The sequence below is a fragment of the Limosilactobacillus mucosae genome, assembly GCF_046939755.1.
Lineage (GTDB): Bacteria > Bacillota > Bacilli > Lactobacillales > Lactobacillaceae > Limosilactobacillus > Limosilactobacillus mucosae_A.
Genome location: NZ_JBKZAY010000010.1, coordinates 1 through 57,671, shown reverse-complemented (window position 1 = coordinate 57,671; position 57,671 = coordinate 1). Strand labels below are relative to the sequence as shown.

Genomic DNA, 57,671 nt, shown 5'->3' with positions numbered 1-57,671 from the left:
TTAGATGAACCACGAAGTCATTGCCAGTCTTTTTGTAGACCTGACTGCCATCAGTGAAATCGTTGGATACCAATTCGTAGCCCTGATCTTCGTAGCTCTTAATCTTATCTGCCGTTTTGTAGTTGATTGTTGAACCAATCTTACCACTTGGCAAATTATCACTATCAAGTTCTACATCAGTAGTGTCATCAATGTACTTGATCGTACCCGATACTTGGTTGTTGCTGTAAGTTACGGGTACGGTAGTGTCATCTTGATCTGGAGTTACAAGCAGTGATTCAACCGTTGACTTGTCAACCTTGTCGTAGCCTACTGAACTTGGGTCAGCTGACTTAACAGCTTCCAAAGTCTTTTCAGTTGGCGTCCATGCCCGGTCTGCACTTTCAGTATCAACCTTGCCATCATTGTCTGTGTCGTAACCAAGGATCTTGCCGGTTACCTTGTCAACGATGGCAGTCCGAGTAAATTCAGCAGTTTGAACGTATGAGCTAGTCCCGTCTGGAGCACCATCAACCTTATTGCCATCTTCATCGACATAGTTAATTGTCCGCTTTACCGTAGCAGTCAAGTCATTCTTGGCAACGCCATCTGGATATTTGGCATCGCCTTTAGGATTGATTAGCTGGCCTGGCGTAGCTGGATCATCTGGCGTAACTGACTTCGTGGCATGCTTTAGATGAACCTCAAAATCATTACCTTCCTTGGTATAGGTTTGTTTTCCATCAGAGAAGTTGTTGGAAACTAGTTCGTAGCCTTGGTTTTCGTAGTCTTTAATCTTGTCAGCTGTTTGATAGTCGATCTTGGAACCAACTGCACCCTTTGCAAGATTTTCACTGCTTAGTTTCTTGCCCGTCATGTCATCGATGTACTTAATCGTGCCGGAAACGACTTGAACGTATGGTACTGGCGTGTCTTGGGTTGGGTCTTTTGGCGTAATTGAATCGCCTGGCTGATTATCTTTTGGTTGCCAGTCATTAATACTTGGCACGGTTGGATTCAAGACTTTGGTTGGATCGGTTGGATCATTCTTGTAGGTTGGCGTGTCCGCACCTGGAATTGGCTTGCCGTCTGGATCCACTGGAATCAGCTTGCCAACCTTTTTATAAATAAATGTCGCCGTTTGGTCGCCATTACCAAACTTGTCGCTGGTGTTGTCTTGTTTTATTAAAACATAGCCGGGGATTACCTTGGCATCCTTAGTTACGTTAAAGCCATCACCGTTTTTGTACGAGCTGCCTTTAGAAACATTTGACAAGAGTTCATGGCCATCTTCGTCTACGAATTTCTCCGTCAGACTGTACCGATTCTGAGTGTACACAACTTCATACACGCGGTTAAGTGATGAATCATTAGGTAATACCGTTTCTCCGCCAACACTGTCCTTATCTGCCGTGTAACCCTCAACTGCTGGCGTTTTAATCGTACCGTACGTCCTGTCGTTTGCATCCCAAGTTGTGCCGGTAACTTTGCCATTGCCGTCATAGTTTACGGTCCCAGTAAATTTAACTGTTGCTTGATCGGCACTCAAACCTTCCATGAGGCTGTCCGTAATTGTGGATTGGTGAGTCTCATTGCCTTGACCGTCATAAACGGTCTCTTCAATCCGCCACTTGCCATCTTGGTCTGGCGTCTTAGTGATTTCTCTGACCAGCGTAGTCTTTTCTTGGTCACTATAGAACTTATAAGTGACGCTTTCTGTACCCTGCTTGCTAACTTTGCTCTTTTGGTAGTAATAATTAATGACGTTCAAGCAATCTTGATATGTGTGATTTTCTAGATTGTTACCAGTCGTCTTCGTCTCAACTAATTTCCAAGTCGTGCCATCCTGGTCGGTAATTTCTTGCGGCGCCGAGTAATCAAAAGCATCCTGTTTGCCATCTCGGTCTTGATCAGTATTTTGAAGACCATATGATTTACCGATAAAGTTACGCGCGGTTTTGGTGTCCTTCAGCTTAGTCGTAGTCGAATTGCCGTTTTCATCAAGCGCATAGTAATTAACGGTCAAAGTCTTTAAATAAGCTGCCGTATCCAACACGGCTGGCGCAACCTTGCTGCCACCACTAATTTCACCTTTAACTGACGGCCCCGTCGTTGCAATTGAAAGATCAAATCCTTCTTCTGGTACGTCTAATTCAAGCAGGACCGCTACACTATCACTATTACCGAACTTAGGGTCATGATTACTTACATCTTTATAAGTTCGCGTAATTGCTAAATATCCGTCACTTGTTTTTTGATAGGCCAAAGTCGAAGAATCGTCAACTAAGACATGCTTGACAGTGCTCTCGGTTATCTCAATTGCTTCGTCACTATCCAAATCCAAAAAACCTTCATGAATCTTCAAAGCAGTTGCAGCGATATCACCATTCTTAATCGCATCGGCAACCGTTTCTTTTAAGGTGCCATCTTGATTAACGAAATTATCAGCGTTAATCTCTTTGAAAAATTGAAGGTGCGTATTGGCAAAATTGCCTCTTTTAGCTACCTGCCAGCCAGAACCAACATTAAATAACAGATTGCCGCCACTATCCAAAATTCCTTTAATTCCAAATGCCAGTAAGGCTTGCTCATTTGCATAGTTAACCGATTCCAACGTCCATTTGACATCATAATGATCGATTTCGCCCGTTATTTGATTGTACTTTTGCACGGCATTGCGCGCGTAGAAATATGTATTCGGGCCAAAATCACTAGTTTTGATCAGACGAGCATGACCTTTTGAATTATGGTTGGGATATTCTGAATTACGATTTAAGCTATCATCATCCTGCAAAGTATTGATATCAACTTCTTTACCGTTGACGTACAGATGCAGATCCTGTTTATGCATCAAATTTGGCGTATCGCTATATTCTTGATCGTAGCCCTTGATTGTTGAGGGATCAATAACCGCATTCTCTGAAACCGTTTTATCAGTTGAAAAATCAGTCGATGTCGTTTTACCGTAGTTCTTGATTGAAGTACCCTTAGTATCAGGCCAATACTCCCCTGACTCATTGCTAGTCGGATTATTGTCACTGTTGCCGGTTACCGCTGATTTCGCACGCGTAAAGGTCGTTGGCACTCCATTGATGTCTTGATCTTCCCCATTAACAGCAGACGAGTCGGTGCCCGCCGATTTCGTTGGCGATGCTGACGCCGCATTGCTTGTTGAAGCTGCCGGCGTTCCATCATTGACTGGTGCTCCGCTGTCAACAGACGAAACATTACTGCTTTTTAAAACATATGTATTCCCCGAAATCATTGAATTATCAGCCGTTTTATCCGCGCTGTTTTCAGATGAATCGGCCGGTTTGGTTTGCGTGTCGGCATAAGCTGAACCTTGGGTAATAATGGCCGTACCCAGCAAAACCGAAGCAACCCCAATGCTTAGTTTGCGTAATCCCCAATGCTGCTGATGACTGAAACATCTTTCCATCATCAGGCGATAATTATTTTTCGAAACCAATTAAGAACACTATCCTTTAAATCAAAAATTCTCCGAAATCAGCAATTTCTAAGTAGTCAATGCCCTAATCGTTACTATAGAAACAGCTAATTGTTTAGATATTAGCACTATTATCCTTTTGTAACAATTATAGTGATAGTGTTTACATGTAATGCCAATAAATATATTAAGTGTTTACTAAAACGTTTTCAATATTGCGATAAATTTTTTGATAAACGTTTTGCCATTCTTTCGAAATATCCGTCAAAAACTAGTATCTGTAGTAACTACCTTACCGTGCTCTTCAAAATCTTATCGCTTCCAGAATTTACTCAAAAATAATTAATTATTCAACTGATAAATTAAAAACCTTCTATTTTCAAGCCTACATAAAAAACCTGAGCCGTTTCTTTGCTACGACTCAGGCTTTTTAATAAAATCTGATTTGCTAGTCGAATCTTTGCCCCATAATCACCAAATCGCGTTTCTGGCCATCCAGCTCCGCGACAGCTGGCAAAAAACCCCACTGCTCAAAACCGAACTTTTTAAACAAACCAAGGCTCGGCTGGTTATGCCCAAAAATATAAGCTGCCAACGCAGTCACGTTTAAACTTGGCAACTGGGCAATCACAAACTGGAGCGCCTGCGATCCCAGGCCTTGATGCCGCGCGTTTTGATCGATATAAATGCTAACCTCGGCTGTGTGTTCATAAGCCGGCCGTCCGTAAAACGGCTCCAGTCCTACCCATCCCAAAATCTCATCGGCATCGCTTCTGATGACCCATAATGGATGGGTTGGCGTAAAATTATGAAACCACGCCTCGCGATCTGAAGTCATTAACGGCTCCAGATCAGCTGTTGCCAGACGCGAAGGAATGATTTGATTATAGATTTCGACAATTCGGCGCAGATCTTCATGTCTGGCCGTCTCAAAACGAAGACTCAATTTGCTGCTCACCTCATTATTATTTTTGTCAAATTATAGAAAAGCTTTCTTTTTTTAGCAAATTCCTCCTTGATCATCCAATGGAAAGGTTTTCAGATTAAAGTTCGGTTAGAAGTCGCTTTTTGCCGTTGATTTTGCCAATTCAACATGTTAATGTAGCAATACACCGAATCTTATAAAGTTTAATTTCATTAATGTTCGTGTTTAAAAATATAAGGGAGAGAGAATACTATGACTAAGACAAGGAATCGTTATGGCGTCGCCTTCGCTGGTGTCGTCTTGCACTTAATGATTGGCGGCGTCTATGCCTGGAGCGTTTTTACCAAGCCGATCGCTCAACAAACCGGTTGGCGGGAAGCTTCGGTATCATTTGCATTTAGTCTGGCCATCTTCTGTCTGGGGATGTCAGCCGCTTTCATGGGTCGCTTGGTCGAAAAGTTCGGCCCAACCGTTACTGGTACTATTTCCGCTGTTTTATACGGATCAGGCATCATGCTGACGGGGGTCGCTATTCACACGCACCAACTTTGGCTGCTGTATCTGGCATACGGCGTTATCGGCGGCTTGGGTCTCGGATCTGGCTACGTGACGCCGGTTTCCACGATTATCCGCTGGTTCCCCGACAAGCGTGGCTTGGCAACTGGCCTGGCCATCATGGGCTTTGGCTTTGCCGCGCTGCTGACGGGTCCAATTGCTCAGCAGCTGATGGCTGGCATCGGTCTTTCCGCTACGTTCTACGTCTTAGGCGCCTTTTACCTGGTCGTAATGCTGATTGCCGCTCAGTTCATCAAGAAGCCGCGGCCTAATGAACTGCCAACCGCAATTGCCCAAAAAGCCTCCCGGGTCAGCTTGACGAACGGTCAACAGCTGACTGCCAACCAAGCCGTTAAAACCCGAACTTTTGCTTTCCTGTGGCTGATGTTCTTTATCAACATCACGACTGGAATCGGCCTGGTTTCCGCCGCTTCGCCAATGGCCCAAGAAATGACCAAAATGAGCGCGGCCACGGCAGCCGTAATGGTTGGTATCTTGGGTCTGTTCAACGGCTTTGGTCGCCTTGCCTGGGCCACGCTTTCTGACTGGATTGGTCGTCCGTTGACTTACAGCCTGATCTTTATCATCGACATTATTATGCTGATTATCTTGATCTTCTGTCAGGTACCCGCAATTTTTGCCATTGCTCTGTGTCTGCTGCTTTCTTGCTACGGCGCTGGCTTCTCCGTCATCCCCGCCTACCTCGGTGATGTTTTTGGTACCAAGGAATTGGGCGCCATCCATGGTTACGTGCTGACGGCCTGGGCGGTTGCCGGTATGGTCGGTCCCGTACTGCTTTCCTTCACGCACCAAGTTCTGCACAACTACTACGTCACGCTGCTGGCCTTTATCGCGATTGACGTAATCGCCATGCTGATCTCGCTTTGGATTCAACGTGATTTCGTCACTCCTAAAGAAGCTGCTGACGTAAAATAATCTGTTTTTGTTAAAAACGACAAAATAATTTTTTTGTAACGCGAAACCGGCAACTGTCTTTCGATTATAATGGCTTTTTTAGGACTGTTGCCCTGCATAATTCTTTGAAAATTCTAATTTTGTTGTTGACAATTGTCACTAATAATCGGTATGCTGTTTGCAATGGTTTTCGAAAGGAGGATTTAAACGCTATGATCAAGTTTGATTCCATGATGTGCTGTCAATGCATGTGCTGTACTGTAATGTGCCGCGCACTGTTTGACATGCCATCATTGAATCAATCTGGACTTGTGTAATTGGGCGTTAATCCTCTACAAACGCTTGCCATATCCAGACAGGCAACCAGGCCGTGATTCCTTCGATGGAGTCACGGCCTTTTTTGTTGGTTACTGCTATTATTCAATTTTTAAGGGGTTTTTAAACATGAAATTTTCCAAGATTAAACTGTTCGTTGCCGCGCTTGCCTTAGGTGGAACCGTTGCTGCCGCGCCTATTGCTCATGCTGAGACTTTAACGGTTGGTACTACGGCACAGACCTATCCAACCTCCTATAAAAAAGGCGACAAACTGACTGGGTTTGACGTTGCCGTTACCAAGGCCGTAGCCAAAGAAATGGGCGATAAGGTCAAGTTCAAGGTTGTTGGCGATATTCCTAGTCTTTTCGGTGAATTAGACAAGGGCAGCATTGACACGATCGCCAATTCGGTAACGGTCTTGCCTGAACGTCAAAAGAAATACAATTTCTCGCCAGTCTACTCTTACTACCCGGCCCAAATTGCGGTTAAAAAAGATTCTAAGTACAAGACGGTTAAAGATCTGGAAGGAAAAACCGTTTCTGCAACGGTTGGTTCCTCCAACATCGATCTGCTGAAAAAGTACGACTCTAAGATCAAAATCAAAAAATATGATGATCGCAACGCCATCTTTACGGACGCCAACAATGGCACGGTTGCAGGGGTTTTGAACCAGCGACAGTTCCTGGAAGAAACCATCAAAAAGCAAAACCTCGATCTGCGAATTTTAAAGGGCGTAGTTGGCTGGAACAAATCTGCCTTCCCATTTGCCAAAAACAGTCAAGCCCAGGCAAAGCAAAAGAAATTTGACAAGGCCTTACGCAAGCTGCAAAAGGATGGCACGCTTTCAAAACTTTCTAAGAAGTACTACAACGGTGAGGACGTTACCAAAAAATCGATCAGCAACGACTAAGCAAAAAACAATGGAGGAATAGAAATGGATTTTTCCTATATGCTTAAGGTTTTTCCAGAAATCGGCAAATATGTTCCGGTAACCCTTTTAATGGCAGTCGCGGCAATGATTCTTGCCATCATTGTCGCGGCAATCCTAAGCATTGGTCAGCATCATAAGACCAGTCGCTGGTTGGTTGACTTCTATGTTTTAATTTTTCGCGGTTTCCCGACTTTAGTTATCTTCTTCGTTGGCTATTACGGACTGCCACAGCTGCTGCACAGTCGCTCCCTGGTGCCGGCTTCCATTGCCGCGACCATCTGCCTAGCGCTAAAAGAAGGTGCCTACCTGGTCGAGATTTTCCGTTCGGGAATTGCGTCGGTAGCTAAAAGCCAACTGGAAACCGGCTTGGCATTAGGAATGTCCAAATCACTGGTCTACCGCAAGATCATCATCCCGCAAGCCATTCGCGTTATTATCCCGCCGGCTGGCAATACCTTTGTCGGCCTGCTAAAGGAAACGTCACTGGCATTTTCAATCGGCGTGACCGAAATCTTTGGGGCCGGTAAACTGTTGGCAACGGAAAACTTTGAATACTTCGATGTCTACCTGGTCGTTGGAATCTGGTATGTAATTATGATCTATGTATATACGCTGCTGCAGAAATTATTAGAAAGACGCTTGGCACGTCGTTTTGGCGAGGAGGCTGCCTAAATGAGCAAGAATCAGTATCTGCCAATTGCGATTAAAACCGCTAACTGGCTTGATGAGCATATCGTTGAGACCGCAAACGGCATTACCTGGGACATCAGTAAGTCGTTCAAGGGCCCTTGGCGCTACTATGACGAGGCCTCTATGTATGCCGGCGCCAGCGGAATCGTGAAGTTTTACCTGGAGCTGGCTCAAGTCAGCGGCAAGCAACGCTACCTGGATACCGCAGTCGCGGCTGGTCACGAGCTGGCTGCCCGCGCGTTGGCAAAAGAGCCGCAGCTGGATAAGGCTTTTAGCCGTTATGCCTTTACGACTGGGCTCAGTGGCGTGGCGCAGGCATTGGACTGGATCAATCAAGAACATCATGAGACCGTTTTTGATCAGGCAATTACCAAAATTTTAAACGGCATCGTCACTGATCAAAAGCAGGATGGCTCCTGGAGCGGTCAAATTGGCATCGTGGCTGACGGTGGCACTGCGCTGTTATTGGGACGACTTGGCGCAAAGTATCGAACTGCTAACTGGCAAGAAGCTCTGATCAAGTTTGGTGACTATGTTTTGGCTCACAAGCAGGTTGACGAAAATAGCCAGGCTTTTTATGTCGGCTTGGATCTTAAATTCGTCGGCGGCCCCATCGGCAAGTTCAATACCGGCTTTCCACTGGGTCCTTCCGGCGTGGCGTTCACCCTGCTTAAATTAGCCGAGTTGACGGGAGAAAATCGTTTTATTGATGGCACCAAGGGTATTCGTGAATTTTACGAATTCTATAATCACGGTCAAGGACTGCTCTTACCGCACTATCACCCTGATACCGAACATATCTGCTATGTCGGCTACTGTGGTGGCCCCGTGGGAACGGCGCGCTATTTCTATCAATTAGCCAAGCAGACCGCTGATGCACATGCCGTAGATGATTTTGCAGCCGCCATCGCGGGACTTGATCGCGTGCAGGCACCCCAAAAGCGTTCGGCTGGCTATTGGGAAACCGACAACTACTGCTGCGGTACGGCTGGCATCTTGCAGCTGTTTACCGGCGCCTATCTCGTAACAGGCAATCCAGATTATCTTGAACGTGCCCAGCAGACCGCCAAGCTTTTGGTTGAACGGGCAACCCAAGACGACCAGTTTGCTTACTGGCAGCAGGCCTTTGAACGGAAGAATCCGCAAAATATTACCGCGGCCTTAGGTTTTTATGATGGCGCAGCCGGGATTGCATCATATCTGCTGCAGCTTGGCGAGGTGGAAAATGGTCAGCTGTCAACACACCGCTTCATCGATGATCCTTACCCTGCTGTCTGGCAGCAAAACCAGTAAAACAACCGGCTCAAGCAGGCGTTGAACCATGCTGGGCCGGTTTTGAATTATCCGTTAATTTTATAGATTGGAATGATTTAATGTTTAATCGCACAATCCGGCTTAGTCCCGGTATTTATGTCAATGAACCCGGTGCATTAAAAAAACTGCCCGAACTGATCAATGAATTTGTACTTAAAAGCCCAGTCATCTTGACTGACCAAACCGTTCTAAAAATCATCCCCCAATATCTGCCGACTGATTTTCTGACTCGCTATCCAGTCGAAATCTTTAATGGCAGCTGCGAGTTTACCGAAATCGATCGCCTAACCGAACGGCTGAAAACCGCTGACGGCATTATCGCATTTGGTGGTGGGCAGCTGATGGATACGGCCAAAATCGTCAGTGACCGTCTCAACATTGTCTTGATCAACGTCCAGACCGTCCCCTCCAACTGCGCGGCCTTTACTACTAAAAGCATCGTCTATTCGCCAACCCATGAGATGATTGCCAGCATCCGCGAAAAAAAGCCCGTTGATGCCGTTGTTCTGGAACCTGAGCTATTGAAAAACGCGCCGCTTGAATATCTGCGTTCAGGAATCGGCGACACGCTGGCCAAATACTATGAAATTCGCCGACGTCTGACTGATGACAAAATGAACTCACTTTCGCTGTCTTTGGCACGCGATATGATCGAACGGTGCCGTGAAGAAATGCTAAAAGTAAATGATCCACGGTCGCTTAACGGTCTTGACCTGCAGAATTTTATCGATACGATCTTTTTACTGGCGTCATTGGTCGATGGCTTTGCGGATCTGGATGGACGCAGCGTGGCCGCCCATACTTTTTATAACGCCTATGTCAAAATCATCGGTCCCCAACGCTTCACGCATGGCGAGATCGTTGCTTTAGGCAATCTGTTTCAGGTCACGCTGGAAAACGATAGCGAGTTGATCAAAGAAATCCGCGCCTACTATCCACACGTTGACCTGCCTTTGTCATTAGCTGACCTTGGTATTACCCAGGCCGAGCAGCTGGACGCATTGGCTGAATATATGGCCAAACCCGACAACGTCAGAATGCAGTCGATTTTCCCCGGCATTACCGCAACTACGATTCGCAAGACGCTAACCAAGCTTATTTAAGCTAAAACCCCCAATTGATTCGCAATGCACCCGCGAATCGGTTGAGGATTTTTTATTCTACCAGTTCACAACCGACAGAAACCTATTTTACTATGCTGATTTATGCTTTCATAACTAAAACAGCCGCAGCATCAGCGCCATGATCATTTCTTTAATGAGCCTGCCGCCTAATGAGATCGCGGCGAAAACAATCAGGCCATCGATAACCAAAACGATCAGCGCGCCGTACATGCGATCGAGTTTCTGCGGACCAGTCTCAAGCATCACATCAGCTAATGCCAATCCAAACATGCCCAAAGCAGTCAGCAAAATCACGCCAATCAGAGTCATCATGCCAAGCGAGCTGGTTAATGAAGCCAGCAATAGGCTGACCAGCAGCAAAATAACATTGAAGTTGCTGGTCCACGTCAAACGATTGATCATGTCAAGATAGTCGCCACCTTCAACACCATTAACATAGCGTTTAAAGACATACGCCACGGCACTCATCAATAGGGCAGCAATCAAGATCAACAGCCACAGCAGCAAAAAACTTCCCGTCGTCATGGCCTTGATATGAAAGACGATTGACGAGCCAGACGCGAGCTGGGCAAGCTTAGCCGATAGATGATCAACCAGCCAACTCAGCGTCACGACCGTAAGCAGCGCCTCGATAATCTGTATCGTCAAGCCGGTCCAGCGCCAGCTTGGCTGCTCATACTCGCCAGGATGCCTTAGTGATTCAATCAGCCAGTCCCAGGCGCGCTTGAAACCCTGCTTGGCATGTTCAAGATCCAGCGTCAGTTCAAATGAATCTCCATCCGTACTTGATTCAGATTGCTTTCTGGCTTCCACACGACTCTTGAATGACGACGACTCATGATTGACTTTGGCTTCACCAGCCGCGCTGACTGCTGCTTTTTGATCGGGTTTAGCAGGCTTGCTGTTTCCTGATGCCGGATCATCAACCAAGGGATGCCGCTGTTCCGCGGTTGTCTGATTATCTGAAACATCATCGCGGCTAGGGGTCATGGCACTCTGGAGCGGTTCATCAGCCCTTCGTGAATGGTCAGCATCAGTTGCCGTTTTCAATTCATGCTGTGTCACTGTTGCTTGGGGCCGTTCAGCCGCATCCATTAATGACCGTTGTTCGCTGCTTGGTTCAGCTGCCGCTGACTGACTGTTTTCTTTAGCTATCGAAGCTGGCTTAATTTCTTCGCCAACCGTTTTATCAGCATTTTGATTGGCATTTGTTTCAAAATGCCAGCCACAACGCGTGCAGTATTCGGCATTTTCTAAAACTTCACTGCCACAGTTTGGACAGATTTTCATCTTGCTTCCTCCATCAAAGCATTCATTGATTTAATTATGTAAAGTAAAAGCACCCCGCGGCAATGGCGGAGTGCTTTTTGGTTAAGCGTGATTAGCCTTCAAAGACGTCCGTCAATGGAGGTACAACTTGCTTCTTACGTGAAACCACGCCTGGCAGGTTCATCCGGTGGTTGTCGCCCAGCTTCTTGCCGAATGCCTGCTCAACCTTTTCCGTGTTGCCGCCAACGACCAGCAGATCAGAATCACTGTTCAAAATGTTGGTAGCAATCAAGATGAACGTGTCGTAGCCGTTTTCTTCGTTCAGCTTGGACATCGTGTTTTCCAGGTCAGCTTGACGGGCGAAGACATCGTCCAGATCAACCGTGTTTACTTGACCGATCCGCAGCTTGGCATCACCCAGTTCAAACGTCTTAGCGTCGCCGTCAACGATGTCAGCATCAGACTTGGCAGCCAGGTTAGTACCAGCCTTCAGCATTTCAATTCCGTAAGCTTCGTAGTCTTCAACCCCAGCAACCTTTGCCAAGTACTTCAAAGCCTCGCCGTCATGATCAGTAGTCGTTGGTGACTTCAGCAACAGCGTGTCAGAAATAATAGCTGACATCATCATCCCAGCCAGGTTGGCAGGAATTTCAATGTGCTTTTCTTGGAATAATTCCGTGATGATCGTGGAAACACAGCCATATGGGCGCGCCGTGATCCAAAGTGGCTGTGCCGTGTTGAAGTTGGCGATCCGGTGATGATCAACCAAGTGCGTTACCGTAACTTGGTCGATATCAGCAACTGATTGTTGTGGTTCATTGTGGTCAACCAGCATTACCTTGTCAGTTTCGTTGGCAACCGTCTTAACGACCCGTGGTGCTTCCATATTGAAGTAGTTCAAAGCATACTTCGTTTCATCGTTTGGTTCGCCCAGGGCAACGGCTTCCGTTTCGTAGCCCAGTTCGTTTTCAAAGTATGAAAATGCCATTGCGGCCGTAATGGCGTCAGTATCTGGCTTTTGATGACCAAAAACTAATTCCTTGCTCATAAAGACAACTCCTTTGATTCAATCATCACGTAAAACGTTTGCTGTAACGTTTCCGCAAATTAATAATACTCTTTTATTTTAGCACGACCAGCCGATAAATGGGAATCAAATTTCATTGTAGTGTATATTTATGCAGATTATGAAAGTCAAGCTGCTCGCTGGATGTCGTTTCGGCTGGTTGCGGCTTGATACGCAGCTTAACCGGCGTACCTTGACTGTCCGTATCAATTACAAAAGTACCATTAGAATGGGCCGTTCCCAAATGGTGATCCGTAATCAAAACATCTTGGAACATTGGTCGGTCGGTAATGATTTCAACGGCTCCTTGATAGTCGGCATCATAAGGCAAAAAGTCGACCAGCTTGTGCGGCAGCTTCTTCAAACGGTGCAGCACCAGTTCGCCGCGTCGTGCCCGCGCGCCAAGCTTGATGTCGGCTACGGCCATCTCTTTAAAGGCCCCGCGCTGAGTTACCATGGCCAGATGCTGATCTTCATCGACCAGCTGCAGGTCAACCATTCTGTCATCATCATGCAGATTGATGGCCCGCACTCCCGTCGTTCTGACCCCAGCAATCGGTACTTCCGCTACGTCAAAGCGAACGGCATAGCCTTCCTGACTGATTGCCAGCAGTGACTGTGACTTATCTTTTGGCTCATAGTACATGACGTTAACGACTTGAGCGTCATCACCCTTGAGCTTCATGTAGACCGTCGCCGTGCTCTTATAACGGGATCCTGGCTGGTATTCCTTAAACTCAGTCTGCTTGACCTGTCCATCACTGGTTCCCATCAGCAGCGTTCCAGGCATGTCCAGCCGATCAAAAATCAGCGCCTTAATAATTTCTTCACCTGCTGCCAAGCCGATTGTTTGTGAAATGTGCTCACCCACGTCTTTCCAACGTACGTCAGCCAGTTCATGCACCGGCCGATAGATCAGGTGACCTTGGTTGGTAAACATGAACAGATGCGCTAGCGTATTGGTTTCTTGAATCAGCAATGGGTAGTCGTCTTCTCTTAAGCCGTCTTCTTCAACATTCGAGGCCTTAAACGATCGCAGACTGCTGCGCTTGATATAGCCAGCTTTGGAAACCAATACAACCACGTCTTCTTTGGCAACCGTAACCTTGGTATCAATCTCCAGTTTTTGGACCTTGCTTTGAATCTCAGTCCGACGCGGCGTGGCAAATTCTTTTTTGATTGCCCGCATTTCTTGACGCAGTACCTTGGCCAGCTCATTTTCATCGCTTAAAATCAGCTGGAATTCGGCAATCTGATCATTCAGACGCTTTTGCTCATCTTCCAGCGCCGTCACATCGGTATTGGTCAAGCGATACAGCTGCATGGTAACGATGGCTTCGGCCTGCGGATCGTCAAAGCCCAGTGATTCGATCAGATTCTGCTTGGCATCCGCCCGGTTTTTAGAAGCCCGAATCGTTTTGATAACCTGATCCAGCATGCTGAGTGCCTTGATCAATCCTTCAACGATATGAAGCCGTTTTTGTGCCTTAGTCAGATCAAAGCGTGTCCGCCGCATGATGATCTCTTTTTGGAAGCTCAAATAAGACGTCAGGATCTGCTTAAGACCTACCCGCATCGGCCGCTGATTGTCGATGGCCACCATATTGAAGTTATAGTTGATCTGCAAGTCGGTGTTTTTTAGCAGATAGTTCAAGATACCCTCTGCATTGGCGCCGCGCTTCAGCTCAATCGCGATTCTAAGGCCGCTGCGGTCAGTCTCATCCCGTGCCTCAGCAATCCCCTCAACCTTTTTAGCCAGCCTCAGGTCATTGATTCGCTTGACCAGCTGGGCTTTGTTGACTTCATATGGAATCTCAGTGATATTGATCTGCTGCCGACCGCCACGCAGCGTCTCGATACTGGTCTTGGCCCGTACGATGATTCGTCCTCGACCAGTTTCATAGGCCTTTTTAATTCCTTCCTTGCCTTGAATGATTCCACCGGTTGGGAAGTCAGGACCAGGCACGAATTCCATCAGCTTGTCCAGACTGGCCGTGGGATGACTGAGCAGATAGATCAGCGCATCAATCAGTTCACCCAGATTGTGCGTCGGAATTTCGGTGGCATAGCCGGCAGAGATCCCGGTCGCGCCGTTAACCAAAAGATTAGGAATGCGGGCTGGCAAGACAGTCGGCTCTTTTTCGGTATCGTCAAAGTTCAGGGTCATGTCAACCGTGTCTTTATCGATATCTTTGAGCATCAAACCGGCAATCTTGCTTAAGCGGGCTTCAGTATAACGCATGGCAGCTGGTGGATCACCATCCATCGACCCATTGTTGCCGTGCATTTCAATCAATGGATCCCGCAGCTTCCAATCCTGACTCATCCGTACCAACGCCTCATAGATCGAACTGTCGCCGTGAGGGTGGAAGTTACCCATGACGTTACCAACCGACTTGGCAGACTTGCGAAAGCCCTTATCATAGGTGTTGCCATCTTTATTCATGGCAAACAGAATGCGGCGCTGAACCGGCTTAAGGCCATCGCGAATATCCGGCAAGGCCCGTTCTTGAATGATTGACTTGGAATACCGGCCGAAGCGATCGCCCATCAAGTCTTCCAAAGTCATATTTTCGATTTTTGGTTCACTCATTGACTTTCACCTCTTAATTTTGATTCCATGTATTGATCGTCGGGGTTTTAGCCTTTTGCCCCCGACTTTCCATCAGCTGATCGGATTCTTCGTCATCACTCAGCGTAAATTGCACGTTTTCTTCAATCCATTTCCGGCGTGGCGCTACCTTATCACCCATCAAAGTCGTGACACGTTTTTCAGCCAGCTCAGCATCTTCTATCCGCACCCGAATCAGCGTCCGCGTGTCAGGGTTCATTGTGGTTTCCCAAAGCTGGTCGGCATTCATTTCACCAAGCCCCTTGAAACGCTGCAATTGCGCACCGCGAATTTTTTTGGTCATTTGCGTAAGCTGATCATTGGTCCAGGCATACTGAATCTTGGTTTTGGCTCCTTTGCCAGACTGGATGCGATACAGTGGCGGTAAGGCGATGTAGACCTTGCCGGCTTCAATCATTGGGCGCATGTACTTGTAAAAGAACGTCAGCAAAAGGATCTGAATGTGGGCACCATCATCATCAGCATCCGTCATAATGATGATCTTGTCGTAGTTAGAATCGGCAACGTTGAACTCACTGCCAACGCCCGCACCAACCGTGTAGATGATCGTATTAAGCTCTTCGTTTTTCAAGACGTCATCCAGCTTGGCTTTTTCCGTGTTTAAGACCTTGCCGCGTAATGGCAGGATTGCTTGAAACTTCCGATCGCGTCCCTGCTTGGCACTCCCGCCGGCTGAGTCACCTTCAACCAAGAACAGCTCATTTTTAGATGCATCTTTTGACTGGGCCGGCGTCAGCTTGCCGGACAGATTCCGCTCTTTACGACCTTTGCGCTTGGAACCGCGTGATTCATCCCGTGCCTTGCGCGCAGCCTCTCTTGCCTGACGAGCCTTGAGTGCCTTTCTGATCAACTGCTGAGCTTCATCACCATTTTCCATCAGCACGTAGCTTAGCTGATCGCTGACGATTGAGTCAACGATCTTCCGGGCTTCTGGCGTCCCCAACTTGTCTTTGGTCTGTCCTTCAAACTGCAGAATGCGTTCCGGAATTCGAACCGAAACTACTGCTGTCAAGCCTTCGCGAACATCGGATCCTTCCAGATTCTTGTCACGCTCTTTTAACAGACCAACTTTTCTGGCGTAGTCATTGAAAGTCTTGGTCCAGGCGTTGCGAAAACCGGCTTCATGCGTGCCGCCATCTGGAGTGCGCACGTTGTTGACAAAGCTTAAGACGTTTTCTGAATAGCCATCATTGTACTGGGCCGCGACTTCTACCTCAACGCCATCTTGCTTGCCATCAAAGTACATGATCTGACCCAACGTATCCTTGTCTTCGTTGAGATAACCGACAAAATCTTTGATTCCATTTTCAAACTGGAAGATCTCTTCTTTTTCCTGACCCGCCCGCTTATCAGTCAGCGTGATCTTAAGGCCTTTTAACAGGAATGCCGACTCACGCAGCCGTCTTGCCAAAGTATCATAGTTATAGACCGTCGTGGAAAAGATTTTGGGGTCCGGCTTAAAGGTTACCGTTGTTCCGGAACCGGCCCGCGTATTGCCCAACTTTTTCAGCGTACCGACCAGATTGCCGCCATTGACGAATTTTTCTTGATAGCGAACGTGGTCTCTAACGATCGTCAGCGTCAGCTTAGTTGAAAGAGCATTTACGACTGAGGCCCCAACCCCATGCAGCCCACCGGAAGTCTTGTACCCATCCTCTTGACCAAACTTGCCCCCGGCATGCAGCACGGTCATAATGACTTCAGGCGTTGGTTTGCCTGAAGCATGCATTCCTACTGGCATCCCACGACCATGATCCTGGACTGTGATTGAATTGTCAGGTTCGATCGTGACATTGATCTCATCACCAAAGCCAGACAAAGCCTCATCGACTGCATTGTCGACAATTTCGTATACCAAATGGTGCAGGCCATAGGTATCCGTTGAACCGATATACATCCCCGGCCGTTTGCGCACTGCTTCCAGCCCTTTAAGGATTTTAATGGAGGATGCATCATATTGATATTCTTGTTCTGCCAACGAAAGGCCCTCCTCGTGATTTTTTAGTAACGTTTTTTAATATAACTGATTTGACAAAATTTAGCAAAGAATTTTTGCAAACATCTGTGCCCCATTATTTTAACATATCAAAGTAAGGTTGCCGATGCCACTCAATGTGCTATTATAACAATTATGCAATCATTATCGAGGGAGTTTTGAATGATTTATGATTTTTAAAATCTGTTTAATGGCGACCGTTGCCTACCTTTTGGGCTCGATTCCTTGGGGGCTTTGGATTGGTCAGACATTCTACCATAAGGATATTCGCAAGTTCGGCAGTGGTAATATTGGCACGACCAATACCCTGCGTGTTTTGGGACCTAAAGCAGGCGTAACCGTACTGTTTCTTGATATGTTCAAGGGGACCCTGGCAGCCTGTCAACCATACTTCTTTCACTGCAGTCAGACCGTCAACCCACTTTTGATTGGCTTATTTGCTGTTTTGGGGCACACCTGCTCGATTTTTGATCATTTTCATGGTGGCAAGGCTGTTGCAACTAGTGCTGGAATCTTGCTGGCATATAACCCGCTGCTTTTTTTGGTTGCCTGGGTCATTTATTTGACGGTATTATTATTGACCAGCATGGCCAGTGCGGCTGGTATGGTCGGTATTACCGCGATTTTCGTCATTGCCTTATGCATTCACGACTGGGTCTTGGCAGCCATTGCGGGGTTCTTGACGGTGGTAATCATCTGGCTGCACCGCGCCAACATCAAACGCATCTTCAATGGTACCGAATCGCTGGTTCATTTCGGATTAGGCTATCGGCGGCAACAAAAAAGGAATCAAAAATAATTAAGCTTGTGATCGCATCATTTGGCAGCAAAAGCCGAGTTGAATGCGATTTTTATTTTGGGATAATTTGGGCAATCGTTTTCCCAGTACCCCTTGCAAAAACATTGTAAGCGCTTATAATTAGGTGTAACGATTTCCTAAAATCAATCACTAAAACCGAGGTGCTTTTTATGAGTTCATTTAATCAACAAAGTTTTCAGCTTAATGACAAGGTTGCTCTGATCACTGGCGGGGCCAGTGGTCTGGGCCAAAACTATGCAAAGGCGCTGTCGCTTTACGGCGCGAACATTTTCGTCGTTTCAAACTCGCAGCGCGGTTGGGAAGAAACTCGTCAAGCGGTCGAAGAAAATGGACAAAAGATCGGTTTTCTGCAACGTGACATCACTGAACCAGGCTGTGCCGATGAAATCATCGCGCAATGCGTCAAAGAAATGGGTGGCTTGGACATTCTGGTCAATAATGCCGGTATTCAGATTCGCAATGACGTCTTAGCATTCAAGGATACAGATTGGGATAAGGTAATCAATTTAAACCTTAATGCTCTTTATCATATGTCCCAAGCGGCCGCTAAATACATGGCCAAGCAAAAGCATGGCAAAATCATCAATATTGGCTCAATGCAGTCCTACCGCGCTGGTAAATTCATCTTCCCCTACACAGCCGCCAAACATGGCGTGTTGGGTCTGACCAAGGCCTACGCTGATGCCCTCGCAAAGTACAACATTCAAGTCAACGGGCTAGCACCGGGCTACATTTTAACGGATATGACTAAGTCGCTGGCCGAAGATCCAGTCCGGGGACCCGAAATTAAAGAACACATTCCTTCCGGTGAATGGGGACGCCCTGAACAACTAATGGGACCAATGGTATTTTTGGCCAGCTCGGCATCAGATTACGTAACGGGAGTGATGTTGCCGGTCGACGGCGGTTATCTGCTGCGCTGACAAAATTAACTTAAATTGCAAGGTAAACACATTATTATATAAATCAACAGCGATCGACTACGTAGAATTACACCCATCGACCGCTGTTTTTAATTTTAATAAGAATGTTGAATGTTGTTAGAATGGCTGAATGGCAAAAGCATAGTCTTCATGCTTGCCAGGTGCCAGGCGACTCATCACCTGCTTGTCTTCAAGTCTGCCATCACTATGAATACTGTCGGCAATCCCCCACCATGGCTCCACGCACACCAGATTGGCCTTAGCAGGATATGGCGACCAAACGCCAACAAACGGAGCGCCATTTACCTGCACGTGAACCCCATGACCGGTTTGCGGTTCCGTCAGCGTGGCCGTAAATGGCATGCCTTTGGTTGCAAAAATCAAGGCATCCTCAGCAAACAGTTCATGATCAAGCGCGATCGGCTGTTGCATGTGCAGAACTTCTGGATGTTCCAGGTCATTAAATGGACCAGGCGCTACCAGCTTAACCTGTTGATAGTCAATCGCCGGCGAAACGCTAAACTGAGTCGTTTCAAAACTGCCCTGTTCATCAACTGGTACGTTAAAACCAGGGTGAGCACCCAAGGCATAAATCAGCGTCTTATCATTGCTTGGATTTTCAACGCGATAGCTGACCAGCAAACGATCCTCATCCAGCTGGTAGGCAACCGTTAAGACAAAGGCAAACGGGAAGGCTGCCCGCGTTTTTTCATCATCGCGCAGCTCAAAGACAACCTTATCGCTGTCTTGTTCCACGATCTGAAACTCCCGATCGCGGGCAAAGCCATGCTGCGTCTGATGATAGATTTTGCCTTGATACTTATACTGATCATCTTTGAGCCGGCCGACAAATGGAAACAGAACCGGTGCCTGCCGTTTCCAAGAAGCTGGGTCGCCCTGCCACAAATATTCCAATCCCTCTGCATTGCGTTTAATGCTGTGCATCTGCGCGCCCAATGGATCAATTTGAACCGTCAGCTGTTCGTTTTCAATCTGAATCATCTCTCGTCATCCTTTCAAACTCTCAACGGACAATGGTATATGCCAAAAGCCCTCTAATCTGCACAATAACAGATTGAGAGGGCTTTCGCAAGTCTATCTTTTAATTTTGGACTGATTCTTCGTAATCACCATTAGGACAAACGATCTGCTTGCCCTTCTTGACCTTCTTTTCAATCAAGAAATGACCGTCTTTTGGACAGTTGCGGCCAATTGGCTTGTCCCATGAAACGAAATCACATTCCGGATAGCGCGAACAGCCATAAAAGACCCGATTCTTCTTAGACTTGCGCTCAACCACGTTCCCTTGTCCACACTTAGGACAGGTTACGCCGATATCTTTAACAATTGCCTTGGTATTGCGACAGTTCGGAAAGCGCGAGCAGGCATGAAACTTACCATAGCGTCCCATTTTAACGACCATTGGCGCACCACAGATCTCACAATTGCTGCCAGCCAGTTCATCATGCATCTCGATTTTGGCAACCTGTTCCTCGGCAGCTTGAACTTCCTTAGAGAATGGCTGATAGAACTTGTCAACCACCTTGACCCAGTTTTCCTTGCCCTCTTCAATACGGTCCAAGTCATCTTCAACCTCGGCCGTAAACTTGACATTAACGATTTCTGGGAACTGCTTAACAATGATTTGGTTGACGATCTCGCCCAGCTCAGTCGGTTCAAAGTGACGCGATACCAACCGAACATAGTAGCGGCGCTGAATCGTATCCAGCGTTGGCGCGTACGTGGAAGGACGGCCAACCCCATTTTCTTCCAGCGTCTTGATCAAGGCTGCTTCCGTATAGCGAGCAGGCGGCTGCGTGAAGTGCTGGGCTGGGTCATCGCTGATCATTTGGACCTGATCGCCTTGACTCAGATCTGGCAAAACATTGTCTTTTTCCTGACCGCGCTTGTAAACCTTAGTAAAGCCGTCAAACTTAACCTTGGATCCGTTGGCATGGAAATCGACCCCGTTTTGACTTAGTGAAACAGCCATCGTATCAATAACCTGTGGCGTCATCTGGCTGGCCACGAACCGACTCCAGATCAGACTGTAGAGTTTAAACTGATCAGCCGTCAGATACTGTTTCATCTCCGCGGGCGTACGATTGACCGAAGTTGGCCGAATCGCTTCGTGCGCGTCTTGGGCCCCTTCTGGCAACTTGCCTTTAACTGGCTTGATTGCGGCATATTGCTCCCCATAGTTTTCATGAATAAACTGGGAGGCTTCCTGCTTGGCGATTGAAGCAATCCGTGTTGAGTCGGTACGCATGTAGGTAATCAGACCGACCGCGCTGCCGTGACCGAGCGTAATCCCTTCATACAGCTGTTGGGCGGCCATCATCGTCTTGCGCGTGCGGAAATTGAGACGACGGTTGGCATCCTGCTGCATGGTGGAAGTAGTATATGGCGGCTGTGGCATCCGCTTGCGTTCTTTACGAACAACGTCATCAATCGTAAATGGCGTCTGACGATCAATCTTGGCCAATACTTTTTGAACGGCTTCGTTATTAGGCAGCGCAACTTTTTTGCCGTTTTCGCCATAAAAAGATGCCGCAAATTCGTCACGGCCTTTTTTGAACCGACCATCAATCGTCCAGTATTCTTCGGGCTTAAAATTGCGAATCGCCTGTTCTCTTTGAATGATCAGGTATAGAGCGACCGATTGCACGCGTCCGGCAGACAATCCCTTTTTGACCTTTTTCCAAAGAATCGGGCTGATTGAATAACCTACCAGACGATCCAAAACCCGCCGTGCCTGTTGCGCGTCAACCAGGTCCATGTTGATTTCACGTGGTTCCTTAAAGGCTTCCTTAACGGCGTCTTTGGTAATTTCGTTAAAGGTAACCCGGTTCTTATCTTTAGTGTCCAGCTTTAAAAGGTTGGCAACGTGCCAGGCAATCGCTTCCCCTTCTCGGTCCGGGTCAGATGCCAGATAGACGGCTTTGGCCTGTTTGGCATCCTTGCGCAGTTCCTTGATCACGTCACCCTTGCCACGAATCGAGATGTAGTCAGGCTGGTAGTTGTTTTCAATGTCAACCCCCATCCGACTCTTTGGGAGATCGCGAACATGTCCTAGACTGGCAACGACTTTATAGGTCCGCCCCAGATACTTGCCAATCGTTTTAGCTTTGGAAGGCGATTCGACGATCACCAGTTTTTTCTTGGTCTTAGGCCGTTTGGCAGTCGTTTTCTTAGTTGTTTTAGTGGCCGTTTTTGTAGTTTTAGTCTTGGCCGAAGTTGTTTTAGTAGTTGATTTTACAGTTTTAGTTGCCATCATCAGGCTCCTATCATGATGAATTTGATCGGTTTTACCTTCTATACTATTATATAGCTTCTTGTACGGTCAAACCCGTCTGTCTAATTTTGTTCAATTTTAACCATAATGAACCGATCAGATAGACCTCAATTAATCCAAAAAAGAAAATGGTCTAACTAGCGTACCAATATAATCGAGTTTATTAAAAAAATCAAGGCAACGATAAAATCATTTTACCGAAAAAATAATTCAAAAATTAATGCCGGGATTTTTGGTGTCAGATTAAACTTTTGGCATATAGCAATATATGAGGAGGGAAGAACGATGCATCTGCGTGAATTTATCCTAAAACTGAGTCTGTGCAGCTGCTTGAGCCGGCGCATGAAATATCGAATTTTGATGGCCGGGCTTCAGCAAAAGCAGATTACCAATCTGGCTAAATTGACTGATCACTTGAATATCACTTTTAGTAAACGAATGCAGTGGTTTGACGAATGGTCTAGTCATGAACTGCATTACCAAACTGAGCAAAACCTGCCAATACCGTTCATAACACCGCTTGATGCGCTCTATCCACGGCGTCTGCGGGAAATTTATGATCCGCCATTGGTCCTGTATTATCATGGTAATCTAAAACTATTGCAGTACCCTTGCCTAGCCGTGGTTGGATCAAGAAACGCCACTCCATATGGTGAACGAGCGATTAATCAATTATTGCCAGGCGTTATCAGCAGTCAAGCCGCAATCGTCAGTGGTCTGGCCAAAGGCATTGACGGCTTGGCTCACCAGATTACGCTGCTGGATGGTGGGGCTGCAATTGCCGTGATTGGCACCGGTCTGGATGGCAGCTATCCACGCTGCAACGCGGCCTTACAACAACAAATCGCACAGTATGGACTTTTACTAACCGAATATCCGCTTGCAACCACGCCCTACCCGAGCAATTTTCCCGAACGCAATCGGATCATTGCCGGTTTGTGTCATGCCTGTCTGGTGATTGAAGGCAGTCGACGCAGTGGCAGTCTGATCACGGCCAACCTGGCGCTGCAGGATAATCGCAATGTTGGCGCAGTTCCTGGACCAATCGATTCACCAATGTCGCTTGGAACCAACGAATTGATTGCTGCTGGGGCACGACCGATTCTATGCAGTCAGGACATCTTAGAAGAACTGCCTGCCTGGCTGTTTTCAGCAAAATAATGCAAAAAGGCACCGGCTCAAGTTCCGCAAACTCAAGCCGGTGCTGTTCATTTGACTTAGTGCTTAGCTGCTAATGCAGATATTTCTGAACTGGGGAAAACGAGTGCCGATGAATTGGGCAAGGTCCCAGTTCTGCCAGCCCTTGTAAATGCTGCTTGGTGCCGTAGCCCATATTTTCAGCAAAGCCATAGCCCGGATAGAGCCGATCGTAATCACGCATCAAATGGTCACGATATTCTTTGGCGACGATACTGGCAGCTGCGACACTAATACTTTTTTGATCACCTTTAATCAAGGTCGTCTGCGGAATATCAACTGCTAGCGGCACGGCATCGACAATCAGGTGAGAAGGTCGATGCGCCAAGGAATTCACGCTTCGAATCATCGCTTGTTGGGTAGCCGCGTAGATGTTGAGCTGATCGATAACCGTACATGGATTAACGGCAATGCTGACCTCCAAGGCTTCATTGACAATCTGCAGATACAGCTGCTCGCGCTCATGCCTGGTCAGCTGCTTAGAATCCGTAACTCCTACCAGATCAAAATCAGGTTTAAGAATCACGGCACATGTTACTACCGGACCAGCCAGCGGACCACGCCCAACCTCATCGATACCAGCGATGTATTGATGTCCTTTTTGCCACAACTCATTTTCATAGTAAAAACGCTTCTTAAATGCCGCATAACTGGCTGCCTGCCGCTCCAATCGGCGTTTCAACTGGATCAGCGCGGCTTGGACGCCTTTGCGCTCATCTCGCTGTAGTGACTGGACAAACGGATCATCAAACGTTGTCGCGTCCTTTAAACGGTCCTTGATTTCTTTGATACTCAGCTTATTCATTGCGACCCTCGGCGTTAATATCAGCTGGTTTTTCCAATGAAATCGTGCCCAGCTTACCCTTGCGCAAATCAAAGATCAGCCGCTCACTGCCGCGGTCGTAGTCATCACGAAAGCCCATCTTCTTAGTAATCGTCAGCAGCAGATCCGGATCAGTTACGCTTTCGTCCACATCAGCATCCGTCAGGTGATAGCGCTGCTTCAGCTCAGTCAGCCGATTGGCGCGTAGATACTGGAGGGCAAACAGCGCAACGTCATCCTTGGCAAACAGACTGTCCTTGATCGCGCCAGAAAGTGCCAGCATTAAGCCTTCCTTTTCAGTCGCAAACTTATGCCACAAAACACCTGGCGTATCCAACAGCTCCAGTTCGGCGGATGAGCGCAACCACTGCTGACCAGTTGTCACCCCGGGACGATTACCGGTTGCAGCCACGTTTTTCTTGACCAGGTGATTTAAAAGCGTTGATTTACCAACGTTGGGCACGCCGACACACATCGCCCGAATAGCCCGTTTTTTCATTCCCTTAGCCTGCTCGTTTGCCAGTTTTTCAGCCAATACCTGCTTAGCCGCGCTGGTAACCGTCTTGGCAACGCTGCGGGCGCGCGAGTCCAATGCCAGTACCGGCTGCCCATGATCCTTAAAGTACTGGAGCCATGCTTTGGTAACTTCCGGATCGGCCAAATCGGTTTTCGTTAAAATCAAAAGACGCGGCTTGTCGCCAGCTGCCAGGTCCACTTCAGGGTTTTGCGAGGAATAAGGCACCCGCGCGTCAACCAGTTCAAATACGATATCGACCAAAGGCATCTGTTCTCTGATCTGGCGCAATGCTTTAGCCATGTGACCAGGGAACCATTGAATTGTTGCCATTTTAGTTCCTCCTAAATTCTAATTCATTTTTTCTAGATAGAGTTGCCAGGCATCGTCAAAAATCGTCATTCCTGGCAGATAATCGGCATTTTCTTCCAAATAATGAGATATTTCATCAAAGTCTTGGGACTGCTTAGGAAATGTTGAGTCCAAAAAAGCATTGTTGGCAAACTGTTCAACCTCAGTAGGCTGATTGGGCTGCCTTAAGGTCATCAAAAAATGATAGAAGCTTTCACGAAACATCTGTCTCCCCCCTGTTAGTTATCCTGCGGCACGGTAATCAAAAATTTAAATTCCCCATCAGCCATGTTGATCTCATCGGCCTGCGCATGTACCGCCTTATTCTTGGTGTACTTGTTCAGATCCAGCAAAATCGTCTTTTTCTTTTGGTTGATATAGACCCAGTTTGGCAACTGATAGTTCTTTTTGATATAGCCCATGACGAACCCAATTGGCAGGTTAAGCCGCCCAACTGCCAGTCCCTTGGCTTTCAACAAAATATTGCCCTCGCTGGTTTTAACTGGGATGCAGTTCATCGAGTATTGCACGTTGACCCCCAAAAACTTGGCGTGCCCGATCACCGTTGCGTACTGATTGCCAACGATAAAGCGATACTGCGGTTTTTTAGACTTTTTCTGAATTTTCTTAATGTAGCTGTTAGCTAAAGCATTGACCTGTTTTTGATTTAAAACCAGTTCTAGTGACGTATCGCTGGCTTTAGGAGCCGCGGTTTCAGCTGGCGTTTTTACCGGCGCACTGGCCAAATGCATAACCGCCAACAGCGAGCCGATTAAGACGATTACCAAAACCCAAAAAGCAGCCTTCCAGCCATTGTATTGTTTTTTAATTTTGTCTTCCATATTCATTCAAATCATCCTACTTTTGCTGATATTCCCAGTCATCGTGTTGCAGCATCACCTTATACAAAGCATTGGTCATCTGATCATAACCTTTGCTGTTAGGGTGAAAATTATCTTCAGTTGAAATGTAGTTGTTTAGATTATGCGTATCGTTGTTCATAATCGCAATGACCTGCTTTTGAGTAACCTGATCGCTGTTGGCTTTTTGGGCCTGCTGTGAAAGTTTTTGCCGCTGCTTAACCGTTTTATATTGCCCATATGACATTAAATGATTAATATCAACAAAATAGGACGGACCATATTGTGCCACGGTCTGTTGCGTAATTTGATTCCATTTGGCGACTGATTCATTGATAACCGAGACGTCTGGGAAATAAGTATAGACCGGATCATAAATACTATACATAAAAATCGGTGCGGTAGCATTCTGTTTGCGAACCGCGGTCAGCAATTCGTTTAGCTTTTGCTGATAGGTCGTGCCTGCCTGCTCAATATTGCTCTCGATCTTATTGGTTGAGTTGCTCAGCAGATTGCTCTCCAACTTCTGCATCAAATCATTGCCGCCAACCGTCATCACAATCACATCGGCTTTTTTTAGATTGGCCCGCATTTCAGGCTGTTCGTTAAGCCGCTTGAGCATCTGGTCGGACCGATCGCCAGTTACCCCATAATTATACATGGTGACACGATTATGATAGTGTTTTTGCAGTTTGTTTTTAATCCGACCAACATAGCCTTGTTCGTTTTTATCATCGCCTTGACCATGCGTCAGCGAGTCCCCAATTGCGACCAGCGTCACACGCTTTTTTATGACCCGATCTTTTTGTGACGTCTGCTTAACCGTTGTTGGTGCTGAATGCTGCTGATGATACCAGTAACCACTCCCGCCGGCAACCGCCAAAACGATACCGATCAACAACAGCAAGCCTTTTTTGCCGCGCAGCATAACATTACCTCTCACTAAAAAAATTCTTAAAGCCAATTAAGATACATAAGAAGTATTATAGTGCATTTTGTCATGCTACCGCAAACTCGGAAGCGGATCCAACTGTCAATAATTTATGGATTGATTGTTCCAAAAAGAGTACAAAAAATACGGTTGACGACTTAATAAGCCGCAACCGCATATTCAGCAACTGCTTAAATCGATTATAGATTACGGTGGAAGAAGAACTTCTCAATCCAGCGACTATCCTTACGCAGCCTTACGTAGGCAATCACCGCAAAAATCAAGGCCCCGATGAAATCCGCGCACAAATCTCCCATCGTATCCATCAAGGCAGCCCGTCCCATCAGCAAATGACCATCTTTCATGTAGCGCTGTAGATTCATGCCAAACGAGTCGCAGGTGAATTCGTAAAATTCCCATAAAACGCCGCAAAAAACCGCAAACGCTGTCGCATACATACTGATAAAAAACGGTGGAATATGCTTAATCCCCTCATTAGGAATCAAACCACCAAAAGCCGACAACGCGAAGCCAGCCAGCAGTGCACCGCTGATTAGATGAAGGCCCTTGTCCCAGTACGGAATGCTATAAAAATGATAAATCGTCCCCAGATAGATTGCCCCATAGATAAACATCAAAAACAGGCTATAGAGCAGCGGTGGCAGATAAACCTTTAATTTAAGCGCCAAAAACTTAGGCAGCATGACGATCAACAGGCCAGCCACGATCTCAATATCCAGAAACCAGGCCGCTCCCGCAGCTTTAGTGGTTGTCGCCGTCAAAGCCGTTTTGGTCGTAAGCGCCAACGAGATCAGCATTGAAAGCACGATGAACCACAAAAAAACATTGAGCGCTTTTTCACTGATGTTTGAACCGTTTTTCATCATTGTCACTTCCTTTTATTTGAGTGTGCTGAACGATCATTGCTATAATCAGAGTGGAAAACTCGATTAAAGGAGCGGTAAATGATGGTCAAACAAGCACTCATTGTTTATTATTCTCAATTCAATAATACCACTAAACTTGCTAAATTAATTCAAGATGCGACTAAGGCTCCCGCATTGCGTCTGCACGTAGCCGACAGCGTCTATCCAAATAATATGGAAGCTACTGGTCGAATCTATCAAAAGCAGATAACGCAACACCAGCTCCCCACACTCACCAATTCCTTACCTAAACTGAATCAATATGATGTTATTCTGGTCGGTGGCCCAGTCTGGAACGGCAACGTAGCGGCACCAGTGATTGAGTTTTTGAGAACCATTCAAGGATATCAAGGTTTGATTGCGCCATTTTCGACTGCCTGGAGTGATTCTGACCATTATCAAAAAAATTTCGTTAAATGGGCTGGTCGGCTGCAGGTCACTGATGGCTTTCACATCACGACTCACGGTTCCCATCTGTTCAAAGCAAATAATCTGGCGGCCTGGCTGCGCAAATTATAATAAAAAAACGCTGTCGTCGACTCATCAAAAGCCTGCGACAGCATTTTTTTGTGGCCTTTTCAGCCTGCTCTTTAAAAGACAAAGTTGATCAGCAGCATGTAACAAAGCGTCCCCATGATCAAGGTTAAAAACAGACTATGCTTCCATAAATGTACGATCACCGTCACCACACCAGCAATGACTTCCGGTAGGCCATGCGTCCCGCCAAGCCAATTGACGTTGCGGTAACAGTATACGACTAACATCCCCATGATCGCGGCCGGTAAAAACTTGCCCAGTCCCGTTACGAAATCAGGCGTGGCAGCTTCCGTTCTAAAAAGCAGAAATGGCGTTAACCGGGTGGCAAAGTTTGCCAGCGCGGCTAAAGCAATGCAGATGATCTGCTCAGTCAGCGTCATTTTTATATCCCCCTTTTTCTCGGCGCCAGTAGATAATCGCATATTCAACTACCAAAACCAGCAAGGTCGCTACCAGAAAGTACGTCTTGCCAAACACCAAAAGGCAGGCAATCGTCACAATCACGCCGCTGGTTGAACTGAGATGGTCCTTTTCCTTTTGAAACTGATCAACAGCCAGGGCGATAAACAGCGCCGTCATAACAAAATCCATTCCGGGAATCTGTTTGCCGACCAAACTGCCCAGCGCGCCGCCTAAAAAAGCGCCCAAGATCCAGTAGCTGTGATCAAACAGCGAAATCAGCGTGTAGACTGAGTAGCGATTATATTCTTTAGGAATCGATAGACTATAGTTGACGACAAAAGTCTCATCGGTCAAGCCATAGATCAAAAAGAACTTGCGCCAGCCCGCACCACGATACTTTTTCAGCATTGAAAGGCCATAAAAGAACTGTCGAAAGCCAACAACCAAAGTTATCAAAACAACGTTGCCCGGCAGAAAGCTCTGAACCAGCATGGAAGCCAGGATAAATTCAACGGAGCCCCCATATACTACCGCTGCCATTATCGTGGGAAACCAAAAGCCAAAGCCCAGGTTGTGCATGTATAATCCGTAGCCGGTTCCTAAGATAACATAACCGAAAAAGATCGGTAACGAACTGTTAAAAGCAAAGCGCACGGTTTCTTGGCGCGTTGCCGGTGGTGATGCTTGCATATTTTTCTCTCCCCTGTGAATATGTGGTTACAAAGATTAATTGTAACGCAAGCCACCATTGATTAATAGAGCCTTTTTGTCTTCAATACATTTTATGCATTATTGCCAAACTGACGTCAACATGATTATGCCAGCAAGATACGGTTGTTGCCTGATTTTGATCAAGCAAGCCAGCAATCCGCAGCATTAACCGCAGACATTAGTGGGAGATTTTTGATTTCGGCACTGCTACAAGATCAGATTGATACTGTCAGGAAGCGAACTAGCGATAAGGCAGCCAACGATCCAGTTCCCGTCGCTTTTTCATTTGTTCCTGGCGCCACTGATGCCAACTGCTGCTGGCCTGGCTAACATGTTCAATCAGTTCACGATCGATTTTTTCACGGTATTCCGCTACTGGTTTGGTATAAAGTTTGCCATTTTTATCAAACTGATACCCGCCCCACATATGCTGACTGATTGGATCAAGCAGAATCGATTGCACATAGCGAACGCGACCAATTGCGTGATGCAGATCAGTATAACCCAGCGTTACGATGTCCAAAGAGTCGACGTAATTATTGATCTTATTGCGCAAAACCGCTGCCTGGGCTTTCTGCTGATTATCAAGCAGCCAGTAGACGTTGGGACCCTCGTAAAGCCAGGCTTCGTTTAGACTGGTTGGGTAGATGCAATTGGCAAGGGCATACTGGGCATTGATTGCACCTAGCGAATGACCATAAATATAGTAATGCGCCGTTAAATCCTGCTGCATCAAATGGTTCAACAAACCTGCTGCCGACTTGAGCTGGGAAGGAATCTCGCCAACACGATGCTCAACGATTAAGCGACCAATCGGCAGATTAGTGGCCAGCCACTCATTAGACCAAGTCGTTGGGTTACCATGTCTTAAGCCAGATGACCCCCGAAAAAGCACCGTTATCTCATTATGGTCTTGATGATGGTTGACGATAATTGTCCCTCGCAGACCATCCTGCTTATAAAATGCTCGTTTAACACGGCCAATTCGCTTACCATTAGATAATCTGACATGGTCGCCAACACCTAATGGCTGATATTCCAAACCGGCCAGTTCAACTCGTTGCTGATCCGTTAACTGAGCGTTTGCATCCATTCTTTCACCTCAAAATAAAAAACGACTTCAATGATCGGTATGACCTATTGAGTCGATTTTATCATACTTATTTACTTTTCTTGAATTGGCATTTCGTAGACGTATGAGGTTTCTTCAGGACGATAAACGCCATGCAGAGTTCCCACGCGCGTAAAGCCGTACTTTTCAATCAGATGCTGCATTGGCTGGTTGTCTTCGTGAGTATCGATCCGCAGTGACTTGATGCCCTTTGGATTCTCCTTAACGTAGTCGATTACGTTTTTAAATAAACCGGAAGCGTAGCCATTGCCGGCATGGTCAGAGTGAATGGCAACTCGGTGAATAACCAGGTAGTCATCAGTATCAACGAGCCATTTGCCATCCAATTCATCGTAAGAATGGTCAGGCGCCGTTACGATTGCAAAAGCTCCCACCGTTTCATGATCGTCGGAATGTACCAGGTATGCAAAGCCATGTTCGATATCTTCTTGGATATGTTCAACGTTTGGATAATCGCCTTGCCATTGATCAATTCCACTTTCCGCCAACTGATTGCGGCCATCACGCAGAATTTCGACAATGCGGTCCAGATCCTTCATTTCGGCTTTTTCAATATGCATAGCACAACCTTCTTTCCTTAAAATATCAAGCGTTAATCAATTTAACATATTTTGCAGAAAATTGACAACAAAATGGTCAAATTCACCAAAGCGACTTAGAATAACATCATCAACATTGATACGAGGCGAACATTTTGAAATATAAATTCTGGCTTAAAATTATGCTGACAATCTGTCTGATGATGACCATTGTTTCATCGGTCAAAGCAGCCGCACTGAATTCTCAAAAATACGTTCAGTCAACCACGCCAACCTTTTTCTTTCATGGCTGGGGCAGCGGGGCGCATGCCGAACGACACATGGCTCAAGCCGCGATTGATGCCGGCGTTACCAAAACCGTCATCGTGGCCAATGTCGCGCAAAACGGTACGGTCGAGCTGGAAGGCAAGATTCCCCACGGCGCGATCAACCCAATCATTGAAGTCAACCTGATCGATAATGAGAACTCAAACTACACTACGGATGGTCATTACGTTGCCGCGGCCATCCAAAAAGTGTGCCAAACCTATCATTTTAAAAAATATCAGGTTGAAGCGCATTCCATGGGCAACATGGCGTTTCTTTATTGTCTGCTGCAAAACGCCAATAATTCTAAGTTTCCTAAGCTGCAAAAAGAAGTCGCCATGGCGGGTACCTTTGATGGCGTGATTGGCTGGAATCAACCCGCTAACCTGCAGTATAACGAGCAGACCGGCGAAGCCACGCCAGCCACTAAATCCTATCAGAAACTCAAAAAACTGCGCCGTACCTATCCCACCACCGCCCGTGTCTTAAACATCTATGGCGATCTAGGCGATGGCACCGACAGTCAGGTAGACAACAAATCATCCAAAGCCTTGAAGTACCTGGTCGTTGGTCGGGCCAAATCATATCAGGAACAGCGCATCACGGGGGCCAATGCCAAACATGAGCTTTTGCACCGCAATCCACAAGTCGACGCAATCTTGATCAAGTTTTTATGGGGCAAATAAGCAGCGCGGCATCACAAGGAATGACGATGCGACCGTCAACTAAATTTTGAATACTCTTGGCCGCAATCCTGAGCGCATCAAGGTGCAGATATTGCTCAACTTGACCTTGTTTCAAACTGTCATACGGCCATCCACCAAACCCAGCTGTTGTGATTCAGTCAAGTAGTTCGGCATTCCACGATAACTGGAGAAAGTGCTCACGACTGAGTACGATGGCAGCCATAAGTCCCATCGAACCCATAATCGATCACCAGCTGTCAGCACGCCTAACGCAATCGGGCAGTTTTAGACAAATTAGGTATTATTGACTAGAAGAAAAAATGCACCCATTAAAACATTCCAAGTTGGGTGCATAAAACATATGAAAGAAATATCATTACCTACAATCAATGAAAAATTGATGTATAGTAGGTAAAATTTCGTGTATATCAAATTAGGAACCCCTAACTTTACCTACAAACGGCCGAAAAAATAAAAATAGTAGGTAAATTACAGTTATGGTTTAGACCGTTCAGCCGTAAAATATGCGAGATTACCTACGATCAGCCCCAAAATTCGCTAAAGTAGGTAATTTTCACGAAAACGATTATACAGCTACCTACTATCGGCTAAAAAATTCAAAATCGAAGGTAAAGCAGTCGCGAATCTTCCCCCTCTAGATCGAACAGTATTGACACGTCGCGTAATCTGTCAATTATCTGCCTAACCGAGCCGACAGAAACAATAACAGCCGAGTGGAACATTCATGATCCTAAATCCGGTTTCCTGTAAAGTCAACGCACAATCAAGAATGAAGCGCTGTTCCATCAAGAATGCCATTAGCCGCCCTGACGAATGTACATCCATAATCAAATCCCGGGTAATACCGTGCTGCTCGTAAAAACAGCTATGGCGATCTGACTACTTTAAACTGCTTAATGCGGTATCGATTGGCTGGCTGCCATCGTGCATCATGATCACCTTGCCAATCGTATTTGAATGTTCAAGGGTTTTTACTAATACGGCAGCAACATCAGGAATCGCGTTATGTCCTGAATTGCCATCATTCAAAGCAACCATCCCCGTAGCTGGACGTTCATCCAAGATTCCCGCCTGGATAATCGTCCAATCCAATCCCGGATGATCAATCAGCCAGCGATCCGCATAGAACTTGGCGATATTATAATCAGTAATGGCTTTTAAGGCCGGAATCTCCGCCCATTTATCCTGTTCAAGCGCGAACGCAGAGCTCAGCTGAATGAAGCGTTTGATGCCATTTTGCCGGCTTGCTTCTGCCAGTTTGACGCTGCCGTTTAGATCAACCTGCAGCAGATCCTTGCCACGAGATCCCGCTGTAAAAATTACCGCGTCAACTTTGCCTAATGCTTCTTGCAACTCGGTAACGGAGGCGTGCAGATCTAGTTTCACTTTTAACACGTCCGATTGATTGATCTTTTCTAGCTGACGAGCCCCTGCGACTACTTCATGACCTGCTTTTTGGAGCTCGGTAACTACCGCTTGCCCCACTCGTCCCGTAGCTCCAGCGACAAAAACTTTCATTTTAATCTCCTTTCAGCTGCACTAGTGATTTACTATCTACTCTATGCTAACTTTTTGTAAGCAAAAAAACAAATTTTCAGTCTTCCAACAGCCAATTCCGTTCTATCATTCTTAAAGGCGTCAGTGATTGGTCGTTTATCGCTGCGGAATAGTTGCAAACCATCGCTAATCCGGCTGTAGAACAGTGACAGTCGGATTAGTTTGACTGATGGCCACTTGCTTGAGCACCCGCTGCGTCATTTGAAAATAATTCTTATAAAGCGCCGTGTAACGTCCCGTATTCTTATCAACGAGCCATGGCTTATGACGACCGCAATAGTGCAGAATTACCGTATGTTTGATGACCCAGTCCAGCGTCCACTCGCCAAAGCTGATCGTCTCATAGGTCTGGCCTTTACGGGCATCAAAATTATAAAGCTGATCGGGAACCGTTTTGATATCCTTGCCATATAACGCATTCAACACGTCCTGGTCAGGCAGCAGCAAGACGTGTTCGCGGATGTATTCGTAGATGTCTTCGGCATGAACTCGCTGCCGAATCAGATCCAGGTTCATCAATAACACTCCGGAATTATAATAGCCATCCGCGTCAAAATTCTGCAGCCGAATCTTATTGATGACTTCTGTTGTGCCAGTTAAGCCGGTGTGAATTGCCGAAGCATACAGGTAGCCATCTAAATCAGTATCATAAAGCGATCCAACATCATTAATGCACAATACGTCGGCATCTAAATATAGAATGCGGTGCAGCTGTTTTGGCAGGTATTGATGAGCCAGCAGACGATAATAGATGGTCTTAGGATAGCGGTCGGTAACCGGTGCCTGGTCAAATTCCTCGTCTTTAATCACAATTGGATGATAATGCATTCCCCATAGCTCGCAGATTTGCTTGATTTCCTTGGTATGGGCCAGTTTTTGTGATTGAATCACATACACGTCAATCTGGCGCGATTGGGAATTGAGTCGGATCGAATTTAGGACCGTCAGCATTTGACGCCAAAATCGATCATCAATTGAAAACAATAGATTCAAAATGTTCACTCCTCATAACAGCTATTAGTTCCATTTTAGATGACCAGACAGATTTTGCACGAAGCAAATACTGTAAAACGTTTCTTAGACCAATTTAACAGCTGACCAATCTCGTTGCCTCAATTCAAGGTTCTACTTGTCAAACCGTTTAAATTGGCTTACGATCGAATGGTGACAATTGCGATTTTATTATTTATTTAAGAGGGAAAAATTTATGGAACAAGCAGCACAATTGGAGGCCATCAAACGCTATACCATTCAAAAGCTGGGCAGCGACAGTACCGGTCATGGTCTTGACCATATCATGCGCGTGGTACGGATGACCAAAAAGCTGATCGAAACCGAGGCTGCCAATGAGTTTATTGCCGTTGCCGCGGCCTACCTTCATGATACGATTGATGAAAAACTGGTAATCAGCGTGCAGGAAGCCGAAGAAGAATTAGAGGATTTTTTGCGACGCATTGATCTAACTAATGAACAGATTCAAGCAATCATGGATATCATTTCCAATATGTCATTTGCCGATACGCTGGGCGATGCACGACCAACCTTATCGCGCGAAGGACGGATCGTGCAGGATGCCGACTGGCTGGATGGTCTGGGCAGTATTGGTATTACGCGAGCTGTTTATTACGGTGGCAGCCATGGCGAGCGCATCTATGACCCGCTGATCAAGCCGCGTGAACACATGAATCGTGAAGAATACCGCACGGAACGCGATGAGACTGTCATTAATCATTTTTACGAAAAACTGCTGAAGATCAAAGACATGCTAAATACAGAAACGGCTCGCAAAATTGCCGCTCATCGTCAGCAGATCATGGAAGACTTTTTAAATGAGTTTTTCTTGGAATGGGATGCCAAAGCCTAATTTACAAACTAAAAGCCAAGCTGCCGGATCCGGTGCTTGGCTTTTTGATTGGACGGTTAATTTTCCCGTCTCTATATAAACATTAAGCTTTTTGAGCTACTACCGTTTCTTCTTGCCCCAGTACTGGAATAGATCGGTTCTTAAGGCACCATTGTAAAGCTTACGGCGTTTGGTAGCTTTTTGGCCATAGTAGGTTTCAAACTCTAAATCGGCCGTCAAGATATACTTGCTCCAAGTCGTCATTGGCCGATAGATCTCGCCCATCTGCCGATACAGCTCACGCACTGATTCTTGATCGCTCAAACGCTCACCATATGGCGGGTTGGCTACAATAACGCCATTAATCTTGTCAGTGTGCCAATCCTTGACTGCCAGTTGCTTAAACGTGATGTCATGCGTCAAGCCGGCTGCCTGACAGTTTTTCTGAGCAATATCGATCATATTCTGGTCAATATCGTAGCCATGAATATCTAATTCGATATCATAATCGGCCTTGGCGTCAGCCTCATCGCGCACGTCATCGCTCAGATTTTTGGGCATCAGATTGACCCAGCGCTCACATTGAAAGTCGCGATTGATGCCGGGAGCAATATTATGACCAAGCAAAGCGGCCTCGATTGGAATCGTTCCTGAACCACAAACGGGATCAACGAACGGATTATCTGGGAACCAGTGGGCAAGCATCACCAGAGCCGCTGCCATGTTTTCTTTTAATGGTGCGCCCCCCTTACCCTTGCGATAGCCGCGCTTGAACAGGCTGGGGCCAGTCGTGTCAAGCGTTAACAGTACGTGATCCTTATTGATAGCAACTTCCAGCGGATAGGTCGCCCCGGTTTCACTCAGCCGCGTCCGTCGATGATAAACGGTACTCAAACGGTCAACGATTGCTTTTTTGACGATTGCCTGTACGCTGGGAACATTATGCAGCTGTGAGTGATGACTCTTGCCCTCAACCGGAAAAGCCGCGTCAATTGGCAACAAATCTTCCCATGGCAATGCCTTGGTCTGTTCAAACAAGCTATCAAAATCAGTTGCGTCAAATTCACCAACGATAATCTTAACCCGATCAGCCGTCCGCAGCCATAAATTAGCCACCATGATATCGCGCAGATCGCCTTCAAAACGCACCCGGCCATTTTCGACCTGCGTTTCATAGCCCAGTGCTCGCAGCTCCTTGCCTACCAAGGCTTCAATCCCGGCTGCCGCAGTAGCTATCAAATGAAATTTTTGCAATATTAAAACTCCTCATGAAAAATTTGCTGACATCATTTTACCATAAACATCAAACTGTAGCTTGTCGGATCAATGCTTACTCGCGCCTCACGCTAATTTGATCGTGCCAAACTACCCCTAATGCCAATCAGGGCCGCGCCACATTCCCCAGCCAATCTGCTTAAATCAAAATGGCTTGCCGACAATGAAAAAACATAGTCAGTAAGCCGTTTTTTTTATTTGAAAATATTTTCAAATAAGCTGCTTATCAATTTACTGAAAAATTCAACAATGGGCATCCAGCACGAAACCGTTACTGAAGTATATCCTTAATCGTCTGCCACATCATTGCGTGCTGATGATTGAAAAACTTCGGCGCATCGTCCAAAGAAAAGTAACGGGTCTGCACCGTCTCGGTCGGTTTAAAAGCAGCTTGTCGACTGTTGACTTCCTTAACTAAAAAGAAGGCATTAATTGGCTGAACTTGATCGCCATTTGGATAAGTATAGAATTCTTGATCCGAAATCTTAAGCAATTTGACTGGCTCAACCTCAATGCCGGCATCTTCTTTAAATTCACGCTTGACCGTATCCCGAAATGACTCGCCAAATTTCATATAGCCGCCAGGAAATCCCCAATCACCAGTATCAGCCCGCTCCTGGAGCAACACTTGCTTCTTTTCATTAACCAATGCTCCTGAGGCACTGGTCATAATCAACGGCTGATGCCCGACTTTTGCACGTAAATTTTTAATATAGGCCATATAGATCCTTCCTCATGTCTTTTTGATCAATTTTAACATGCATCAACAATCATTAGCGATTATCTCATGCAGCCACCGCTTGCTAAGACTTTTGATCATATAATGAACAGCGGTCGACCACTGCTTTTTATTCTTTAATTTTTGAAATTGTCCACTACTTAGCAGGCAACACGGTTCAATATGGTGTGCTTACCTTCAAGTATAGAAGAACTTAAGCTTTAATTATATGCGGTTTGTTATAATGTGCTCTATCTGTGCAATATCTTATTAAAGATAACCCGTAGTGGCGCATCAGAATTATATGAGAAAACATTTTTCTCATAGACATATCCTGCAATAAAATACATTATCACTGCACCAATCATAGAAATCAAAACCGATATCCATCCAGCTTGATAAGATGCGGCTCCTTGTGCTAATCGAACTGGCATTATTCCTTGACTCATGAATGGTAAATATGACAAGACCCTTGCAATACCCATATTGGGACTATTTTGTGTTAAAAAGCTCAAAAAATATGGAATCATCATAATGCTAGCGACACTTGTCGTTGCCTGTGAGATATCTTCTGAGCGAGATACAAAAGATGCAAAACAAGCTGACAAAAATATATAAGCTGCCAAAGAAAATAACGTCAACATAGTTACGATTAGTACGTAGGTAGTATCAATGTGTTGAAGATACTTCGTGAGATTAAACCAGTCATGATATTTTGTATGCTTCAAAATAGTATAAGAAAAAGCAGCAATTACGGAATAAATCAATAGCTGTAAAATCACTAAAAATCCTATTCCCAACATTTTCCCAGCAAAATGCTTTTTGGGAGAAATTGCAGCTAAAACTCCTTCAATCAAATGATTTCCTTTTTCATTACCAAGTTCGGCACCTGTTATACTGATATAGCTTGTTAAAAAGAAGAATGCGACTATTACTACTGCCTCGCTAAAATTTTGTGCAGTCTCACTGTTATTAAGTTTAATGGTTGCTTCCTTATTTACTATCTCCCTTTTAATTGTTGGTAACTTATTTAAACTTATCCATTCCCTAGCAGATATACCATGACTAGCAGCAATCCTTTGCGAGCGTAGCGACGCTAAATCGGTTTTTAATGCATTTATCGGGAGTGATGCTTCTGAATCAGCATTATATTTATAGGTTATTTTTGAAATATCTTTATTAACATATAGAATGCCATCTAAAACTCCATCAGCTAAATACATTTTTAAACGTTTTGAATCATTGGTATTAATTTTCTTATTAACTTGATAGGAAGTAGATTTCTTTGATTCTAACGCATTTTTTATATTATTATCTGCAACAACAGCAATAATAGGTCGTTCACTTGTACTTTGATGCTGCATGTATTTAGCAAAGCAAATTCCAATTATTGCTACTACGATTGGTGCAAGTATCATCCAGTAATAGGTTGGAGATAGTGATCTCTTTTTAAATACCATCTTGGCAACTGACAGAATCTTACCCATGACTTACTTTTTCCTCCTTCTTAATTACCAACCGAAAAATATCATCTAATGTCGGTGGTAATAGTCTATATCCTTGCAAAGACGGAAACTTGCGAGCATACATAATGGCTGACTTTGCATGCTTTTCGGAATCAAAAGTGATAATTTTTCCAGGATAATCATCAGAAGACTCCAACGCACCTGATAATTCGCCTATTGATAAATCATCAAAGACGCCTTCGAGATATATCTTTGTTTTGCCAAATTTCTCTCTAACTTCATTAATTGGTCCATAAAGACGTGGTTTTCCATTTACAATCATCAAAATTTTGTCAGAAACTTCAGCAACATTTTTCATATTGTGTGAGGAAAAAATAACAGCCGTTCCGTTCTTTTTTAGTTTTTTAACAGTTTCTATCAACAACTCAATATTTACAGGATCCAACCCAGAAAATGGCTCGTCTAAAATCACTAGCTTGGGCCGATGGATAAGTGAAGTTATTAATTGTACTTTTTGTTGATTCCCTTTAGACAAATTTTTAATCTTAGTTTTTTCATTCCCTTTGACTGAAAGAGCATCCATCCATAAAGGTAAATCAGCAGCTGCCTTTTTTAAATCATACCCATGTAGTCCAGCAAAATATAAGACTTGCTGTTTTATTGTCATATCAAGATAAAGTCCTCGTTCTTCTGGTAAAAACCCAATTGTGTCTAGTACTTTTTCATTAAGTTCATGACCATTAACTATGATGCTTCCTTGATCTGGTTTCAAGAAATTCATAATCATTTTAAATGTCGTAGATTTTCCTGCACCATTTTGTCCAACAATACCTAGAACCTCACCTTTATTAACATTAAAACTGAGATTATCTACTGCTGTAATTTCACCAAATTTTTTAGTTATATTGCTTACTTCTAACATTTTATTCATTCCTAATTACATATTTACTATACATTTATTCTATGATAAATGTATTATACATTCAATAGAAAGGAGGAATCTACTATGCCTTGGGTAGCTGGTATCGGTGTAGGCGCAGCTTATCTGTGGTTTTTTTGCTAAGAAAGCTCGCTAACCTAAAAACATCTTTAAATTGACATTGTATAAATAATCATTTTAAGCATTTCATTATGCATATGCATAATGAAATGTTTTTTTATTTTTGTTTATAGAGTGTTACATTTGTTTCCGATTGATCTCCTATAATGTCTAAGGTAAGCACACCATAACGGTACGGGTTGAAAAATACACGAAAAAATGAGGCATCTCGCGGCTTGGCGAGATGCCCCATTTCATTATCCTAGTAATTTTATTTGCCGCAAATCTGCTGAACGGTTGGATTCCATGGCAAATAAGCCTTCAGATCCAGGTTCTGAGAGCGTGTGTAGGCTTCAAAGATCAATTTTAGATATTTGAAGACATCCAGATGATTTAGTTTGGCCGTCTGAACGATCGTATAGAAAATCGCATTGGCCTCCGCACCGGCTGTCGATTTCGCAAACAGGCTGTTTTTGCGAATAATGGTCGACGGTCGGATGCTCTGCTCAACCGAGTTATTGCTTAACGGCAGCTCACCAATCTCAAAGATTTGGTATACACGCTTTAATAATGAAAATGGCTAAAGATTAATGTTTTAAGTAACATAATCTTCAGCCATTTTTCTATTTTCGGACTTCCTTCCCAGTCCCTTTCTTAGTTTTCTAAAGAAGTTAACTAAACATGCCAGTGTTCCTGCTTAAACTGTTCTCGACCGCCAGCTTCCTCTTTAGCATAGCGTTCTGGATTCTTTTTATAGAACTGTTGATGATAATCCTCAGCTAAATAAAACGGCTGGGCGTCCTCAATTTTAGTAACGATTGGATCATCGAAAATCCCACTGTCAGCCAGTTTTTGTCGCGATGTCTCGGCAATCCGCCGCTGCTCATCATCCTTAACGAAGATTACAGGGCGGTAGTTGTCGCCACGATCTTGAAACTGACCCATGGCATCGGTTGGATCAGTCTGATGCCAGTAGATCTCAACCAGCTGTTCATAAGAAACCTTGGCGGGATCAAACGTAATGCGCACCGCCTCCGTATGACCAGTCGTTCCCGTTTTAACCTGCTCATAGGTCGGATTTTCAACGTGCCCGCCCGTATAACCAGATTCTACCTTTTCAATGCCGGGGTAGGTATCAAATGGCTCAACCATGCACCAGAAACATCCTCCAGCAAAAATTGCCGTCTCAAAACTCATCTTGACTGCCCCTTTCGTTTATTACTTCGTGCCGTAAATGTCCCAAGCAGCTTTTTGGGCACCCTTGTAGGTCTTTTGAATTACCTTCTTGGTTTCTTCAGTTTGGTATGCCTTAACGACCTTCTTGTAGACTGGATTATCCTTGTCCTTTTCCTGAACGGCAATAATGTTTACGTAAGGCTTGGCTTTCTTGTTGATTGGTTCCATGTAAAGCGAGTCCTTGCCTGGCTTCAATTTAGCTGAAACAGCGTAGTTTCCGTTGATTACCGCGGCATCAACTGAACTCAGCGCCCGAGCAGCCGTTGCCGGGTCAACTTCTTTAAACTTCAGATTCTTAGGGTTGCTCGTAATGTCATTCAATGACGGCTTGATGCCGCTGCTCTTTTTAACCTTGATCAAACCGGCCGACTGCAGCATGTTCAAGCCACGGCCCAAAGTAGTAGGTTCGTTTGGAATGGCGATCGTGGCCCCATCCGGCAGATCCTTAAGTGAGCTGTATTTCTTTGAGTACAGGCCCAATGGCGAGATCACCGTATTACCAATGCTTACCAAATGCGCGTTTTGTGACTTGTTGTAAGATTCAAAATAATACTTGGTCAAGCAGGAGTGCATATCAATCTTGCCATCTTTCAAGGCCTTGTCTGGTTGAACGTAATCATCAAAGACCACGTATTCAATATTGATCCCCTGCTTTTTCAGCCGCGCCTTAACATTATTCCAAACGGGCTCTGAATCCGTACCGACCAACCCTAATCGCACCGTGGTCGTCTTAGGCTTTGCCGTTCGCTTATAGATTAGGCCAATCGCACCGGCAGCAATGACCACTAATGCAATAATGGCAATAATCCAGTTTCGACGTCGCTTTTTTCTCATAATGTCCTCCTTAGTGCTGCTAAAAAATAAAAACGCCCCTAAAAACAGCTTTGCAGCTGCTTTTAGGGACGCCTGACAGTCATGTTCAGCGTGTTACCACCCTTATTCAAGAATGCATCACGGCATTCTCCTCGGCAAGTTCTCGATCAATCGAAAACCCCGACTTTGATAACGGCGTCACCCCGTGATACGCTCACCAATGGCTCACATACCAAACCGCTCCAAGACCATCTTCACTGGCTGTGACCGATCGCTTCCCACCATTAACGACTCTCTAAGCGGCCTTTACCAGATACTCATCTTTTCTCAGCACTTTTTAACTTAATTTTCATAAAGTATCTTAACTGAATCGACGACGACTGTCAACAAGAATCTCAAAAAATTTTAATCTATTATAAGCAAAAACCTTCAACATCAATCGGAAATCGACAGTGCCAAACAGCCAAATTCACCAGCGATTGCCGATTCTCAGCTTGGCAACACTAACTTTAGGATGGCTGACCTCATCAGTTTCTAAAAAGCACCGCCGCGGATTGCAGCGATGCTTTTTCTTAATCAGTTATCTTCATCGGCCATTATCGAAATCACGTTCAACTCGGTAAATCTGGTAGTAAATGGTGCCATCCGCAGCCCGGCAACCCGTTTTTCAATGGCCTGCTGCAGACTGACCGGAACATGCATAAACTGCAGATCCCGTACTTGCGCGTACTGATTCTCCCGGTTGACCAGCAGCAACGTCGCGCTGTCTTCGGTATAGCGAATCAGTCCCAAGACTTCATTACCGGCAATCATAATCCCTGTCTGCCCTTCTTTTAGCGATTCGCATTCTTGGCGGATATCTGCCCAGTAGTACACTGTCTTTTGCAGCTCGGCGTTTTCATGCCCCCATGGGAAATAACGCCGATTATCAGGATCTTTGCCACCTTCCACACCGGCCTCATCACCATAATAGACACATGGAATTCCCGGCAGGTTAAATAGTAGAGCAAACGCTATCTTTACCAGCGGCACGCTTTGATTCAAAACGGTCAGGATGCGCTCGGTATCATGTGTTCCCAGGTTATTCAGACAATCAAGCAGGAAATTGCGCGGATAGTTTTCTACCAGCGTCAATAAGTCTTCACCAGCTTTAATCAAATCACAATGACCGTTCAGCAAACTGATTACCCACTGGCGCAGCGGATAGTTCATTGTGCCATACAGATTGTCGCCGCTGACATAGGGACGCCGATGACCATAGCTGACCTTGCTGGAGGCATCCTCCCAGACTTCGCCAATCAGAATGCGATCATCATAACGGTCCAGGTTATGCCGAATTTCTCGCAGAAAGTCATCTGGCAACTCATCAGCAACGTCTAGCCGCCAGCCATCAACCCCCAGATCATTCCATTTAGTCAAGACACTGCCCCGTTCACCATAAATGAACTGCTGGTAGCTGGGATTATCCTTATTGACCGTCGGCAGATCATCAACTCCCCACCAACAGTCATATTGATCCGGATAATGCTTGAAGTTAAACCATTCGTAATAAGAGCTGTTTTTATCATTAGCTGCTCCAGTTTGCTCGCCGTAGAGATGACCGGCATTGAAATAGCGGCTGTTTTTGCCCACATGATTGAAGACGCCATCCAAGATCAGATGCATATCGTTTTCATGCAGCATCGTGACCAGCATTTTAAAGTCTTCTTCAGTGCCCAGCATTGGGTCGACTTTCAAGTAGTCATTGGTATCATAGCGATGATTGCTTGAAGCCTCAAAAATCGGGTTCAAATAAAGCGCGGTTACGCCTAATCGTTTAAGATAGGGAAGTTTAGCGATGATACCACGTAGATTGCCGCCATAAAAATCCCAGCGCGCAATTTTGTGGTTCTCATCATAGATATACATCGGCCGATCATCAGTAGTGGCGTACAAAAACGTATTTGGCTTCTTGCCGTCAATCTCACCATGCGGATTGCCGTTTGCAAACCGATCCGGAAAAATCTGGTAAAAAACCGCATTGCGATACCATTCCGGTCGCGGTACCTGCCGATCGTAACAGGTCAGCTGAAATGGCTCAACCTTGCTGATATCCGTGGTTTCTTTACCCAAACCGCCATGCAGATGTCCCAAGTAGAGCGCGGCATCATTTTCGCGGCGCACTCGGAAATAATAGTGGTATAAGCCGGAAGTCGTAATCTTGATCTCACCAGTATATTTGTCTGACTCATCTTCATCTTGAGTCAGCGGGTAAAAAACCGTGTTCTCATCCAGCTTGGTCACGCCAACCGCGACCTGCGTAACATTTTGGCAGTCAACCCTAACGCTGAACTGAACATTATTACCGGCCTGCAGTGCCCCAAAAGGCTGCTTGAACTCCAGCTGCCAGGCATTGTAATGGATCTGCCCCAAAGCAGTCCCCCCTTACTTGTTTGGCGTCAGTTTCCAAACATCATCAACGTAGCGGTCAATCGTCAAATCAGATGAGAAGTGGCCAGCATTGGCAGTGTTGATCAGACTCATCTGGGCCCAGTGCTTAGGGTTACGGTAGGCTTGATCAACCTTGTCTTGAGCTTCAAGGTAGGATTCAAAGTCGCGCAGCACAAAGAACTGATCGCCATTATACTGAACCAGCGATTCAAAAATCTCGCGGCCTTCCATGCTGATGTTTGGAATCGTGCCATCAACAAATGCATCCACGACACGATGAATAACCGGATCGTTCTCATAGTACTCGCTGGCATGATATGAATTATCGGCATAGTAGCGGTAGACTTCCTGTGATGAGAGCCCAAACGTAAAGATATTGTCATCACCAACATAATCATGAATCTCAATGTTGGCGCCATCCATCGTAGCTACAGTCAAAGCACCATTGGCCATCAGTTTCATGTTGCTGGTTCCGGATGCTTCCTTTGAGGCCAGCGAGATCTGTTCAGAAACATCGGCAGCTGGAATAATCCGATCAGCCAATGAAACGTTATAGTTTTCCAAGAAGACGACCTTGAGCTTATCGTGAATATCGGGATCGTTGTTGACCAGGTTAGCAACTTCATTGATGCACTTGATCACGGCTTTAGCATATTGATAGCTTGGTGCTGCCTTGGCGCCAAAGATGAAGACGCGTGGGTAGATGTCGGCATTTGGATTGGCTTTTAGATCCTGATAGAGCTTGACGATGCGCAGCAAATTCAGCAGTTGACGCTTGTAGGCATGCAGCCGCTTGATCTGAACGTCAAAGATTGCTTTTGATGAAACCTCGATTCCGGTCTGCTGCTTGATAAACTTGGCCAGATCGCGCTTGTTAGCCTGCTTGGCGGCAATCAGCTGATCCAAGACCTTGTTGTTGCTCCGGTACTTCAACAGTTTTTCCAATTCAAGCGGATTCTCGCGCCAGTCAGTACCGATTTCCTGATCCAAAATAGCGGCCAGCCGCGGATTGTCAATAGCCATCCAGCGCCGCAGCGTTACTCCATTGGTCTTGTTGTTAAAGCGTTCGGGGTAAAGCCGATAGAAGTCGTGCAGTACCTCTTTTTTCAGCAGCTCAGTGTGCAGCTTGGCGACCCCATTGATGCTGTGGGAACCAATGATTGCCAAGTGTGCCATGTGAACCTGATTGTTGGCAATGATGCGCGTACGGTTGATGAAGTTCTGATCGTATTTGCCTTCTAACGACAGGACAAAGCGTCGATCGATTTCTTGAATGATCTGCAGCACCCGTGGTACTTCCTGCTGCATCATATTGATATCCCAACGCTCCATCGCTTCAGCCATAATCGTATGGTTGGTGTAGCTCATGACATTGACCGTAACTCGCCAGGCGTCTTCCCAGCCCAGCCCATGTTCATCCATCAAAAGGCGCATCAATTCAGCAATCGCCATGGACGGGTGCGTATCGTTGATGTGCACGGCAACGTATTGATCAAGCTTGGTTAAAGGCTGGTCATACTTGGCCAGATAATGATTGACGATACTCTGCAGACCAGCCGAGACAAAGAAGTATTCTTGCCGAATCCGCATCCGCCGGCCATCCTCAGTTGAGTCGTCAGGATAAAGCACGCTGGTCAGATCTTCAACGCGACGCAGATCATCAATCGTCCGGTACTTGCTTTCTTCGTCTTCAGGAATCTCAGCATCCCAAAGCCGCAGCGTGTTGACCACACCATTTTCATAGCCAACCATCCCGGTATCATATGGTACGGCCTTAACCAGCTGCGAGCCTTCATATACCGGCTTCAGTTGGCCATTTTGCGGCTGCAGGTAAACCTGACCGCCAAAACGAACCAGCACTGAATGCGTTTCGCGGCGTTCTTCCCAGACATTGCCTTCATTCAGCCAATTGTTCGGCAGCTCAACTTGATAGCCGTCAATGAATTTCTGCTTAAACAGTCCATACTTGTAGCGAATCCCGTTCCCATTGCCAGCATAGCCATCGCTGGCCAATGCATCCATAAACGATGAGGCCAAGCGTCCCAAGCCGCCATTGCCAAGCGCCATGTCGTTTTCTTGTTCGACGATCTTTTCAAAATCAACGCCCAGATCTTTCATGCCGTCTTTAACGATGTCCAGCCAGCCCATGTTGAACAGATTGCTTTGCAGCATCCGGCCAGGCAGAAATTCAATCGAGAAATAGTACAGCTGCTTTTTATGCTGCTGATCATAGCTGCGCCAGGTATGATGCCAGTTTTGGTTATAGGCTGACTTCACCATGCCTGCCAAGACCTTGTACATGTCAAAATATGAGGCCTCGTCAATATCCAGCGCCAGATCATCTTTTAAATGCCGCTTAAAATCCTGCTTAAACTGTGATTTTGTTAAACTCAAATTTCTATCCCCTCTCAGTTTTTCACAATCAAAAACTAAAACAGTGATTTATACATATCCAGGTAGGCCTGGCTCTGCTTGTCCCAGCTAAAGTCCTTGGCCATTGCGTTTTGCATCAGATGACGCCAGACTTTCGGCTGCTGATAGGTTGCCATGGCCTCTTTAATGGCCTCCATCATGTAAAAGCCACTAAACTGTTCAAAGCCAAAGCCTGTCCCTGCGTTGGTGATTGGATTATATGGCTCGACGCTGTCTTTTAGCCCCCCAATCTGGTGAACGATTGGCAGCGTACCATAGCGCATTGAAATCATCTGCGAAAGTCCGCATGGCTCAAATCCAGACGGCATCAAGAACATGTCAGCGCCTGCGTAGATGCGTTGCGCCAGACCAACGTCAAACTCAATCTTGGCGCCAAACTTATCATGATGAACGCCGTTGAACCAGCGGAAATCGTGTTCAAAATTGGCATAGCCGGTTCCCAGCAGCACGACTTGGACATCAAATTTCATCAGATTTTCCATTTCGTTAACGACCAGCTGGAAGCCCTTTTGATAGGTCAAACGACTGACGATCCCAATCAATGGTACGTCTGGACGCTGCGGCAGGCCAAACTCTTTTTGCAGAGCCGCCTTGTCTTTGGCCTTGCCCTTGAGATCATTGGCTGAATAGTTGGCAGCCAGATTATGATCGGTTGCCGGGTTGTTGACGTCATAGTCGATCCCGTTCAGAATTCCGCACAGCTTAAAGTTTTCCATGCGCAACACCTCATCCAGGTGACAGCCGAATTCAGGTGTCTGAATCTCAGCGGCATAACTTGGGCTAACCGTGTTGACCCGATCAGCATACAGGATTCCGGCCTTCATGAAATTAACCGCCGTCCCGTAGCGAACCGTGCCATCGTCATAGCGTGCTGGCGACATGCCAAACAATTCGGTCATGACCTGACGACCATACTCACCTTGAAATTCCAGATTATGAATCGTCAAAACCGTCTTAATGTGATGATATGGTCCGACCCAGCCATACTTTTCTTTAAGCAGGAACGGCATAAACGCCGTGTGATAGTCATTACAGTTCAAAACGTCCGGTACCCAGTTATAGCGGCCCATCAATTCACAGGCTGCTTGCTGAAACCACGCGAACCGCTCACCATCATCATAGTAGCCGTAAAGTTTCGGCCGATCAAAGTAGTAGCGGTTGTCTAAAAACATGTAGCGCACGCCGTCTTGGTAGAGTGTTTCAACACCACAGTATTCGGTCCGCCAGCCAACCTTGACCTCAAATGAGCCCCAGCTTTCCATTTTTTCTTGAAATTTGCCTGGCATCCAACGCCACAGCGGCAAAACCACCCGCACCTCATGTCCTTTTTTGGCAAGGGCTTTCGGGAGCGCGCCGACCACGTCACCCAGGCCGCCGCTCTTAAAGAAAGGGGCACATTCCGCAGCCGCAAACATAATTTTCATAATTAATTCGCCTCTTCTTCCGTACTGCTCAAATTAGCCTCAACCCGGGTGCCTTTTGGTACTACCAAAATGTTGTCAGGGGTGCCGACAATTTTGACACCCGGTTTGACGACCACGTTTTTGTCCAGAATTGCCCAATGAACCTCGGCATCATGGCCGATGCGTCCATTAGGCATCACGATCGAATTCGTTACGACCGCCTTAGGATCAACGACTGAGCGCCGCGAAATCAAGCTGTCGGTAACCGTCCCATAAATATCGCAGCCGGTTGCCAGATGACTGTTCTTTACCTTGGCGTGCCGGTCATAGTAGGTAGCAACCTCATTGCGCGTTCGGGTGATGATGCGCTGATTGGTATAGAGCAGCTCGTTCATCTTGTTGGAGTCAAGCATGTCCTTATTAGCCTGATAATAGCTTGGCAGGTCGTAGATGTTCTGTAGATAGCCAACGTATTCATAACCGCCTGCCAAACCCGGCTTAGGCAGCTGCTCTTTTAAAAAGTCATCCAACTGAGCCGGGGCATCCATCTGCTGACCTTTGCGCAGCGCGTCGATCAGCCAGCGCGTATCAGCAATGTAGACATTCATTGACAGGTTGAAGATACCGGTTTGATCAGAAAGCTTGGCAAACTCATCGCAGGTAATAACGTTGCCTAGGCTGTCAAAACTTAAGATGTTGTCGTAAGCAGCAATCTCATTGGCATCTGTTCGACTGTAGATCACCGTCAGCGGCTTATCGGTCTGCTTGTGAATCTTTAAGGCCGCCCGCAGATTCAGATTGCAAAGCATCCGCGTTCCCATGATGACCGTATAGGCAGTATGCGATTTCTCTAAAAACTCAATCGTATTGTTGAAGTACTTTTCGCCAGCCGCCTTTTTGTTTTCACTATCTTGGAAATAATTGACGTATTGATAGGAGCCAATTGCATCCAGGCCCCATTCCCGACCGCCGCCCAGGTGATCAAAAACGGATCGTACCTTGTCTTCGTCTTCAATCAGCTGCACGTTGCGAATCCCAGCGCTAACGACACTGGACAGTTCAAAATCGATCAAGCGGTACTTGCAGTCAAAAAACAGCGTGCCCAGCGGCCGTTCATTGGTTAGCGGCTTTAAGGCATCATCATTGAGCTCGTCGACAATGATCGCACACATTTGATTATTCTTCATTTGAAGTTCCCCCTAACGTTTCACCATTACCGACTACCGCAATGTCATCATCGCCGCCATCAATCGTAACGCCATCGCCAATCACGGCATTCTCGCCAATAATCGCTCGCCGAATCGTAACGTCGCGACCGATGCTGGCCCCAGGCATGATCATGCTGTCAATTATCTGACTGCCTTCCTTAACACGGACATTGGCTGACAGAATACTGTGCTGAATCTTACCCGCCACGTAACAGCCATCAACGATCATTGACTGTGCGACCTCCGCCGTGTCAGTCAGCATCTGCGGTGGCGCCAGTGGGCTGCGGGAATTGATCCGCCAGCTGCGATCCTGCATGTTAAGCCCATTGTTTGGCTCCAGGAATTCCATATTGGCCTGCCAAAGCGACATAATCGTCCCAACATCTCGCCAATAGCCGGAGAAACGATAGGCATAGACCGGCTCGCCACTGTCCAGGTAGTATGGAATCACGTTTTTGCCAAAGTCGAGCATATTATCGTTTTTGGTAAAGTTGTTGACCAAAACCTCGCGCAACCGAGCCCAGTTAAAAATATAGATCCCCATCGAGGCATGATTGCTCTTTGGTTCGGCCGGTTTTTCCACGAACTCGGTAATTCGATCATGATCATCAGTATTCATAATTCCAAAACGGGAAGCATCTTCCCATGGTACGTCAATCACAGCTACCGTCAAAGAAGCACCGTTGTCAATATGCTGCTGAAGCATGTCGCTGTAGTCCATCTTATAGATATGATCGCCTGACAGGACCAACAGATACTTTGGATTGATGCTGTCAATATAGTCAATGTTTTGATAAATAGCATGCGCCGTTCCAGCAAACCACTTACTGCCGTCTGGACTGGAATATGGCTGCAGAATCGTTACGCCAGAGTCCAAGCGATCCAATCCCCAGCTGGCCCCATTACCAATGTGCCGATCCAAAACCAGTGGCTGATACTGCGTGATTACGCCAATATTACGAATGCCTGAGTTGACGCAGTTGCTCATCGTAAAGTCAATGATCCGATAACGGCCGCCAAATGGTACGGCAGGCTTGGCTTGATTCTGCGTCAGTTTGCCCAAGCGAGTTCCCTTACCGCCGGCCAATACAATCCCTAACATTTCATCATTCATGATCATGGATGGTGGGCTCCATCCAACACCCCTTTCTATTTGCTCCCCGCTTGCTGCTGTTTTTTATTGGTTGACTTAACTTCTTTCCTTTTACGCGGCTGTGGCTTACGGCGCGTAATTCTGACATCCTTGCCGGGTTTTAGAATCAAGGCCCCCAATGCTGGTACCGTGGTTTCAATCGTATATTCGTATTCCTTAAACGAGTCAGGTTTGGTATGACAATCAACATTATGCTTAGTCCAAGTACCACCAAACTCTTTCATTTCAGTATTGAGAATCTCATGATAGGTACCCGCGTAAGGAACACCGATCTTAAAGCCGCGCCTTTCAACCGGCGTGTAGTTCAGAATCACGATCAGAAAATCACGCTTGCGCTTACCATGCCGAATATAGCTCAAAACCGTCTGATCCTTGTTGTCGGCATCAATGATCTCTAAGCCGCTGTCTTTAGTATCCAGTTCCCAAAGCGACGGGTTGTCATGATACAGGCCGTTTAAAACCGCGGTAAAGTGCTGCATCGTCTGGTTTAATGGATCTTTTAGGTCAACCCATTCCAGTGGCGCATCATATTTCCATTCGAGATACTGACCAAACTCGCCGCCCATAAACAGCAGTTTTTTACCTGGATGCGTCATCTGCCAGACATACAGATTCCGCAGCTGAGCAAACTGCTTATAGCGATCGCCCCACATTTTGTTCATCAGACTGCGCTTACCATGAACCACCTCATCATGCGACAGCGGCAAAATAAAGTTTTCCGCCAGTCGATACATAAATGAAAAGGTCAGTTTATGGAAGTCAAAGCTGCGGTAAATTGGATCCTCACTGTAAAAGTCCAGCGTATCGTTCATCCAGCCCATGTTCCACTTATAGTCAAAGCCCAGCGCACCATCCTCGATTCGACCGGAAACCTGTACGCCAGCTGAACTTTCCTCCGCAATCCATAAAGACTCGGGATGCTCCAGCTTGATGGCTTTAGTCGCCTTATGCAAAAAGTCATAGCCCTCAAGGTTGCGTGTATCGCCATACTTATTCGGCTTCCAGGGTCCAAAATCATAGTCCAGGTAGATGATGCTGGAAATTGCGTCGGCCCGAATACCGTCAACGTGATAGGCATTCAGCCAAAACAGCGCGCTGGAAATCAAAAATGACTGTACCTGCGGCTTGCCCAGATCAAAGTTCAAAGCACCCCAACCGATGTTTTTAGCTCGATCGGCATCCTCATATTCAAACGTTGGCGTGCCATCATAATAAGCCAAGGCATCATCATTGATATTAAAATGGCCAGGTACCCAGTCAACAATCACCCCAATGTTGGCCTGGTGACAGCTTTCAACAAATTCTTGAAACTGCTCGGGAGTACCATAGCTGGAACAAAGGGCGTAAAAACCGATAATCTGATACCCCCAGGATGCTGGCAGCGGATGTTCCATTAATGGCATAAACTCAACATGGCTATAGTGCATCTTTTTTAGATAGGGAATCAGCTCACGCGTCAAATCGCTAAAATCATAAGGAGTACCGTCTTCATGAAAGCGCCATGAACCGGCATGCACCTCGTAAATATTAAGCGGACGATTAAAATGGTGTTCGCGTTTCTGCCTTCCTCGCCATAAGCCGTCCTTCCATTTTCGATTGGGAAAGTCGATGATGCGAGCTGCTACACCAGGCCGCTGTTCAAAACAGACCGCGAAAGGATCGATTTTCATGATTTCGCGGCCTGTACTCTGTTTGATATTAAACTTGTAGAGCTGACCAGCCCGCGCTTGACGGGTAAAAAGGCTCCAAATACCATATTGATTCTTTTGCATTGGCAACGAATGCTCGTCCCACTGATTGAAGTCACCAACCAGCCAAACCTGCTGAGCATGCGGTGCCCAGACGCGAAAAACGAATCCCTCGCCTTCCGGACGTTTTTCCCGATGAACGCCTAGAACATCTTGGGCACGATAATTAGAGCCATCGACAAAGGCCTGCAGCGAGGCTGACAAATCCTTTTCACTCAGCATTTGATCACCCCTTTATAAATACAAATGTAAGTTTCGTGCATAAAACAGCTAATTTATTAGCAAAAAGCAATTTTTATTAATTATTAGAGACAAATTAATCAACGATTCTTTTCAAAAAATGAAATTTCGTTTACTGCTTTTACTAACTAAAGTATAAAACTACTTAGCGCTTTCAACAACACGAACTTAGTTAAATCTGTAGCATATTATTAATAATCTAATACAAATTTAGCAAATCGTTTCAAAAAAATGTTTTATTGAGCAATATCTGCACGACTAATTGTAATTTTGACAATAGCTATTTTTAATCGTTCGTTTTAGATTAATATTTCTTAATCGTTTTGGTTCGTTCCATTTATAAAAATACATCGCTCCATAATTCAAACTTGGATATGATCAATTAAAAAATGGTCGCTTGTTCAGCCAGTTGAAAATTTTCAGCCCTTGATCATCATCAAAAAAACACCACGCCTGCAGCTACTCTTTGACAGCGTTTACATTAAAGAGTAATAAAAAAGCCCGAGACGAACTCGGGCACCTGTAATGCAGATCTCTGTAGGCCATGTTTTGTCGTAATGCTGTCACCAGGTCATGACAACATCGAGGCAATCATCTATCTCAGAGTAAAAACTCTCCCCTGGAATCACTTCAATTCGCTATCCAAAGCTCCCCTACCGTAGTTTGGGTTTACCGCTTGAGGGGTTTACCGCGTTCCACCAACACTGTTTCCAATGTTGCTTCGTCACTGTGGCACTTTTCAGGGATACTGGGGCGTAGCTTGCGCCTTAGCCGGTTTTCCCGCCGTCACCGAGCGAACTCGGTGCCCCGCCTTATTTTTTCAGCGAGCACAAACACTACAGACATCGCAGTCTGTGCGAGCATGGACCTTCCTGACATGATGCATGATCATGCCCGATCGCCCAAGACCTGCATTAATTTTTTCAATTTAATTTGCGGACTAGAGCAAATGAGAATCGTCACGGTCGTTGCTGTTCAGCTGTGAGCCGAAAACCCGCCGTTCCAGATTCGAAAGTCGTTTCAAAATGTCCATATTGGTTGCATTTGAAACAGGCTGCGAGCTTGCTGAACGTGGAATGGAAGAACCAACCTCCACCTGCCGATTAAGCTCATCAACCTTGGACCGCAAGCGAGCGTTCTCGTCTTGAAGTCGGGTAATTTCTTTATTAAAAGTGTCATAGTCCTTGATAACATCATCGAGGAAAGAATCTACATCAGAAACGTCGTAACCTTTACCGATGCTTTTTTCTTTGAACTGTTTTTGCAAAATATCTTGCGGTGTAAACTTAATGCCATCCAACTTAAACACCTCATTGCTTATTTAATCCGTAATACATTAATTAATTTTACCAGACTCAAAAATTATTTCAAGAGTCAATTTTTAATTTTATTCTTCATCTGTTTCTCGCAGACGCTCACTGTATTCTTCAGCAGCTTCTTGGAGTTCATCAAAATCAATCATTCTCATTGAATAATCACTATTCTGCTCACGATAGCGATTAATAGCACGCCAATCCCAAACCGTTTTACCTTCATGCTCGGAATCATAGATTAAAAGCGCACCGTCCGTGTAATGGAGCATAAAGTTTTGATAGGCGCGCAATTGTTCCGGCGACTCATATTTTTTCTCGCTGACTCGGCCGGCAAAATCAACCTGGGCCTTAACTGCTGCCAAACGGGCCTGGTTATTTTCATTCCAGCGCGCGGCAAAATCGGCATACGGCTCCATTAAGGCAATCTTTAGCTGCGGATAGTCGTCTTTGATTGCCAGCGCGCTTTCGATACTCCAACGCTCAACGCCCATTTGCGGTCCCGTAATCAGCCAAAACTCCTCAGACGTGCTGTCCAATTGATAGCAAAGCTCCTTTTGCAGTACCTCTTTAATTACCGCGACTTTGGGATCCTTCTCATCAAAGACGCCCAGTTCATATGCCCGATAACCCGTCGTCCACAATCTTTTCATTTAAGCATGTTCCTTTCCAAATTTTGTTAACAATTAATTTTATTGTATGGATTTAACCGGTTTTTTTCGTACTCTGGTATAATAACACCTAGTTAAGGGAGGAAAAACTGATGAGCATTCATTACCCAAGTGGTCAAAAGCCACTCGCTGTTCACGAACGGCCGCAGTCGCGATCCGTTGCGCTGCGTTCATCCTATGCTCAGCGCGGAATGTCATTGGAAGCTGAAATCAATGCCAGCAATCAGTATTACCTGGCAAACCACATTGCCGTAATTCATAAAAAACCAACCCCTGTTCAATTGGTCAAGGTTGATTATCCTAAAAGAAGTGCCGCCGTTATCCGCGAAGCCTACTTCAAACAGCCTTCAACCACTGATTACAATGGCATCTATAAAGGATGGTACATTGATTTTGACGCCAAGGAAACCCGCAATAAAGCCTCTTTTCCATTAAAGAACTTTCATGAGCATCAGATTCGTCATATGCGTGAGTGTGTTGATCAGGGTGGAATTTGTTTTGCCTTAATCAGATTTGTCGAACTCGATCAAATGTATGTCTTTCCAGCCACCAGCCTGTTTGAATATTGGCAACGGCAGCTGCATGGCGGACGCAAATCAATTCCCTTGACCGCTATTATTCAAGACGGCTATCCAGTTCAGTATGGCCTAAAGCCGCGCCTGCACTATCTGGCCGCGGTTGACCAGCTGATTGCCGCCAAAAAGCACTAATTTTAAAGGAGTAAGCAATGAACAACCAATCAAGGCCGAGTCGTTCCAGTCAACGGTCCGGCAAAAAAAAGGCTGGTCACGGCAGCATTGTCAAGCGTGTGCTGCTGTGGATCCTGGGACTGTTGGTTTTAATGGTCGTTGCCGGGGCATGTGTATTTTTCTACTACGCATCCAGCGCACCCAAGATCAGTCGCAATCAATTGGCCAGCCAGACCACTACCACGATTTATGACGCCGATAATAACGTCATTTCACGCTTGGGCGCACAAAAGCGTGAATATGCAAGCAGCAGTGAGATTCCAGGTACGCTGAAAAACGCGGTCGTTGCTATTGAAGACCGGCGTTTCTACAAGCATCATGGGGTTGATCCAGTTCGAATCATGGGAGCTGCCGTCGCCGACATTACCCATCGCTCAAGTGGCATGCAGGGGGGCAGTACCCTAACGCAGCAGTTGGTCAAGCTTTCTGTTTTCTCAACTTCTGATGCCGACCGCACGCTTAAGCGCAAGGCTCAAGAAGCATGGCTGGCCATCAACGTTGAACGGCATTTTTCCAAGTCGCAGATTCTGGGCTTTTATATCAATAAAGTCTACATGGGCAATGGGGTCTATGGGATGAAGACGGCTGCCCAGTATTACTATGGCAAGGATCTAAAAGAGCTTAACCTGGCCCAGTTGGCGATGCTGGCCGGAATCCCCCAGTCGCCAACCTACTATAACCCAACGACTGGCAATGCCAAATACGCGACCCAAAGACGCAACCAAGTTCTGGATGCCATGGTCCGCAGCAAGTACGTCTCACAAAGTCAGGCCGATGCCGCTAAGAAAGTCAGCATCAAAGAAGGACTTGATCCTAACCATGGCAACACTTCCGATAATTCCGTCCAGGTCAAGGAAAAAGTAGTTGATTCCTATGTCAAGGAAGTTCTGTCGCAGCTGGAGGCTAAGGGATACAACCCTTACACGGACGGCTTAAAGGTGCACACCAATCTTGACTTGAGCGCTCAAAAGCACCTGTACAATGCCGCTAACAACTCGGTAGCCTTCCAAAGCGACAAGATGCAGACTGGGGTCGCCGTCGTTGATCCCAACAATGGTCAGATCATCGCAATGCTTGGAGGCCGCAAGACTGGCAATGTTGTTTATGGTCTTAACCGTGCCGTTCAGACTGACCGTTCATCTGGTTCGACTGTGAAGCCTTTGATGGACTATGGCCCAGCTATCCAATACCTTCAATGGCCAACCTATAAGTCCGTTGAAGATACCAAGTTCGTCTACCCTGGTACCAACAAGGTTCTGCACGACTTTGACAACCAATACAAGGGTACGATGACAATGCGCGAGGCTCTGGTTCAATCCAGAAACGTTCCTGCCATTCGAACGCTGCAAACGGTCGGCATTTCGCGGGCTACCAAGTTCCTCAAAGGTGTGGGCATTTCCCAATCCAAAGCCTACACGCTGCAAAACGGGATTGGCATTTATGTATCGCCACTGCAGATTGCTGCTGCCTACGCGGCTTTTGCTAATGGCGGTACCTACTACAAGCCATACTACATCAGCTCAATCACTACGCAGGATGGTAATACCATTACCTACTCGCCAAGCGGCAAACGGGCCATGAGCAAAGCGACCGCCTACATGATCACTGACATGCTCAAAGGCGTCTTTACCGGTCAAGGGAGTGCCACTAAGGCTAACCTTTCTGGCGTCTACCAAGCCGGCAAGACTGGTTCGACGGATTATCCAACCTCCAGCCATCCGGATGGTGAAATGGATTCCTGGATGGCCGGCTACACTAAGAACTATTCAATTGCCATCTGGACGGGCTATGATCATCCAATGCAGGCCGGCAGCGGGATTACCAAAGCCTACCAGACAACGGCGCAATTGCTGTACAAGGATCTGATGCAGTATCTTGACAGTAAGAATCACGCTACGAACTGGTCAATGCCAAGCACGGTTGAAGCCGTTACGGTAAACGGTACGCGTCAGCTGGTTATCAAAGATTCCAAATGGGCTCTAGGCGTAACCAGCAGCTCGGCATTGTCATCCAGCTCCAGCAGTTCTGCTAGTTCCAGTTCCAGCTCATCATCATCATCATCCAATTCGAACTCAGAATCTAATTCATCAAGTTCCAGTTCCAGCGCTGCCAGTTCTTCTAGCGAAAGCTCATCAAGTGCTTCCAGTGTCGCCAGCTCGGCTCCGGCAGCTTCCAGCTCAGCTCAACAGCCAGCTCAGCAGCCACAGCCAGCCGCTGGTCAATAATTCAATATCGCAAAAAAGA

The 57,671-nt window shown here is 46.1% G+C and carries 48 protein-coding genes, 1 other RNA gene and 1 other annotated feature (1 of these 50 running past the window's edge); of the genes, 13 read left to right on the top strand and 36 right to left on the bottom strand.

What is annotated here, in order from left to right; genetic code table 11:
- Together ACLUWI_RS05050 and ACLUWI_RS05045 are read right to left on the bottom strand one after the other, a co-directional pair.
- Positions 1 to 3,448, bottom strand: partial view of a mucin-binding protein gene (locus tag ACLUWI_RS05050; RefSeq protein ID WP_412146421.1) — the 5' portion only. The gene continues 2,468 nt to the left of window position 1, outside the view; the window shows 3,448 of its 5,916 coding nt (coding positions 1-3,448); it begins with the start codon at positions 3,446 to 3,448; its stop codon lies beyond the left edge, outside the window.
- Positions 3,449 to 3,875: 427 nt separating this feature from the next.
- Positions 3,876 to 4,373, bottom strand: coding sequence for an N-acetyltransferase family protein (locus ACLUWI_RS05045; RefSeq protein ID WP_412146420.1), 498 nt, complete (start codon positions 4,371 to 4,373; stop codon positions 3,876 to 3,878).
- A gap of 231 nt (positions 4,374 to 4,604) precedes the next feature.
- On the opposite strand from ACLUWI_RS05045, the gene ACLUWI_RS05040 reads away from it, so the two are divergent.
- The 5 genes from ACLUWI_RS05040 (at position 4,605) to ACLUWI_RS05020 (ending at position 10,177) form a co-directional block, all read left to right on the top strand.
- The gene (locus tag ACLUWI_RS05040) at positions 4,605 to 5,843 is read left to right on the top strand and encodes an OFA family MFS transporter (RefSeq protein ID WP_412146419.1); all 1,239 of its coding nucleotides are present in this window, start codon (positions 4,605 to 4,607) and stop codon (positions 5,841 to 5,843) included.
- A 423-nt stretch (positions 5,844 to 6,266) separates the two neighbouring features.
- Complete coding sequence (locus ACLUWI_RS05035; RefSeq protein ID WP_169462236.1) at positions 6,267 to 7,049, top strand: transporter substrate-binding domain-containing protein; 783 nt, start codon at positions 6,267 to 6,269, stop codon at positions 7,047 to 7,049.
- A gap of 24 nt (positions 7,050 to 7,073) precedes the next feature.
- Positions 7,074 to 7,742 (top strand): amino acid ABC transporter permease, encoded by a 669-nt coding sequence (locus ACLUWI_RS05030; RefSeq protein WP_412146418.1) that lies wholly within the window; start codon positions 7,074 to 7,076, stop codon positions 7,740 to 7,742.
- A complete protein-coding gene (locus ACLUWI_RS05025; protein WP_412146417.1) occupies positions 7,743 to 9,053 on the top strand; it encodes a lanthionine synthetase LanC family protein in 1,311 nt (436 codons plus the stop codon).
- 80 nt (positions 9,054 to 9,133) lie between these two features.
- Entirely contained in the window at positions 9,134 to 10,177 is a 1,044-nt protein-coding gene (locus ACLUWI_RS05020) for an iron-containing alcohol dehydrogenase family protein (RefSeq protein WP_412146416.1), read from the top strand.
- A 114-nt stretch (positions 10,178 to 10,291) separates the two neighbouring features.
- On the opposite strand, the gene ACLUWI_RS05015 is transcribed toward ACLUWI_RS05020, so the two are convergent.
- The 4 genes from ACLUWI_RS05015 to parE all read right to left on the bottom strand — a co-directional run bounded on the left by ACLUWI_RS05015 (position 10,292) and on the right by parE (position 17,143).
- The gene (locus ACLUWI_RS05015) at positions 10,292 to 11,488 is read right to left on the bottom strand and encodes a zinc-ribbon domain-containing protein (protein ID WP_412146415.1); all 1,197 of its coding nucleotides are present in this window, start codon (positions 11,486 to 11,488) and stop codon (positions 10,292 to 10,294) included.
- Between the two features lie 91 nt (positions 11,489 to 11,579).
- On the bottom strand, positions 11,580 to 12,515 hold the full coding sequence (locus ACLUWI_RS05010; protein WP_412146414.1) for a manganese-dependent inorganic pyrophosphatase: 936 nt from the start codon (positions 12,513 to 12,515) through the stop codon (positions 11,580 to 11,582).
- A 112-nt stretch (positions 12,516 to 12,627) separates the two neighbouring features.
- Positions 12,628 to 15,126: a DNA topoisomerase IV subunit A gene (parC, locus tag ACLUWI_RS05005; RefSeq protein ID WP_412146413.1), complete on the bottom strand. Its 2,499-nt coding sequence runs from the start codon at positions 15,124 to 15,126 to the stop codon at positions 12,628 to 12,630.
- Between the two features lie 13 nt (positions 15,127 to 15,139).
- Positions 15,140 to 17,143, bottom strand: a complete 2,004-nt coding sequence (parE, locus tag ACLUWI_RS05000) for a DNA topoisomerase IV subunit B (RefSeq protein WP_412146412.1) — start codon at positions 17,141 to 17,143, stop codon at positions 15,140 to 15,142.
- Between the two features lie 187 nt (positions 17,144 to 17,330).
- Between parE and plsY the strand changes: the two genes are divergently transcribed.
- Together plsY and ACLUWI_RS04990 are read left to right on the top strand one after the other, a co-directional pair.
- The gene (gene plsY / locus ACLUWI_RS04995; RefSeq protein ID WP_412146411.1) at positions 17,331 to 17,960 is read left to right on the top strand and encodes a glycerol-3-phosphate 1-O-acyltransferase PlsY; all 630 of its coding nucleotides are present in this window, start codon (positions 17,331 to 17,333) and stop codon (positions 17,958 to 17,960) included.
- A gap of 170 nt (positions 17,961 to 18,130) precedes the next feature.
- Positions 18,131 to 18,904: an SDR family NAD(P)-dependent oxidoreductase gene (locus ACLUWI_RS04990; protein ID WP_412146410.1), complete on the top strand. Its 774-nt coding sequence runs from the start codon at positions 18,131 to 18,133 to the stop codon at positions 18,902 to 18,904.
- Positions 18,905 to 19,021: 117 nt separating this feature from the next.
- Here ACLUWI_RS04990 and ACLUWI_RS04985 read toward each other — a convergent pair whose 3' ends face one another.
- Together ACLUWI_RS04985 and topA are read right to left on the bottom strand one after the other, a co-directional pair.
- On the bottom strand, positions 19,022 to 19,906 hold the full coding sequence (locus tag ACLUWI_RS04985) for an aldose 1-epimerase family protein (protein ID WP_412146409.1): 885 nt from the start codon (positions 19,904 to 19,906) through the stop codon (positions 19,022 to 19,024).
- 100 nt (positions 19,907 to 20,006) lie between these two features.
- Positions 20,007 to 22,178, bottom strand: coding sequence for a type I DNA topoisomerase (topA, locus tag ACLUWI_RS04980; protein ID WP_412146408.1), 2,172 nt, complete (start codon positions 22,176 to 22,178; stop codon positions 20,007 to 20,009).
- 306 nt (positions 22,179 to 22,484) lie between these two features.
- On the opposite strand from topA, the gene dprA reads away from it, so the two are divergent.
- Entirely contained in the window at positions 22,485 to 23,360 is an 876-nt protein-coding gene (dprA, locus tag ACLUWI_RS04975; RefSeq protein WP_412146407.1) for a DNA-processing protein DprA, read from the top strand.
- A gap of 70 nt (positions 23,361 to 23,430) precedes the next feature.
- On the opposite strand, the gene ACLUWI_RS04970 is transcribed toward dprA, so the two are convergent.
- The 6 genes from ACLUWI_RS04970 to ACLUWI_RS04945 form a co-directional block, all read right to left on the bottom strand.
- The gene (locus tag ACLUWI_RS04970; RefSeq protein ID WP_412146406.1) at positions 23,431 to 24,201 is read right to left on the bottom strand and encodes a ribonuclease HII; all 771 of its coding nucleotides are present in this window, start codon (positions 24,199 to 24,201) and stop codon (positions 23,431 to 23,433) included.
- Positions 24,194 to 25,066, bottom strand: a complete 873-nt coding sequence (ylqF, locus tag ACLUWI_RS04965) for a ribosome biogenesis GTPase YlqF (protein ID WP_412146405.1) — start codon at positions 25,064 to 25,066, stop codon at positions 24,194 to 24,196. The genes ACLUWI_RS04970 and ylqF overlap by 8 nt, the downstream gene beginning before the upstream one ends.
- Before the next feature lie 18 nt (positions 25,067 to 25,084).
- Complete coding sequence (locus ACLUWI_RS04960; RefSeq protein WP_270635695.1) at positions 25,085 to 25,309, bottom strand: YozE family protein; 225 nt, start codon at positions 25,307 to 25,309, stop codon at positions 25,085 to 25,087.
- A gap of 14 nt (positions 25,310 to 25,323) precedes the next feature.
- Positions 25,324 to 25,926, bottom strand: coding sequence for a YpmS family protein (locus ACLUWI_RS04955; RefSeq protein ID WP_412146404.1), 603 nt, complete (start codon positions 25,924 to 25,926; stop codon positions 25,324 to 25,326).
- Positions 25,927 to 25,942: 16 nt separating this feature from the next.
- Positions 25,943 to 26,872, bottom strand: coding sequence for an SGNH/GDSL hydrolase family protein (locus ACLUWI_RS04950; RefSeq protein ID WP_412146403.1), 930 nt, complete (start codon positions 26,870 to 26,872; stop codon positions 25,943 to 25,945).
- 203 nt (positions 26,873 to 27,075) lie between these two features.
- Positions 27,076 to 27,759, bottom strand: coding sequence for a hypothetical protein (locus ACLUWI_RS04945; protein ID WP_240936893.1), 684 nt, complete (start codon positions 27,757 to 27,759; stop codon positions 27,076 to 27,078).
- An 81-nt stretch (positions 27,760 to 27,840) separates the two neighbouring features.
- On the opposite strand from ACLUWI_RS04945, the gene ACLUWI_RS04940 reads away from it, so the two are divergent.
- On the top strand, positions 27,841 to 28,320 hold the full coding sequence (locus ACLUWI_RS04940; protein WP_412146402.1) for a flavodoxin family protein: 480 nt from the start codon (positions 27,841 to 27,843) through the stop codon (positions 28,318 to 28,320).
- A gap of 71 nt (positions 28,321 to 28,391) precedes the next feature.
- Here ACLUWI_RS04940 and ACLUWI_RS04935 read toward each other — a convergent pair whose 3' ends face one another.
- The 4 genes from ACLUWI_RS04935 to ACLUWI_RS04920 form a co-directional block, all read right to left on the bottom strand.
- Positions 28,392 to 28,718 carry a branched-chain amino acid transporter permease gene (locus ACLUWI_RS04935; protein ID WP_412146401.1) on the bottom strand — a complete coding sequence of 109 codons (327 nt, stop codon included), beginning with the start codon at positions 28,716 to 28,718 and terminating at the stop codon, positions 28,392 to 28,394.
- Positions 28,705 to 29,430 (bottom strand): AzlC family ABC transporter permease, encoded by a 726-nt coding sequence (locus ACLUWI_RS04930; protein WP_412146400.1) that lies wholly within the window; start codon positions 29,428 to 29,430, stop codon positions 28,705 to 28,707. The genes ACLUWI_RS04935 and ACLUWI_RS04930 overlap by 14 nt, the downstream gene beginning before the upstream one ends.
- A 262-nt stretch (positions 29,431 to 29,692) precedes the next feature.
- Positions 29,693 to 30,544 (bottom strand): hypothetical protein, encoded by an 852-nt coding sequence (locus ACLUWI_RS04925; RefSeq protein ID WP_412146399.1) that lies wholly within the window; start codon positions 30,542 to 30,544, stop codon positions 29,693 to 29,695.
- Between the two features lie 71 nt (positions 30,545 to 30,615).
- Complete coding sequence (locus tag ACLUWI_RS04920) at positions 30,616 to 31,143, bottom strand: GNAT family N-acetyltransferase (RefSeq protein WP_074505094.1); 528 nt, start codon at positions 31,141 to 31,143, stop codon at positions 30,616 to 30,618.
- Positions 31,144 to 31,304: 161 nt separating this feature from the next.
- Here ACLUWI_RS04920 and ACLUWI_RS04915 point away from each other — a divergent pair, with 161 nt between their 5' ends.
- A complete protein-coding gene (locus ACLUWI_RS04915) occupies positions 31,305 to 32,114 on the top strand; it encodes an alpha/beta hydrolase (protein WP_412146425.1) in 810 nt (269 codons plus the stop codon).
- 900 nt (positions 32,115 to 33,014) lie between these two features.
- Here the strand turns inward: ACLUWI_RS04915 and ACLUWI_RS04910 are convergent.
- Both ACLUWI_RS04910 and ACLUWI_RS04905 read right to left on the bottom strand, forming a co-directional pair.
- Positions 33,015 to 33,653, bottom strand: a complete 639-nt coding sequence (locus ACLUWI_RS04910; protein ID WP_412146398.1) for an NAD(P)H-binding protein — start codon at positions 33,651 to 33,653, stop codon at positions 33,015 to 33,017.
- Between the two features lie 165 nt (positions 33,654 to 33,818).
- Complete coding sequence (locus ACLUWI_RS04905; RefSeq protein ID WP_272208720.1) at positions 33,819 to 34,685, bottom strand: glycosyltransferase family 8 protein; 867 nt, start codon at positions 34,683 to 34,685, stop codon at positions 33,819 to 33,821.
- Between the two features lie 214 nt (positions 34,686 to 34,899).
- On the opposite strand from ACLUWI_RS04905, the gene ACLUWI_RS04900 reads away from it, so the two are divergent.
- Entirely contained in the window at positions 34,900 to 35,556 is a 657-nt protein-coding gene (locus ACLUWI_RS04900; RefSeq protein ID WP_169462262.1) for an HD domain-containing protein, read from the top strand.
- A 99-nt stretch (positions 35,557 to 35,655) separates the two neighbouring features.
- Here ACLUWI_RS04900 and ACLUWI_RS04895 read toward each other — a convergent pair whose 3' ends face one another.
- The 16 genes from ACLUWI_RS04895 to ACLUWI_RS04820 all read right to left on the bottom strand — a co-directional run bounded on the left by ACLUWI_RS04895 (position 35,656) and on the right by ACLUWI_RS04820 (position 54,660).
- Positions 35,656 to 36,789, bottom strand: coding sequence for a THUMP domain-containing class I SAM-dependent RNA methyltransferase (locus ACLUWI_RS04895; protein WP_412146397.1), 1,134 nt, complete (start codon positions 36,787 to 36,789; stop codon positions 35,656 to 35,658).
- A 292-nt stretch (positions 36,790 to 37,081) separates the two neighbouring features.
- Positions 37,082 to 37,531 carry an NUDIX hydrolase gene (locus ACLUWI_RS04890; protein WP_412146396.1) on the bottom strand — a complete coding sequence of 150 codons (450 nt, stop codon included), beginning with the start codon at positions 37,529 to 37,531 and terminating at the stop codon, positions 37,082 to 37,084.
- A 248-nt stretch (positions 37,532 to 37,779) separates the two neighbouring features.
- Positions 37,780 to 39,015 carry an ABC transporter permease gene (locus ACLUWI_RS04885; protein ID WP_412146395.1) on the bottom strand — a complete coding sequence of 412 codons (1,236 nt, stop codon included), beginning with the start codon at positions 39,013 to 39,015 and terminating at the stop codon, positions 37,780 to 37,782.
- Positions 39,008 to 39,916, bottom strand: coding sequence for an ABC transporter ATP-binding protein (locus ACLUWI_RS04880; protein ID WP_412146394.1), 909 nt, complete (start codon positions 39,914 to 39,916; stop codon positions 39,008 to 39,010). The genes ACLUWI_RS04885 and ACLUWI_RS04880 overlap by 8 nt, the downstream gene beginning before the upstream one ends.
- Positions 39,917 to 40,304: 388 nt before the next feature.
- The gene (locus ACLUWI_RS04875) at positions 40,305 to 40,583 is read right to left on the bottom strand and encodes an IS66 family transposase (RefSeq protein ID WP_412146424.1); all 279 of its coding nucleotides are present in this window, start codon (positions 40,581 to 40,583) and stop codon (positions 40,305 to 40,307) included.
- A gap of 125 nt (positions 40,584 to 40,708) precedes the next feature.
- Positions 40,709 to 41,230: a peptide-methionine (S)-S-oxide reductase MsrA gene (gene msrA, locus ACLUWI_RS04870; RefSeq protein ID WP_412146393.1), complete on the bottom strand. Its 522-nt coding sequence runs from the start codon at positions 41,228 to 41,230 to the stop codon at positions 40,709 to 40,711.
- A 21-nt stretch (positions 41,231 to 41,251) separates the two neighbouring features.
- A complete protein-coding gene (locus ACLUWI_RS04865) occupies positions 41,252 to 42,103 on the bottom strand; it encodes a MetQ/NlpA family ABC transporter substrate-binding protein (RefSeq protein ID WP_412146392.1) in 852 nt (283 codons plus the stop codon).
- Positions 42,104 to 42,164: 61 nt separating this feature from the next.
- Positions 42,165 to 42,420 (bottom strand) — a binding site (T-box leader).
- 238 nt (positions 42,421 to 42,658) lie between these two features.
- Complete coding sequence (locus ACLUWI_RS04860; RefSeq protein ID WP_412146391.1) at positions 42,659 to 44,494, bottom strand: glycoside hydrolase family 13 protein; 1,836 nt, start codon at positions 44,492 to 44,494, stop codon at positions 42,659 to 42,661.
- A gap of 12 nt (positions 44,495 to 44,506) precedes the next feature.
- Positions 44,507 to 46,906, bottom strand: a complete 2,400-nt coding sequence (locus ACLUWI_RS04855; RefSeq protein WP_412146390.1) for a glycogen/starch/alpha-glucan phosphorylase — start codon at positions 46,904 to 46,906, stop codon at positions 44,507 to 44,509.
- Between the two features lie 35 nt (positions 46,907 to 46,941).
- Positions 46,942 to 48,369: a glycogen synthase GlgA gene (gene glgA, locus ACLUWI_RS04850; RefSeq protein ID WP_412146389.1), complete on the bottom strand. Its 1,428-nt coding sequence runs from the start codon at positions 48,367 to 48,369 to the stop codon at positions 46,942 to 46,944.
- 2 nt (positions 48,370 to 48,371) lie between these two features.
- Entirely contained in the window at positions 48,372 to 49,535 is a 1,164-nt protein-coding gene (glgD, locus tag ACLUWI_RS04845) for a glucose-1-phosphate adenylyltransferase subunit GlgD (protein ID WP_412146388.1), read from the bottom strand.
- The gene (locus ACLUWI_RS04840; RefSeq protein ID WP_412146423.1) at positions 49,525 to 50,670 is read right to left on the bottom strand and encodes a glucose-1-phosphate adenylyltransferase; all 1,146 of its coding nucleotides are present in this window, start codon (positions 50,668 to 50,670) and stop codon (positions 49,525 to 49,527) included. Before ACLUWI_RS04840 ends, glgD begins: the two co-directional genes overlap by 11 nt.
- A 35-nt stretch (positions 50,671 to 50,705) precedes the next feature.
- Positions 50,706 to 52,679 (bottom strand): 1,4-alpha-glucan branching protein GlgB, encoded by a 1,974-nt coding sequence (glgB, locus tag ACLUWI_RS04835; RefSeq protein WP_412146387.1) that lies wholly within the window; start codon positions 52,677 to 52,679, stop codon positions 50,706 to 50,708.
- A 551-nt stretch (positions 52,680 to 53,230) separates the two neighbouring features.
- Positions 53,231 to 53,607, bottom strand: an RNA gene (rnpB, locus tag ACLUWI_RS04830) — RNase P RNA component class B.
- A gap of 30 nt (positions 53,608 to 53,637) precedes the next feature.
- Positions 53,638 to 53,997 (bottom strand): cell division regulator GpsB, encoded by a 360-nt coding sequence (gene gpsB / locus ACLUWI_RS04825; RefSeq protein WP_180363161.1) that lies wholly within the window; start codon positions 53,995 to 53,997, stop codon positions 53,638 to 53,640.
- An 87-nt stretch (positions 53,998 to 54,084) separates the two neighbouring features.
- The gene (locus ACLUWI_RS04820) at positions 54,085 to 54,660 is read right to left on the bottom strand and encodes a DUF1273 domain-containing protein (protein WP_412146386.1); all 576 of its coding nucleotides are present in this window, start codon (positions 54,658 to 54,660) and stop codon (positions 54,085 to 54,087) included.
- A 110-nt stretch (positions 54,661 to 54,770) separates the two neighbouring features.
- Between ACLUWI_RS04820 and recU the strand changes: the two genes are divergently transcribed.
- Together recU and ACLUWI_RS04810 are read left to right on the top strand one after the other, a co-directional pair.
- Positions 54,771 to 55,388: a Holliday junction resolvase RecU gene (gene recU / locus ACLUWI_RS04815; RefSeq protein WP_412146385.1), complete on the top strand. Its 618-nt coding sequence runs from the start codon at positions 54,771 to 54,773 to the stop codon at positions 55,386 to 55,388.
- Between the two features lie 17 nt (positions 55,389 to 55,405).
- Positions 55,406 to 57,652, top strand: a complete 2,247-nt coding sequence (locus ACLUWI_RS04810; protein ID WP_412146384.1) for a PBP1A family penicillin-binding protein — start codon at positions 55,406 to 55,408, stop codon at positions 57,650 to 57,652.
- Positions 57,653 to 57,671: the final 19 nt, after the last annotated feature.

What these genes read in the sequence shown, in the direction of transcription:
- ACLUWI_RS05040 (WP_412146419.1), top strand. Translation starts at nt 4,605, where the DNA reads ATGACTAAGACAAGGAATCGTTATGGCGTCGCCTTCGCTGGTGTCGTC.
- ACLUWI_RS05035 (WP_169462236.1), top strand. Translation starts at nt 6,267, where the DNA reads ATGAAATTTTCCAAGATTAAACTGTTCGTTGCCGCGCTTGCCTTAGGT.
- ACLUWI_RS05030 (WP_412146418.1), top strand. Translation starts at nt 7,074, where the DNA reads ATGGATTTTTCCTATATGCTTAAGGTTTTTCCAGAAATCGGCAAATAT.
- ACLUWI_RS05025 (WP_412146417.1), top strand. Translation starts at nt 7,743, where the DNA reads ATGAGCAAGAATCAGTATCTGCCAATTGCGATTAAAACCGCTAACTGG.
- ACLUWI_RS05020 (WP_412146416.1), top strand. Translation starts at nt 9,134, where the DNA reads ATGTTTAATCGCACAATCCGGCTTAGTCCCGGTATTTATGTCAATGAA.
- ACLUWI_RS05015 (WP_412146415.1), bottom strand. Translation starts at nt 11,488, where the DNA reads ATGAAAATCTGTCCAAACTGTGGCAGTGAAGTTTTAGAAAATGCCGAA.
- ACLUWI_RS05010 (WP_412146414.1), bottom strand. Translation starts at nt 12,515, where the DNA reads ATGAGCAAGGAATTAGTTTTTGGTCATCAAAAGCCAGATACTGACGCC.
- parC (WP_412146413.1), bottom strand. Translation starts at nt 15,126, where the DNA reads ATGAGTGAACCAAAAATCGAAAATATGACTTTGGAAGACTTGATGGGC.
- plsY (WP_412146411.1), top strand. Translation starts at nt 17,331, where the DNA reads ATGATTTTTAAAATCTGTTTAATGGCGACCGTTGCCTACCTTTTGGGC.
- ACLUWI_RS04990 (WP_412146410.1), top strand. Translation starts at nt 18,131, where the DNA reads ATGAGTTCATTTAATCAACAAAGTTTTCAGCTTAATGACAAGGTTGCT.
- ACLUWI_RS04985 (WP_412146409.1), bottom strand. Translation starts at nt 19,906, where the DNA reads ATGATTCAGATTGAAAACGAACAGCTGACGGTTCAAATTGATCCATTG.
- topA (WP_412146408.1), bottom strand. Translation starts at nt 22,178, where the DNA reads ATGGCAACTAAAACTGTAAAATCAACTACTAAAACAACTTCGGCCAAG.
- dprA (WP_412146407.1), top strand. Translation starts at nt 22,485, where the DNA reads ATGCATCTGCGTGAATTTATCCTAAAACTGAGTCTGTGCAGCTGCTTG.
- ACLUWI_RS04970 (WP_412146406.1), bottom strand. Translation starts at nt 24,201, where the DNA reads ATGAATAAGCTGAGTATCAAAGAAATCAAGGACCGTTTAAAGGACGCG.
- ylqF (WP_412146405.1), bottom strand. Translation starts at nt 25,066, where the DNA reads ATGGCAACAATTCAATGGTTCCCTGGTCACATGGCTAAAGCATTGCGC.
- ACLUWI_RS04960 (WP_270635695.1), bottom strand. Translation starts at nt 25,309, where the DNA reads ATGTTTCGTGAAAGCTTCTATCATTTTTTGATGACCTTAAGGCAGCCC.
- ACLUWI_RS04955 (WP_412146404.1), bottom strand. Translation starts at nt 25,926, where the DNA reads ATGGAAGACAAAATTAAAAAACAATACAATGGCTGGAAGGCTGCTTTT.
- ACLUWI_RS04950 (WP_412146403.1), bottom strand. Translation starts at nt 26,872, where the DNA reads ATGCTGCGCGGCAAAAAAGGCTTGCTGTTGTTGATCGGTATCGTTTTG.
- ACLUWI_RS04945 (WP_240936893.1), bottom strand. Translation starts at nt 27,759, where the DNA reads ATGAAAAACGGTTCAAACATCAGTGAAAAAGCGCTCAATGTTTTTTTG.
- ACLUWI_RS04940 (WP_412146402.1), top strand. Translation starts at nt 27,841, where the DNA reads ATGATGGTCAAACAAGCACTCATTGTTTATTATTCTCAATTCAATAAT.
- ACLUWI_RS04935 (WP_412146401.1), bottom strand. Translation starts at nt 28,718, where the DNA reads ATGACGCTGACTGAGCAGATCATCTGCATTGCTTTAGCCGCGCTGGCA.
- ACLUWI_RS04930 (WP_412146400.1), bottom strand. Translation starts at nt 29,430, where the DNA reads ATGCAAGCATCACCACCGGCAACGCGCCAAGAAACCGTGCGCTTTGCT.
- ACLUWI_RS04925 (WP_412146399.1), bottom strand. Translation starts at nt 30,544, where the DNA reads ATGGATGCAAACGCTCAGTTAACGGATCAGCAACGAGTTGAACTGGCC.
- ACLUWI_RS04920 (WP_074505094.1), bottom strand. Translation starts at nt 31,143, where the DNA reads ATGCATATTGAAAAAGCCGAAATGAAGGATCTGGACCGCATTGTCGAA.
- ACLUWI_RS04915 (WP_412146425.1), top strand. Translation starts at nt 31,305, where the DNA reads ATGCTGACAATCTGTCTGATGATGACCATTGTTTCATCGGTCAAAGCA.
- ACLUWI_RS04910 (WP_412146398.1), bottom strand. Translation starts at nt 33,653, where the DNA reads ATGAAAGTTTTTGTCGCTGGAGCTACGGGACGAGTGGGGCAAGCGGTA.
- ACLUWI_RS04900 (WP_169462262.1), top strand. Translation starts at nt 34,900, where the DNA reads ATGGAACAAGCAGCACAATTGGAGGCCATCAAACGCTATACCATTCAA.
- ACLUWI_RS04890 (WP_412146396.1), bottom strand. Translation starts at nt 37,531, where the DNA reads ATGGCCTATATTAAAAATTTACGTGCAAAAGTCGGGCATCAGCCGTTG.
- ACLUWI_RS04885 (WP_412146395.1), bottom strand. Translation starts at nt 39,015, where the DNA reads ATGGGTAAGATTCTGTCAGTTGCCAAGATGGTATTTAAAAAGAGATCA.
- ACLUWI_RS04880 (WP_412146394.1), bottom strand. Translation starts at nt 39,916, where the DNA reads ATGTTAGAAGTAAGCAATATAACTAAAAAATTTGGTGAAATTACAGCA.
- msrA (WP_412146393.1), bottom strand. Translation starts at nt 41,230, where the DNA reads ATGAGTTTTGAGACGGCAATTTTTGCTGGAGGATGTTTCTGGTGCATG.
- ACLUWI_RS04865 (WP_412146392.1), bottom strand. Translation starts at nt 42,103, where the DNA reads ATGAGAAAAAAGCGACGTCGAAACTGGATTATTGCCATTATTGCATTA.
- glgA (WP_412146389.1), bottom strand. Translation starts at nt 48,369, where the DNA reads ATGAAAATTATGTTTGCGGCTGCGGAATGTGCCCCTTTCTTTAAGAGC.
- glgD (WP_412146388.1), bottom strand. Translation starts at nt 49,535, where the DNA reads ATGAAGAATAATCAAATGTGTGCGATCATTGTCGACGAGCTCAATGAT.
- ACLUWI_RS04840 (WP_412146423.1), bottom strand. Translation starts at nt 50,670, where the DNA reads ATGAATGATGAAATGTTAGGGATTGTATTGGCCGGCGGTAAGGGAACT.
- glgB (WP_412146387.1), bottom strand. Translation starts at nt 52,679, where the DNA reads ATGCTGAGTGAAAAGGATTTGTCAGCCTCGCTGCAGGCCTTTGTCGAT.
- ACLUWI_RS04820 (WP_412146386.1), bottom strand. Translation starts at nt 54,660, where the DNA reads ATGAAAAGATTGTGGACGACGGGTTATCGGGCATATGAACTGGGCGTC.
- recU (WP_412146385.1), top strand. Translation starts at nt 54,771, where the DNA reads ATGAGCATTCATTACCCAAGTGGTCAAAAGCCACTCGCTGTTCACGAA.
- ACLUWI_RS04810 (WP_412146384.1), top strand. Translation starts at nt 55,406, where the DNA reads ATGAACAACCAATCAAGGCCGAGTCGTTCCAGTCAACGGTCCGGCAAA.